The sequence below is a fragment of the Azotobacter armeniacus genome (assembly GCF_054779355.1).
Genome location: NZ_BAAGYK010000007.1, coordinates 1 through 57,671, shown reverse-complemented (window position 1 = coordinate 57,671; position 57,671 = coordinate 1). Strand labels below are relative to the sequence as shown.

Annotated in this window: 48 protein-coding genes, 2 tRNA genes and 1 pseudogene (1 of these 51 running past the window's edge); 33 read left to right on the top strand and 18 right to left on the bottom strand. The window is 63.9% G+C overall.

The features are described from left to right. From dnaK to greA, 6 genes are all read left to right on the top strand, one after another. Nucleotides 1–947, top strand: partial view of an Hsp70 family protein gene (dnaK, locus tag ACYVD0_RS02210; RefSeq protein WP_460425272.1) — the end only. 976 nt of this gene lie to the left of the window's left edge; the window shows 947 of its 1,923 coding nt (coding positions 977–1,923); its start codon lies off the left edge, out of view; the stop codon is at nt 945–947. 116 nt (nt 948–1,063) lie between these two features. Beyond that, nucleotides 1,064–2,191: a molecular chaperone DnaJ gene (gene dnaJ, locus ACYVD0_RS02205; protein ID WP_460425271.1), complete on the top strand. Its 1,128-nt coding sequence runs from the start codon at nt 1,064–1,066 to the stop codon at nt 2,189–2,191. An 86-nt stretch (nt 2,192–2,277) separates the two neighbouring features. Continuing rightward, nucleotides 2,278–3,081, top strand: coding sequence for a 4-hydroxy-tetrahydrodipicolinate reductase (gene dapB / locus ACYVD0_RS02200; RefSeq protein ID WP_460425270.1), 804 nt, complete (start codon nt 2,278–2,280; stop codon nt 3,079–3,081). A gap of 183 nt (nt 3,082–3,264) precedes the next feature. After that, nucleotides 3,265–4,401, top strand: a complete 1,137-nt coding sequence (gene carA / locus ACYVD0_RS02195; RefSeq protein ID WP_460425269.1) for a carbamoyl-phosphate synthase small subunit — start codon at nt 3,265–3,267, stop codon at nt 4,399–4,401. Between the two features lie 36 nt (nt 4,402–4,437). Further along, entirely contained in the window at nt 4,438–7,659 is a 3,222-nt protein-coding gene (carB, locus tag ACYVD0_RS02190) for a carbamoyl phosphate synthase large subunit (protein ID WP_460425268.1), read from the top strand. Next, nucleotides 7,656–8,132, top strand: coding sequence for a transcription elongation factor GreA (gene greA / locus ACYVD0_RS02185; RefSeq protein WP_460425267.1), 477 nt, complete (start codon nt 7,656–7,658; stop codon nt 8,130–8,132). Before carB ends, greA begins: the two co-directional genes overlap by 4 nt. 175 nt (nt 8,133–8,307) lie before the next feature. On the opposite strand, the gene yhbY is transcribed toward greA, so the two are convergent. Next, nucleotides 8,308–8,622, bottom strand: coding sequence for a YhbY family RNA-binding protein (gene yhbY / locus ACYVD0_RS02180; RefSeq protein ID WP_460425266.1), 315 nt, complete (start codon nt 8,620–8,622; stop codon nt 8,308–8,310). Between the two features lie 86 nt (nt 8,623–8,708). Here yhbY and rlmE point away from each other — a divergent pair, with 86 nt between their 5' ends. The 15 genes and pseudogenes from rlmE (at nt 8,709) to pnp (ending at nt 23,643) form a co-directional block, all read left to right on the top strand. Beyond that, nucleotides 8,709–9,332, top strand: a complete 624-nt coding sequence (gene rlmE, locus ACYVD0_RS02175) for an RlmE family RNA methyltransferase (protein WP_460425265.1) — start codon at nt 8,709–8,711, stop codon at nt 9,330–9,332. 161 nt (nt 9,333–9,493) lie between these two features. Then, complete coding sequence (ftsH, locus tag ACYVD0_RS02170) at nt 9,494–11,404, top strand: ATP-dependent zinc metalloprotease FtsH (RefSeq protein ID WP_460425299.1); 1,911 nt, start codon at nt 9,494–9,496, stop codon at nt 11,402–11,404. A gap of 9 nt (nt 11,405–11,413) precedes the next feature. Next, complete coding sequence (gene folP, locus ACYVD0_RS02165; RefSeq protein ID WP_460425298.1) at nt 11,414–12,277, top strand: dihydropteroate synthase; 864 nt, start codon at nt 11,414–11,416, stop codon at nt 12,275–12,277. Further along, entirely contained in the window at nt 12,274–13,611 is a 1,338-nt protein-coding gene (gene glmM, locus ACYVD0_RS02160) for a phosphoglucosamine mutase (RefSeq protein WP_460425264.1), read from the top strand. Before folP ends, glmM begins: the two co-directional genes overlap by 4 nt. A 100-nt stretch (nt 13,612–13,711) precedes the next feature. Further along, nucleotides 13,712–14,288 (top strand): annotated as a pseudogene (locus tag ACYVD0_RS02155) (triose-phosphate isomerase). A 2-nt stretch (nt 14,289–14,290) separates the two neighbouring features. Next, the gene (gene secG, locus ACYVD0_RS02150; RefSeq protein ID WP_460425263.1) at nt 14,291–14,680 is read left to right on the top strand and encodes a preprotein translocase subunit SecG; all 390 of its coding nucleotides are present in this window, start codon (nt 14,291–14,293) and stop codon (nt 14,678–14,680) included. A gap of 8 nt (nt 14,681–14,688) precedes the next feature. After that, a tRNA-Leu gene (locus ACYVD0_RS02145) sits at nt 14,689–14,774 on the top strand. A gap of 98 nt (nt 14,775–14,872) precedes the next feature. Beyond that, nucleotides 14,873–14,949 (top strand) — tRNA-Met (locus ACYVD0_RS02140). A gap of 139 nt (nt 14,950–15,088) precedes the next feature. Continuing rightward, on the top strand, nt 15,089–15,547 hold the full coding sequence (gene rimP, locus ACYVD0_RS02135; RefSeq protein ID WP_460425297.1) for a ribosome maturation factor RimP: 459 nt from the start codon (nt 15,089–15,091) through the stop codon (nt 15,545–15,547). Between the two features lie 47 nt (nt 15,548–15,594). Continuing rightward, nucleotides 15,595–17,076: a transcription termination/antitermination protein NusA gene (nusA, locus tag ACYVD0_RS02130; protein WP_460425262.1), complete on the top strand. Its 1,482-nt coding sequence runs from the start codon at nt 15,595–15,597 to the stop codon at nt 17,074–17,076. A gap of 27 nt (nt 17,077–17,103) precedes the next feature. Continuing rightward, nucleotides 17,104–19,614 carry a translation initiation factor IF-2 gene (gene infB, locus ACYVD0_RS02125; RefSeq protein WP_460425261.1) on the top strand — a complete coding sequence of 837 codons (2,511 nt, stop codon included), beginning with the start codon at nt 17,104–17,106 and terminating at the stop codon, nt 19,612–19,614. A 94-nt stretch (nt 19,615–19,708) separates the two neighbouring features. Next, nucleotides 19,709–20,098 carry a ribosome-binding factor A gene (gene rbfA, locus ACYVD0_RS02120; protein WP_460425260.1) on the top strand — a complete coding sequence of 130 codons (390 nt, stop codon included), beginning with the start codon at nt 19,709–19,711 and terminating at the stop codon, nt 20,096–20,098. A 3-nt stretch (nt 20,099–20,101) separates the two neighbouring features. Beyond that, on the top strand, nt 20,102–21,019 hold the full coding sequence (gene truB, locus ACYVD0_RS02115; RefSeq protein ID WP_460425259.1) for a tRNA pseudouridine synthase B: 918 nt from the start codon (nt 20,102–20,104) through the stop codon (nt 21,017–21,019). A 90-nt stretch (nt 21,020–21,109) separates the two neighbouring features. After that, a complete protein-coding gene (gene rpsO / locus ACYVD0_RS02110) occupies nt 21,110–21,379 on the top strand; it encodes a 30S ribosomal protein S15 (RefSeq protein WP_460425258.1) in 270 nt (89 codons plus the stop codon). Nucleotides 21,380–21,534: 155 nt separating this feature from the next. Then, entirely contained in the window at nt 21,535–23,643 is a 2,109-nt protein-coding gene (gene pnp, locus ACYVD0_RS02105) for a polyribonucleotide nucleotidyltransferase (protein ID WP_460425257.1), read from the top strand. A gap of 76 nt (nt 23,644–23,719) precedes the next feature. On the opposite strand, the gene ACYVD0_RS02100 is transcribed toward pnp, so the two are convergent. The 14 genes from ACYVD0_RS02100 to dksA form a co-directional block, all read right to left on the bottom strand. After that, nucleotides 23,720–24,022 carry a DUF2845 domain-containing protein gene (locus ACYVD0_RS02100; RefSeq protein WP_460425256.1) on the bottom strand — a complete coding sequence of 101 codons (303 nt, stop codon included), beginning with the start codon at nt 24,020–24,022 and terminating at the stop codon, nt 23,720–23,722. A gap of 8 nt (nt 24,023–24,030) precedes the next feature. Beyond that, nucleotides 24,031–26,961 carry a DUF748 domain-containing protein gene (locus tag ACYVD0_RS02095; RefSeq protein ID WP_460425255.1) on the bottom strand — a complete coding sequence of 977 codons (2,931 nt, stop codon included), beginning with the start codon at nt 26,959–26,961 and terminating at the stop codon, nt 24,031–24,033. 158 nt (nt 26,962–27,119) lie between these two features. Then, nucleotides 27,120–29,057: an acetate--CoA ligase gene (gene acs, locus ACYVD0_RS02090; RefSeq protein ID WP_460425254.1), complete on the bottom strand. Its 1,938-nt coding sequence runs from the start codon at nt 29,055–29,057 to the stop codon at nt 27,120–27,122. Nucleotides 29,058–29,189: 132 nt separating this feature from the next. Continuing rightward, the gene (gene pgi, locus ACYVD0_RS02085; RefSeq protein ID WP_460425253.1) at nt 29,190–30,854 is read right to left on the bottom strand and encodes a glucose-6-phosphate isomerase; all 1,665 of its coding nucleotides are present in this window, start codon (nt 30,852–30,854) and stop codon (nt 29,190–29,192) included. Nucleotides 30,855–30,979: 125 nt separating this feature from the next. Beyond that, nucleotides 30,980–31,360, bottom strand: a complete 381-nt coding sequence (gene panD, locus ACYVD0_RS02080) for an aspartate 1-decarboxylase (RefSeq protein ID WP_460425252.1) — start codon at nt 31,358–31,360, stop codon at nt 30,980–30,982. Between the two features lie 91 nt (nt 31,361–31,451). Continuing rightward, nucleotides 31,452–32,309 (bottom strand): 4-phosphopantoate--beta-alanine ligase, encoded by an 858-nt coding sequence (gene panC, locus ACYVD0_RS02075; RefSeq protein WP_460425251.1) that lies wholly within the window; start codon nt 32,307–32,309, stop codon nt 31,452–31,454. After that, on the bottom strand, nt 32,306–33,106 hold the full coding sequence (panB, locus tag ACYVD0_RS02070; RefSeq protein WP_460425250.1) for a 3-methyl-2-oxobutanoate hydroxymethyltransferase: 801 nt from the start codon (nt 33,104–33,106) through the stop codon (nt 32,306–32,308). Before panB ends, panC begins: the two co-directional genes overlap by 4 nt. Before the next feature lie 81 nt (nt 33,107–33,187). Next, nucleotides 33,188–33,700 carry a 2-amino-4-hydroxy-6-hydroxymethyldihydropteridine diphosphokinase gene (gene folK, locus ACYVD0_RS02065; protein ID WP_460425249.1) on the bottom strand — a complete coding sequence of 171 codons (513 nt, stop codon included), beginning with the start codon at nt 33,698–33,700 and terminating at the stop codon, nt 33,188–33,190. Nucleotides 33,701–33,702: 2 nt separating this feature from the next. Next, a complete protein-coding gene (locus ACYVD0_RS02060) occupies nt 33,703–35,103 on the bottom strand; it encodes a polynucleotide adenylyltransferase PcnB (RefSeq protein WP_460425248.1) in 1,401 nt (466 codons plus the stop codon). A 666-nt stretch (nt 35,104–35,769) separates the two neighbouring features. Further along, nucleotides 35,770–37,176: a sigma-54-dependent transcriptional regulator gene (locus tag ACYVD0_RS02055; RefSeq protein WP_460425247.1), complete on the bottom strand. Its 1,407-nt coding sequence runs from the start codon at nt 37,174–37,176 to the stop codon at nt 35,770–35,772. 22 nt (nt 37,177–37,198) lie between these two features. Beyond that, nucleotides 37,199–40,144, bottom strand: coding sequence for an ATP-binding protein (locus tag ACYVD0_RS02050; RefSeq protein ID WP_460425246.1), 2,946 nt, complete (start codon nt 40,142–40,144; stop codon nt 37,199–37,201). Next, complete coding sequence (locus ACYVD0_RS02045) at nt 40,134–40,310, bottom strand: hypothetical protein (protein WP_012702757.1); 177 nt, start codon at nt 40,308–40,310, stop codon at nt 40,134–40,136. Before ACYVD0_RS02045 ends, ACYVD0_RS02050 begins: the two co-directional genes overlap by 11 nt. Nucleotides 40,311–40,413: 103 nt before the next feature. Continuing rightward, a complete protein-coding gene (gene gluQRS / locus ACYVD0_RS02040; protein ID WP_460425245.1) occupies nt 40,414–41,310 on the bottom strand; it encodes a glutamyl-Q tRNA(Asp) synthetase in 897 nt (298 codons plus the stop codon). A 71-nt stretch (nt 41,311–41,381) separates the two neighbouring features. Then, nucleotides 41,382–41,822, bottom strand: a complete 441-nt coding sequence (gene dksA, locus ACYVD0_RS02035) for a TraR/DksA C4-type zinc finger protein (protein ID WP_460425244.1) — start codon at nt 41,820–41,822, stop codon at nt 41,382–41,384. A 201-nt stretch (nt 41,823–42,023) separates the two neighbouring features. Here dksA and ACYVD0_RS02030 point away from each other — a divergent pair, with 201 nt between their 5' ends. Together ACYVD0_RS02030 and sfsA are read left to right on the top strand one after the other, a co-directional pair. Next, nucleotides 42,024–43,205, top strand: a complete 1,182-nt coding sequence (locus tag ACYVD0_RS02030; protein ID WP_460425243.1) for a pyridoxal phosphate-dependent aminotransferase — start codon at nt 42,024–42,026, stop codon at nt 43,203–43,205. Further along, entirely contained in the window at nt 43,195–43,902 is a 708-nt protein-coding gene (sfsA, locus tag ACYVD0_RS02025) for a DNA/RNA nuclease SfsA (RefSeq protein ID WP_460425242.1), read from the top strand. The genes ACYVD0_RS02030 and sfsA overlap by 11 nt, the downstream gene beginning before the upstream one ends. A gap of 25 nt (nt 43,903–43,927) precedes the next feature. On the opposite strand, the gene ACYVD0_RS02020 is transcribed toward sfsA, so the two are convergent. Beyond that, complete coding sequence (locus tag ACYVD0_RS02020; RefSeq protein ID WP_460425241.1) at nt 43,928–44,245, bottom strand: Rieske (2Fe-2S) protein; 318 nt, start codon at nt 44,243–44,245, stop codon at nt 43,928–43,930. A gap of 118 nt (nt 44,246–44,363) precedes the next feature. Between ACYVD0_RS02020 and ACYVD0_RS02015 the strand changes: the two genes are divergently transcribed. Genes ACYVD0_RS02015 through ACYVD0_RS02005 form a run of 3 tightly spaced genes read left to right on the top strand, consistent with a single transcriptional unit; the run spans nt 44,364 to nt 47,101 of the window. Then, complete coding sequence (locus ACYVD0_RS02015) at nt 44,364–45,407, top strand: FecCD family ABC transporter permease (protein ID WP_460425240.1); 1,044 nt, start codon at nt 44,364–44,366, stop codon at nt 45,405–45,407. Beyond that, on the top strand, nt 45,407–46,174 hold the full coding sequence (locus ACYVD0_RS02010) for a heme ABC transporter ATP-binding protein (RefSeq protein WP_460425239.1): 768 nt from the start codon (nt 45,407–45,409) through the stop codon (nt 46,172–46,174). The genes ACYVD0_RS02015 and ACYVD0_RS02010 overlap by 1 nt, the downstream gene beginning before the upstream one ends. A 9-nt stretch (nt 46,175–46,183) precedes the next feature. Further along, the gene (locus tag ACYVD0_RS02005; protein WP_460425238.1) at nt 46,184–47,101 is read left to right on the top strand and encodes a ChaN family lipoprotein; all 918 of its coding nucleotides are present in this window, start codon (nt 46,184–46,186) and stop codon (nt 47,099–47,101) included. Between the two features lie 187 nt (nt 47,102–47,288). Here the strand turns inward: ACYVD0_RS02005 and ACYVD0_RS02000 are convergent, their stop codons facing one another. Beyond that, nucleotides 47,289–48,851, bottom strand: coding sequence for a bifunctional aminoglycoside phosphotransferase/ATP-binding protein (locus ACYVD0_RS02000; protein WP_460425237.1), 1,563 nt, complete (start codon nt 48,849–48,851; stop codon nt 47,289–47,291). A gap of 117 nt (nt 48,852–48,968) precedes the next feature. Between ACYVD0_RS02000 and mrcB the strand changes: the two genes are divergently transcribed. The 3 genes from mrcB to ACYVD0_RS01985 are packed head-to-tail and all read left to right on the top strand — an operon-like array spanning nt 48,969 to nt 52,397. Continuing rightward, nucleotides 48,969–51,311, top strand: coding sequence for a penicillin-binding protein 1B (gene mrcB, locus ACYVD0_RS01995; protein WP_460425236.1), 2,343 nt, complete (start codon nt 48,969–48,971; stop codon nt 51,309–51,311). Nucleotides 51,312–51,327: 16 nt separating this feature from the next. Then, nucleotides 51,328–52,068 carry a tetratricopeptide repeat protein gene (locus ACYVD0_RS01990; protein ID WP_460425235.1) on the top strand — a complete coding sequence of 247 codons (741 nt, stop codon included), beginning with the start codon at nt 51,328–51,330 and terminating at the stop codon, nt 52,066–52,068. Further along, nucleotides 52,068–52,397: a YqcC family protein gene (locus ACYVD0_RS01985; protein ID WP_460425234.1), complete on the top strand. Its 330-nt coding sequence runs from the start codon at nt 52,068–52,070 to the stop codon at nt 52,395–52,397. Before ACYVD0_RS01990 ends, ACYVD0_RS01985 begins: the two co-directional genes overlap by 1 nt. A gap of 14 nt (nt 52,398–52,411) precedes the next feature. On the opposite strand, the gene ACYVD0_RS01980 is transcribed toward ACYVD0_RS01985, so the two are convergent. Beyond that, nucleotides 52,412–52,840, bottom strand: a complete 429-nt coding sequence (locus ACYVD0_RS01980; RefSeq protein WP_460425233.1) for a DUF4124 domain-containing protein — start codon at nt 52,838–52,840, stop codon at nt 52,412–52,414. A gap of 397 nt (nt 52,841–53,237) precedes the next feature. On the opposite strand from ACYVD0_RS01980, the gene ACYVD0_RS01975 reads away from it, so the two are divergent. From ACYVD0_RS01975 to pssA, 4 genes are all read left to right on the top strand, one after another. Then, nucleotides 53,238–54,962 (top strand): acetolactate synthase 3 large subunit, encoded by a 1,725-nt coding sequence (locus ACYVD0_RS01975; RefSeq protein ID WP_460425232.1) that lies wholly within the window; start codon nt 53,238–53,240, stop codon nt 54,960–54,962. 2 nt (nt 54,963–54,964) lie between these two features. Continuing rightward, nucleotides 54,965–55,456, top strand: a complete 492-nt coding sequence (gene ilvN / locus ACYVD0_RS01970) for an acetolactate synthase small subunit (protein WP_460425231.1) — start codon at nt 54,965–54,967, stop codon at nt 55,454–55,456. Between the two features lie 38 nt (nt 55,457–55,494). Next, on the top strand, nt 55,495–56,511 hold the full coding sequence (gene ilvC / locus ACYVD0_RS01965; RefSeq protein ID WP_460425230.1) for an NADP-dependent ketol-acid reductoisomerase: 1,017 nt from the start codon (nt 55,495–55,497) through the stop codon (nt 56,509–56,511). A gap of 151 nt (nt 56,512–56,662) precedes the next feature. Next, a complete protein-coding gene (gene pssA, locus ACYVD0_RS01960) occupies nt 56,663–57,478 on the top strand; it encodes a CDP-alcohol phosphatidyltransferase family protein (protein ID WP_460425229.1) in 816 nt (271 codons plus the stop codon). Nucleotides 57,479–57,671: the final 193 nt, after the last annotated feature.

The following is a 57,671-nucleotide window of genomic DNA, read 5'->3' as shown; positions in this document are numbered from 1 at the left end:
ATGCCGGCATCGACGTGGGCAAGATCGACGAGGTGATTCTGGTTGGCGGTCAGACCCGTATGCCGCTGGTGCAGCAGAAGGTCGCCGAGTTCTTCGGCAAGGAAGCGCGCAAGGATGTCAACCCGGACGAGGCCGTGGCCATGGGTGCTGCCATCCAGGGGGCCGTGTTGGCCGGCGACGTCAAGGACGTGCTGCTGCTCGACGTTTCCCCGCTGACCTTGGGCATCGAGACCCTGGGTGGTGTGATGACCGCACTGATCGAGAAGAACACCACCATTCCGACCAAGAAGTCGCAGGTGTTCTCCACCGCCGACGACAACCAGGGCGCGGTGACCATCCACGTGCTGCAGGGCGAGCGCAAGCAGGCCGCGCAGAACAAGTCGCTGGGCCGCTTCGACTTGGCTGACATCCCGCCGGCGCCGCGTGGTGTGCCGCAGATTGAGGTTACTTTCGACATCGACGCCAATGGCATCCTGCACGTGTCCGCCAAGGACAAGGCCACCGGCAAGCACCAGTCCATAGTAATCAAGGCCAACTCGGGCCTGTCCGAGGAAGAGATCCAGCAGATGGTGCGCGATGCCGAGGCCAACGCCGAGGAAGACCGCAAGTTCGAGGAGCTGGTCTCCGTGCGCAACCAGGGCGACCAGCTGGTGCACGCTACCCGCAAGATGATCTCCGAGGCTGGTGACAAGGTCAGCGCGGACGAGAAGGTCGCCATCGAGAAGGCAGTCACCGACCTGGAGGCCGCGCTCAAGAGCGACGACAAGACCCTCATCGAGTCCCAGGTGAATGCCCTGTCCCAGGCCACCGCGCCGCTGGCGCAGAAGATGTATGCCGAGCAGGCGGAGTCCGGCGACGCTGCCCAGGGTGGCGAGAAGGCCAAGGCCGCGGACGACGTGGTGGACGCGGAGTTCGAAGAGGTCAAGGACAGCAAGAACAACAAGTAAGCATCACGCTTGCTTCCGTCCCGGCCCATCGCCTGCGAAGGGCCTGAACCGCCGCGCGGGAGCTTGCTCCCGCGTCGGCGTGTCTGGGGCAGACGAATCTGGAGTTCATGAGGTTTATGGCAAAGCGTGACTATTACGAGGTGCTGGGGGTCGAGCGGGGAGCCGACGAGGCGGAGCTGAAGAAGGCCTACCGCCGTCTGGCCATGAAGTACCACCCCGATCGCAATCCCGAGGACAAGTCGGCCGAGGAGAGGTTCAAGGAGGCCAACGAGGCCTACGAGGTGCTCTCCGATGCCGGCAAGCGGACGGCCTACGACCAGTACGGCCATGCGGGAGTCGATCAGAGCATGGGTGGCGGCGCCGGTTTCGGTGCCGGTGGGGCCAACTTCTCTGACATCTTCGGCGATGTGTTCAGCGATTTCTTCGGTAGCGGACGCGGTGGTCCCCGTGGCGGGCCACAGCGCGGCAGCGATCTGCGCTATACCCTGGAGCTCAATCTGGAGGAGGCTGTTCGCGGCACGACGGTGACCATTCGTGTGCCGACCCTAGTGCATTGCAAGACCTGCGATGGCAGCGGCGCGAAGAGGGGCACCACGCCAGTCACCTGCACGACCTGTGGTGGCATCGGTCAGGTGCGCATGCAACAGGGTTTTTTCTCGGTGCAGCAGACCTGTCCGCGCTGCCACGGCAGCGGCAAGATGATTGCCGACCCCTGCCCTGACTGTCATGGCCAGGGGCGGGTCGAGGAGCACAAGACCCTGTCGGTGAAAGTGCCGGCTGGGGTCGATAGCGGCGATCGCATCCGTCTGGCCGGCGAGGGCGAGGCGGGTACCTTGGGCGGGCCGCCTGGCGACTTGTATGTGGTGGTCAGTGTCCGCGAGCACCCGATCTTCCAGCGTGACGGCAAACATCTGTACTGCGAGGTACCAATCAGCTTCGCCGACGCGGCGCTCGGCGGCGAGCTGGAGGTGCCTACCTTGGATGGCCGGGTCAAGTTGAAGATCCCGGAGGGCACCCAGACTGGCAAACTGTTCCGGTTGCGTGGCAAGGGCGTGGCGCCGGTGCGTGGCGGTGCGGCTGGTGACCTGATGTGCCGGGTGGTAGTGGAAACTCCGGTCAATCTGAGCAAGCGCCAGCGCGAGCTGCTCGAGGAGTTTCGCGGTAGCCTGCAGGGCAACAGCAGCCATTCGCCCAAGGCCAGTGGCTGGTTCGAGGGCATGAAGCGCTTTTTCGATGATTTGTAACCTATGGCTGCAGGCTGTGAGCGGCAGGCTCTTCAAGTAGCCGCTTCCTGCTTGCAGCCTTAGGTTTGTAGCTTGAGGTTGATGTTATGCGACGTATTGCTGTGATGGGCGCCGCCGGGCGCATGGGCAAGGCCCTGATCGAGGCGACGCAGCAGGCGTCGGGAGCTCGCCTGGCCGCGGCCGTCGGTCGGCCGGACAGTACCTTGGTGGGGGCTGATGCCGGTGAGCTGGCCGGTCTGGGACGGATCGGCGTGGCCTTGTCGGGTGATCTGGGAACGGTGGTGGACGAATTCGATGTGCTGATCGATTTCACCCATCCGACCGTGACCCTGAAGAATCTGGAAATCTGCCGCCAGGCCGGCAAGGCCATGGTGATCGGCACCACCGGCTTTTCGGTCGACGAGCGGCAACTGCTGAGCGAGGCGGCCCGGGAGATTCCGGTCGTTTTCGCCGCCAACTTCAGCGTCGGCGTCAACCTGTGCCTGAAGCTGCTGGATACCGCGGCGCGGGTGCTGGGCGATGAGGTCGACATCGAGATCATCGAGGCGCACCACCGGCACAAGGTCGACGCGCCGTCTGGAACGGCCTTGCGCATGGGGGAGGTGGTAGCAGGCGCCCTGGGGCGCGACTTGCGGAAAGTGGCGGTGTACGGCCGCGAAGGCCAGACCGGGGCTCGGGCCCGGGAGACCATCGGTTTCGCTACGGTGCGCGCCGGCGACGTGGTCGGCGATCACACCGTGCTGTTCGCCGCTGAAGGCGAGCGGGTCGAGATCACCCACAAAGCCTCCAGTCGCATGACCTTCGCCAAGGGGGCGGTGCGTGCCGCACTCTGGCTGGAGGAGCGCACTCCGGCGCTGTACGACATGCAGGATGTGCTCGCGCTGCGTTGAAAAGACTGAGTGGAATAGTGGGTTGCTGGACCGGAAAGGCCTTTTCCTGTAACCTAGGATTCCAATGTGTCTACTAAAAGCACGCAGACAATCTGAAAAAGAGCGGGATGATGTGTTTACACGTCATTCCGCTTTTTTACAATCTGCGTATGCCCTTTCAGGCTTGATTTACGGGAGGTCTTCTTGACTAAGCCAGCCATTCTCGCCCTTGCTGATGGCAGCATCTTTCGTGGCGAATCCATCGGCGCCGATGGACAGACCATCGGCGAGGTGGTGTTCAACACTGCCATGACCGGCTATCAGGAAATCCTTACCGATCCTTCATATGCCCAACAGATCGTCACCCTGACCTACCCACACATCGGCAACACCGGCACCACTCCGGAGGATGCCGAGTCCAGTCGCGTGTGGGCGGCCGGCCTGATCATCCGCGACCTGCCGCTGTTGGCCAGCAACTGGCGCAACAAGCAGTCATTGTCGGACTATCTCAAAGAAAACGGCTGCGTGGCCATCGCCGATATCGATACCCGCCGTCTGACGCGCCTCTTGCGCGAGAGGGGCTCACAGAACGGCTGCATCCTGGTGGGTGACGACGCCTCCGAGGAGAGGGCTCTGGACTTGGCACGAAGCTTCCCGGGCCTCAAGGGCATGGACCTGGCCAAGGTGGTCAGCTGCACCGAGCGCTACGAGTGGCGTTCCAGCATCTGGGAGCTGGCGACCGACAGCCATCCTGAAATCCCGGCCAGCAGGCTGCCCTATCACGTGGTAGCCTACGACTTCGGCGTCAAGCTGAACATCCTGCGCATGCTGGTGGCACGTGGTTGCCGTCTGACCGTGGTGCCGGCACAGACTCGGGCCAGCGAGGTGCTGGCGCTGAATCCCGATGGCGTGTTCCTCTCCAACGGTCCCGGCGATCCCGAGCCGTGCGACTATGCGATCCAGGCGATCAAGGACATCCTCGAGACCGAAATTCCGGTGTTCGGTATCTGCCTCGGCCACCAATTGCTGGCGCTGGCCTCCGGCGCCAGGACGGTGAAGATGGGCCATGGCCATCACGGTGCCAACCACCCGGTGCAGGACCTCGATACCGGCGCGGTGATGATCACCAGCCAGAACCACGGTTTCGCGGCGGACGAATCGAGCCTGCCGGCTAACCTGCGCGCCACCCACAAATCGCTGTTCGACGGCACGCTGCAAGGCATCGAGCGCACCGACAAGGTCGCCTTCAGCTTCCAGGGCCACCCGGAAGCCAGCCCTGGCCCGCACGACGTGGCCCCGCTGTTCGATCGCTTCATCGCCGAAATGGCCAAGCGTCGCTGAGCCCGCCGACAGATCAACGGATTCGTGTGAGAGACCATGCCAAAACGTACAGACATTAAAAGCATCCTGATCCTCGGCGCCGGCCCCATCGTCATCGGCCAGGCGTGCGAGTTCGACTACTCCGGCGCCCAGGCGTGCAAGGCGCTGAAGGAGGAAGGCTTCCGCGTCATCCTGGTGAACTCCAACCCGGCCACCATCATGACCGACCCGGCCATGGCCGATGCCACCTACATCGAGCCGATCAAGTGGCAGACCGTGGCCAAGATCATCGAGAAGGAGCGCCCCGACGCCCTGCTGCCGACCATGGGCGGCCAGACCGCGCTGAACTGCGCCTTGGATCTGGAAAAGCACGGCGTGCTGGAGAAGTTCGGCGTCGAGATGATCGGTGCCAACGCCGATACCATCGACAAGGCCGAAGACCGCTCGCGCTTCGACAAGGCCATGCGCGACATCGGCTTGGCCTGCCCGCGCTCCGGCATCGCCCACAACATGGACGAAGCCTACGGCGTGCTGGACAAGGTCGGCTTTCCCTGCATCATCCGCCCCAGTTTCACCATGGGCGGCACCGGTGGCGGCATTGCCTACAACCGTGAAGAGTTCGAGGAAATCTGCACCCGCGGTCTGGACCTGTCGCCGACCAGCGAACTCCTGATCGACGAATCGCTGATCGGTTGGAAGGAATACGAGATGGAGGTGGTCCGTGACAAGAAGGACAACTGCATCATCGTCTGCGCCATCGAGAACTTCGACCCGATGGGCGTGCACACCGGCGACTCGATCACTGTGGCGCCGGCACAGACCCTGACCGACAAGGAATACCAGATCATGCGCAACGCATCGCTTGCGGTGCTGCGCGAGATTGGCGTGGAAACTGGCGGCTCCAACGTCCAGTTCGGCATCAACCCGGTCGACGGCCGCATGGTGGTGATCGAGATGAACCCGCGCGTGTCGCGCTCCTCGGCACTGGCTTCCAAGGCCACCGGCTTCCCGATCGCCAAGATCGCCGCCAAGCTGGCGGTGGGCTACACCCTCGACGAACTGTCCAACGACATCACCGGCGGCCGCACCCCGGCTTCCTTCGAGCCGGCCATCGACTACGTGGTCACCAAGGTGCCGCGCTTCGCCTTCGAGAAGTTTCCCAAGGCCGATGCCCGCCTGACCACACAGATGAAATCCGTGGGCGAAGTGATGGCTATCGGTCGCACCTTCCAGGAGTCGGTGCAGAAGGCCCTGCGTGGTCTGGAGGTGGGAGTTAGCGGTTTCGATCCCAAGCTGGATTTGGGCAATCCGGAAGCCGAGAGCATCCTCAAGCGCGAGTTGACCGTGCCGGGCGCCGAGCGCATCTGGTACGTGGCCGACGCCTTTCGTGCCGGCAAGAGTGTCGAGGGTGTGTTCGCTCTGACCAAGATCGACCCTTGGTTCCTGGTGCAGATTGAGGATCTGATCAAGGAAGAGGAGCGAGTCAAGACTCGCGGCCTGTCCAGCATCGACCGCGACCTGATGTGGAAACTCAAGCGCAAGGGCTTCTCCGACGCACGCCTGGCCAAGCTGCTCGGCGTTACCGAGAAGAACCTGCGCAGCCATCGGCAGAAGCTGAAGGTGCAGCCGGTATACAAGCGTGTCGATACCTGCGCCGCCGAGTTCGCCACTGATACCGCCTACATGTACTCGACCTACGAGGAAGAATGCGAGGCCAACCCGTCATCTCGCGACAAGATCATGGTCATCGGCGGCGGCCCCAACCGCATCGGCCAAGGCATCGAGTTCGACTACTGCTGTGTGCATGCCGCACTGGCCATGCGCGAAGATGGCTATGAGACCATCATGGTCAACTGCAATCCGGAAACCGTCTCCACTGACTACGACACCTCCGATCGCCTGTATTTCGAGCCGGTGACCCTGGAGGACGTACTGGAAATCGTCCGCGTCGAGCAGCCCAAGGGCGTGATCGTCCAGTATGGCGGCCAGACGCCGCTGAAGATCTGCCGCGCCTTGGAAGAGGCTGGCGTACCGATCATCGGCACCAGCCCGGATGCCATCGACCGTGCCGAAGACCGCGAGCGCTTCCAGCACATGGTCGAGCGGCTGAACCTGCGCCAGCCGCCGAACGCCACGGCGCGCAGCGAGGAGGAGGCCATCGCCGCCTCCAAGCGGATTGGCTATCCGCTGGTGGTGCGTCCGTCCTACGTGCTTGGCGGTCGGGCGATGGAGATTGTCTACGAGGAAGACGAGCTCAAGCGCTACATGCGCGAAGCGGTACAGGTGTCCAACGACAGCCCGGTACTGCTGGATCACTTCCTCAACTGCGCCATCGAGGTTGACGTGGATGCTGTGTGCGATGGCCAGGATGTGGTGATCGGCGCGATCATGCAGCATATCGAGCAGGCCGGCGTGCACTCCGGCGACTCGGCCTGTTCGCTGCCCCCCTACTCGTTGTCCAGGCACATCCAGGACGAAATTCGCGTCCAGGTCGGGAAAATGGCCTTGGAGCTCGGTGTGGTCGGTCTGATGAACGTGCAGATGGCCGTGCAGGGCGAGGACATCTACGTGCTGGAGGTGAACCCGCGTGCTTCGCGCACCGTGCCGTTCGTCTCCAAGTGCATCGGCCAGTCCCTGGCCAAGGTTGCGGCGCGCCTGATGGCCGGCAAGACCCTCGCGGAAGTCGGCTTCACCCAGGAAATCATTCCTCCGTACTTCAGCGTGAAGGAGGCGGTGTTTCCGTTCGCCAAGTTCCCCGGCGTCGACCCGATACTCGGCCCGGAAATGAAGTCCACCGGTGAGGTAATGGGCGTCGGCGACAGCTTCGCCGAGGCCTTCGCCAAGGCCCAGTTGGGGGCCAGCGAGACGCTACCGACCGGCGGCTGCGCCTTCATCAGTGTGCGTGAGGATGACAAACCGTTTGTTACCGACGTAGCGCGCAATCTGGTCGCTCTCGGCTTTGAAGTGGTGGCCACTGCCGGTACCGCCCGAATGATCGAGGCAGCAGGCCTGCCGGTTCGCCGGGTGAACAAGGTGACCGAGGGGCGTCCTCATGTGGTCGACATGATCAAGAACGACGAGGTCACCCTGATCATCAATACCACCGAGGGGCGTCAGTCGATCGCCGACTCCTTCTCGATCCGTCGCAACGCCCTGCAGCACAAGATCTGCATTACCACCACCATCGCCGGTGGTCAGGCGATCTGTGAGGCTCTCAAGTTCGGTCCCGAGAAGACCGTGCGCCGTCTGCAGGATCTCCATGCAGGAATCAACGCATGACCAAATTTCCGATGACTGTCCAGGGCGCGCGTGCTCTGGAGGAAGAGCTCAAGCAACTGAAGACCGAACTGCGTCCGCAGATCACCCAGGCGATCGCCGAGGCGCGCGAGTTAGGCGATCTTAAGGAGAACGCCGAATACCATGCCGCTCGCGAGCAGCAGGGTATGGTCGAGGCGCGGATTCGCGATATCGAGGGCCGTCTGCAGAACGCGCAGATCATCGACGTGACGGCCATTCCCCACACCGGGAAGGTGATCTTCGGCGTCACTGTGGAAATCGCCAACGTCGAGACCGATGAAACCGTGGTCTACCAGATCGTCGGCGACGACGAGGCCGACATCAAGCAGGGCAAGCTGTCGGTCAGCTCGCCCATCGCCCGTGCCCTGGTGGGCAAGGAGGAGGGGGATGTGGTGGTGGTGAAGACCCCGAGCGGTATCGTCGAGTACGAGATCATCGAAGTTCGCCATATCTAAGTGGCCGCCGAAAGCAATGGGTTGGCCCGGCCTTTCGAGTGGCTCTCCTTGTTGGCGCTGCCCCGTGCGGTGTTGGAGCCGGGTGGTCCGCCCCTCGTCTGCGGCGTGAGGCCAGCGTGACGGGCGGGGCGGGGGGGCAGCTTCTGGCAGGCCTGCAGCGGCTTGCCAGTTACAATCAAGCCTGCAGGAAGCGGCTGATGTTCGAGAGGTTCTTGTTCGGCTTGGGGTTCTTGCGGTAGAGCAGGGCGACCTTGCCGATCACCTGCGCCAGTTCGCTTCCGGATGCCTCGCAGAGTTCGGTGATCACCGCTTGGCGATCGTCCCGCTCGGCGAGGTTGATCTTTATCTTGATCAGTTCATGGTCGTTCAGGGCCCGTCCCAGTTCGGCCAGGACGCCTTCGGTCACGCCATTCTCGGCCACGATCAATACAGGCTTCAGGTGATGGCCGATGGATTTGAAATGTTTCTTCTGCTCCTGAGTGAGCGCCATAATCTGACCCCTGCGTCCGATCTTGTTGAAAAGCGGCCTAGTCTACCCGAGCGACTCGGGGCCGCCCAGCCAAACGCGAGGTATCTGTGGCCCGATCCAAGACTAGTCATCGTTGGTTGAAAGAGCATTTCGATGACCCCTACGTGAAGATGGCGCAAAAGGACGGTTACCGCTCACGCGCCAGCTACAAATTGCTGGAGATTCAAGAGAAAGATCGCATCCTGCGGCCGGGCATGACCGTAGTCGACCTGGGCGCTGCTCCGGGCGGCTGGTCGCAGGTGACCAGTCGGCTGATTGGTGATCGCGGCTGCCTAATCGCCTCGGATATCCTGCCAATGGACGGCATTCCGGACGTAACCTTCGTTCAGGGGGATTTCACCGACGATGCGGTGTTCGCCCAGATCCTCGAGGCGATCGGCGAGCAGTCGGTCGACCTTGTGATTTCCGACATGGCACCCAATATGAGTGGAGTCAAGGCGTCCGACCAGCCGCGGGCCATGTATCTTTGCGAGCTGGCGCTGGATCTGGCCGGGCGGGTTCTGCGGCCGGGAGGCGATTTCCTGATCAAGATCTTCCAGGGCGAAGGTTTCGACCAGTATCTCCGGCAAGTGCGCGATGGTTTCGACAAGGTGCAGATGCGCAAGCCTCTCTCTTCTCGCGACCGTTCCCGCGAGCAATATCTGCTCGCGCGCGGCTTCCGTGGAGCCTAGACTGCTGGTGGGCTACAAGCGTGCTCGAAGGGCTGCACACAAAGGGTTACAGAAGAGAGGCCTGCCGGGGGGCGGGGGTTGTGTATATAAGTTAGGCGGGTAGCTGTACCGGCCGTCATGCAGGGACTGGCTCCGTCCCAGAGGGTAGTTAATTGAACGATATGGCAAAGAACCTGATTCTGTGGTTGATCATCGCGGCCGTTCTGGTGACCGTGATGAACAACTTTACCAATCCGAGCGAGCCGCAGACGCTGAATTATTCGGACTTCATCCAGCAGGTCAAGGACGGCAGGGTCGAGCGGGTCACCGTGGATGGCTATATCATCACCGGCCAGCGGATAGACGGCGACAGCTTCAAGACGGTCCGTCCGGCGATCCAGGATGGCGGTCTGATCGGCGATCTGATCGACAACAATGTCCAGATCGAGGGCAAGCAGCCCGAGCAGCAGAGCATCTGGTCGCAGTTGCTGGTGGCTAGCTTCCCGATCCTGGTGATCATCGCCGTATTCATGTTCTTCATGCGCCAGATGCAGGGCGGTGCCGGTGGCAAGGGCGGGCCGATGAGCTTCGGCAAGAGCAAGGCGCGCCTGCTCTCGGAGGATCAGGTCAAGACCACCTTTGCCGATGTCGCCGGCTGTGACGAGGCCAAGGATGAGGTCAGCGAACTGGTCGAGTTCCTTCGTGATCCGGGCAAATTTCAGCGCCTTGGCGGGCGCATTCCCCGCGGCGTGCTGATGGTCGGCCCGCCCGGCACCGGCAAGACGCTGCTGGCCAAGGCGATCGCCGGCGAGGCAAAGGTTCCGTTCTTTACCATCTCCGGTTCCGATTTCGTTGAAATGTTTGTCGGTGTCGGTGCCTCGCGTGTTCGGGACATGTTCGATCAGGCCAAGAAGCACGCGCCCTGCATCATCTTCATCGACGAGATCGATGCCGTTGGTCGTCATCGTGGTGCCGGACTCGGTGGTGGTCATGACGAGCGGGAGCAGACTCTCAATCAGTTGCTGGTGGAGATGGACGGCTTCGAGATGAACGACGGCATCATCGTCATCGCCGCAACCAACCGTCCCGATGTGCTTGATCCTGCGCTGCTGCGTCCGGGTCGCTTCGACCGCCAGGTGGTGGTCGGTCTGCCAGATATCCGCGGCCGCGAGCAGATCCTGAAGGTGCACATGCGCAAGGTTCCAATGAGCGAGGATGTCAATCCGGCGGTCATCGCCCGTGGTACTCCCGGCTTTTCCGGTGCCGACCTGGCCAACCTGGTGAACGAGGCCTCGCTGTTCGCTGCGCGCGCCAACAAGCGTACCGTCGAGATGCGCGAATTCGAGCTGGCCAAGGACAAGATCATGATGGGCGCCGAGCGCAAGACCATGGTCATGTCCGAGAAAGAAAAGCTCAACACGGCATACCATGAGGCCGGACACGCAATCGTCGGCCGGCTGGTGCCCGAGCATGATCCGGTCTACAAGGTATCGATCATTCCACGTGGACGCGCCTTGGGCGTGACCATGTTCCTGCCGGAGGAGGACCGCTACAGCTTGTCCAAGCGGGCACTGGTCAGTCAGATCTGCTCGCTGTTCGGCGGGCGCATCGCCGAGGAAATGACCTTGGGTTTCGAGGGGGTTACCACAGGCGCGTCCAATGACATCATGCGTACCACTCAGATAGCACGGAACATGGTGACCAAGTGGGGGCTTTCGGAAAAGCTGGGTCCGTTGATGTATGCGGAAGAGGAGGGAGAAGTGTTTCTCGGTCGTACTGCTGCGGCCCAGCACTCTAACGTTTCAGCCGAAACTGCCAGGCTGATCGATCAGGAAGTACGCAATATCATCGACCAGTGTTATGGCACAGCCACGCAGTTACTGAGAGATAACCGCGACAAGCTGGATAAGATGGCGGAGGCATTGATGAAGTACGAAACCATCGATGCCGATCAGATTGAAGACATTATGGCGGGGCGCACCGTTCGCGAGCCGAAGGACTGGCAGGGTGGTTCCGGTTCATCTGGAACATCGGCATCCCAGGGGGCTGATCGACCCGGAACCCCGATCGGGGGGCCTGCTGGGGAACATTAAGGCTTGAAAATGACCTTGCCGCCTTCGCCCCGGTTGCCTTGCGGCAACCGGATTCTTGATTTATCGCGTTCCCATGTAATGGGCATTCTCAATGTAACGCCGGACTCGTTTTCCGACGGGGGGCGCTTCAATGGGCTCGAAGCTGCACTGAACCATGCGCGAAGCATGGTTGCTGCCGGAGCCACGCTGATCGATATCGGGGGCGAATCGACCCGTCCCGGTGCTCGCATGGTGGCGGCGGACGAGGAGCTGGAGCGTGTCGCGCCCGTCGTCGAAGCCATTGCGGCCGAGCTGGACGTAGTCATTTCAGTGGACACCTCGACTCCGGCGGTGATGCGCGAGACGGCCCGGCTGGGAGCCGGCCTGATCAATGACGTCCGCTCGCTGCAGCGGGAGGGCGCTCTGGAGGCGGCGGCGGAGAGTCGGCTGCCTGTCTGTCTGATGCATATGCTGGGAGAGCCGGGCACCATGCAGCAGAATCCCCGCTATGGAGATCTGCTGGGCGAGGTGCGCGGCTTTCTGCTTGGGCGCATGCAGGCGTGCGCTGCGGTAGGGATTCCGGCCGAGCGTCTGCTTCTGGATCCAGGCTTTGGTTTTGCCAAAACGCTGCAGCACAATCTGCTGTTGTTCAGGCACATGGAAATGCTGCACGAGCTTGGTCGTCCGCTGCTGGTCGGCGCCTCCCGAAAGAGCATGATCGGTCAGGTATTGGGGTGCGAGGTCGGCCAGCGCCTGAATGGCAGTCTGGCCCTGGCGGCATTGGCCGTGGCCAAAGGCGCGCATATCGTGCGTGTGCACGACGTGGCGGAAACGGTCGAGGTGGTACGAATGATCGATGCCGTGGAGACGGCGGAATGGGGGAGGGGAAGTTGAGTAAAAAATATTTCGGCACCGACGGCATTCGTGGGCGGGTAGGTGAGTACCCCATCACGCCGGACTTCATGCTCAAGCTGGGCTGGGCCGCTGGCAAGGCTTTTCGTCGCCAGGGTGTATGTCGCGTGCTGATTGGCAAGGATACCCGCATATCTGGCTACATGTTCGAGTCGGTACTGGAGGCGGGGCTCTCCGCCGCCGGTGCCGATGTGTTGCTGCTCGGGCCGATGCCAACGCCGGCCATCGCCTATCTGACGCGTACCTTCCATGCCGAGGCTGGCATCGTCATCAGTGCCTCGCACAACCCGCATTATGACAATGGCATCAAGTTTTTTTCCGGGCAGGGAACCAAGCTGCCGGACGAGCTTGAGCTGAATATCGAGGAATTGATCGATACGCAGATGACGGTGGTCGATTCGGCCCAGTTGGGCAAGGTCTCACGCATCAACGATGCGGCCGGGCGCTATATCGAGTTCTGCAAGAGCAGTGTGCCAACCGGCACCAGTTTTGCCGGCCTCAAGCTGGTCGTGGACTGCGCCCATGGCGCGACCTACAAGGTTGCGCCCAGCGTGTTCCGCGAGTTGGGCGCTGAGGTGGCGATTCTGGCGGCACAGCCCAACGGGTTGAACATTAACGACCGCTGTGGTTCGACGGATATCGTCGCGTTGCAGGCCGAAGTGCTCATACAGCGGGCCGATCTTGGTATCGCCTTCGATGGCGATGGTGACCGCGTGCTGATGGTCGATCACACTGGATCCGTGGTCGACGGCGATGAGCTGCTCTTTCTCATCGCGCGCGATATGCAGGAGCATGGCAGGCTGCAGGGGGGCGTCGTCGGCACCTTGATGAGCAACCTTGGGCTGGAGTTGGCCCTGCAGGACATAGGGATCCCGTTCGAGCGGGCGAAGGTCGGTGACCGCTATGTCATGGCCGAGCTGTTGGCCCGCAATTGGCAGCTGGGCGGTGAGAGCTCCGGGCATATTGTCTGCTGCCATCATGCGACAACTGGAGACGGCATCATCGCGGCGCTGCAGGTACTGATGGCCTTGAAGCATCGCGGACAGAGGCTCGCAGAGGCGCGCCAAGGGATGCGCAAGTTTCCGCAAGTGCTGGTCAATGTGCGCTACGCGGGCGACAAGGATCCTGTGAGGCATCCGGCGGTGCAGGAGGCCTGCGAGCGCGTGACCGAGCTGATGGCGGGGCGCGGTCGAGTGCTGTTGCGCAAATCGGGCACCGAACCCTTGGTGCGGGTGATGGTCGAAGGCGACGATGAAAGCCAGGTGCGAGTCCATGCGGATCACTTGGCAAAGATTGTTGCGGATGTATGTGCTTGATTCACTTGCTAGTTCATTCTGGTTTGTATAGTATCTGCGCCCACTTTGATTGATGAGGTGATGCATGCATGTGTCACCCTTGGTTGCCGGTAACTGAAAAATACACGGTACCCGCGCCGGCGTTGCAGAGTTGACCGAAGGTTTGTGTCAACAGGCTCTCCGAGTGATGTTGAGGTATTGGTTTTTCCTGTCTGTCTGCATGTCGAGCAGGTCGTGGGCGCTGGTTGGGCGCTCCGAGTGGCGCCAGTTTCTGGGTGAAAGCGATGGGGTGGTCTGTCGCAAGTTCGCAGCTGCTCAGGCCTGTGGTTTGACTCCGGTTCTCTATGTTGGCGAGACACTGGATTAGCGCGTGGCGGGGGAGGCTCTTGCTGTTGTGGCTTGGGGGTTGGGGTTGGCGCATTCGCGAGCGGTTGTTGCCTATGAGCCCGTGTGGGTGTTGGTGCCGGCCTGACGGTTTCGTCTGGGCGGGCTCAGGAGGCTCGTGCTGCGTTCGTTCGCAGATCGCGGCGGCTAATGCGAGGGTCGGGCAGGGTTTGCGAATTCTGTATGGTGACAGCGTCAAGTCGGCAAATGCGGCTGTGTTGTTTGGTATGCCGGATATCGATGGGGGGCTAGTTGGTGGGGCCTCCCTCAATGCGGATGAATTCGGCGCGATCTGTCGTGCTACAGGTAACTGAAAATGCTGGAAACAGAAACGATCGTTATCGTCTTTCACCTGTTGGCGGCGCTGAGCGTGGTTGTGCTGGTTCTGGTTCAGCGGGGCAGGGGGGCAGAGGCAGGCGCTTCTTTTGGTTCTGGTGCGTCGGCTACTGTTTTCGGTAGCCAAGGTTCCTCTACCTTTTTGAGTCGCGTTACTGCTATACTCGCCACCGCTTTTTTCCTGACTAGCCTTGGGCTGGGCTTTCTGGCCAAGGAAAAGGCTGGCTCATTGAGTCAAGCTGGCCTGCCGGATCCGGCAGTGCTGGAGGTTCAGCAGAAGAGGCCGGCAGCTGAGGATGTGCCAGTGCTTGAGGAGCAAAAGCCTGCCGATGATGCTGTCGATGTGCCGCGAGCTCCCGAGCAGAAGTAAAGGTTTTTGCCGAGGTGGTGGAATTGGTAGACACGCTACCTTGAGGTGGTAGTGGCCATAGGCTGTAGGGGTTCGAGTCCCCTCCTCGGTACCAAATCAAGAAGCCCGCTCTGATCAGCGGGCTTTCTTGTCGGCGGAAGTCAGGTTGACCGGAACTTAGGTTCAGACGTATACTTTCGCTCCAGGTTTTGACGCGGGGTGGAGCAGTCTGGTAGCTCGTCGGGCTCATAACCCGAAGGTCGTTGGTTCAAATCCAGCCCCCGCAACCAGTTGTCGCAGAAGCCCCTTCTCAAGGGGCTTTTTGCTAGGTAGAGGCAAGTGCCGGTAAGCGGCGCACATGGCGAAGATGATGAAGGGAATGGGCGTTTCGCCCATTTTTTATTTGCACAGCATGCGCGAGGGGTTCAAGTGTCGAGCAAGCTAGAACAGTTGCAGGCCTTGTTGGCCCCGGTGGTCGAGGCGCTCGGCTATGAATGTTGGGGCATCGAGTTCCTGTCACAGGGGCGCCACTCGCTGCTGCGGGTCTATATCGATCATGCCAACGGCATCCTCATCGACGATTGCGAAAAGGTGAGTCGCCAGATCAGCGGTGTACTCGATGTGGAGGATCCGATCAGCAATGAGTACACCCTCGAGGTTTCTTCTCCTGGGATGGATCGGCCGCTGTTTACCCTTGACCAGTTCGCCCGCAATGCCGGCGAGCAGGTGAGGATCAGGCTGCGCTCCCCCTTTGAGGGGCGGCGCAACTTCCAGGGGCTCCTGCGTGGCGTCGAGGATCAGGATGTAGTGGTGTTGGTGGACGACCACGAGTTCCTTTTGCCGATCGATCTGGTCGATAAAGCCAATATCATTCCCCGTTTTGACTAAGACGCGGATCCCGCGGGTCCCAATGGATTGCGAAAGGCGAGCGTACGATGAGCAAAGAAGTACTGCTGGTAGTTGAGTCGGTGTCCAACGAAAAGGGCGTTCCGGCTGGTGTGATTTTCGAAGCCCTGGAGCTGGCGCTGGCCACTGCCACTAAGAAGCGCTACGAGGGCGAAGTCGATCTGCGCGTGCAGATCAATCGCCAGAGCGGTGCGTACGACACCTTCCGCCGCTGGACCGTCGTTGAGGATGATCTGCTGGAAAACCCGGCCGCCGAGCTGACGCTCGAGGAGGCTCAGGAGCGCAAGCTCGATGCCGCGCTGGGTGATGTGCTTGAAGAAAAGATCGAATCCATCGAGTTCGGCCGTATCGCTGCGCAGATCGCCAAGCAGGTGATTGTGCAGAAGGTGCGGGAGGCCGAGCGCGCCCAAGTGGTGGATGCCTATCGCGAACATGTGGGCGAGATCATTTCTGGTAGCGTGAAGAAGGTGACCCGTGACAATGTCATCGTCGATCTCGGCAACAACGCCGAAGCGCTGCTAGCGAGAGAAGATATCATTCCGCGCGAGACCTTTCGTGTCGGTGCGCGGGTGCGCGCCCTGCTGAAGGAGATTCGCCCGGAGAACCGCGGCCCGCAGCTGATCTTGTCGCGCACCGCGCCGGGCATGCTGATCGAGCTGTTCCGCATCGAAGTTCCGGAAATCGCCGAGGGGCTGATCGAGGTGAGGGCTGCCTCCCGCGATCCGGGGTCGCGCGCCAAGATCGCCGTGCGCTCCAAGGACAAGCGCATCGACCCCCAGGGGGCCTGCATCGGCATGCGCGGTTCGCGTGTGCAGGCCGTTTCCGGCGAGCTGGGTGGCGAGCGTGTCGACATCGTGCTGTGGGACGACAACCCAGCCCAGTTCGTAATTAATGCCATGGCTCCGGCTGAAGTGGCGGCGATCATCGTCGATGAAGATGCCCATGCGATGGATGTCGCCGTGGCCGACGACAACTTGGCCCAGGCCATTGGTCGCGGCGGGCAGAACGTACGATTGGCCAGCCAGATGACCGGCTGGACCCTGAACGTGATGACCGAGGCCGACATCCAGGCCAAGCAACAGGCCGAGACCGGCGACATTCTGCGCTCCTTCGTCAAGGAGCTAGAGGTCGACGAAGAGCTGGCCCAGGTACTGGTGGAGGAAGGTTTCACCGGCCTAGAAGAGATTGCCTATTTACCCATGGAGGAGATGCTCGCCATTGATGGCTTCGATGAGGAAATCGTCAACGAATTGCGCGCACGCGCCAAGGACCGCTTGCTGACCAAGGCCATTGCGACTGAAGAAAAGCTGGCGGAAGCCCATCCGGCCGAAGACCTGCTCTCGCTCGAGGGCATGGAAAAGGAGCTGGCGGTTGAGCTGGCGATGCGCGGGGTGATTACTCGCGAAGACCTGGCCGAGCAGTCGATCGACGACCTGCTCGACATCGACGGCATGGATGAAGAGCGTGCCGGCAAGTTGATCATGGCCGCCCGAGCCCACTGGTTCGAGTAAGCATTAGCGGCCTGAGGAGAGAGATGCATGACGCAAGTCACGGTGAAAGAACTGGCCTTGGTGGTCGATACACCGGTCGAGCGCCTGCTGCAGCAGATGCGTGAGGCAGGCCTGTCGCATACCAGCGCCGAGCAGGTAGTGACCGATAATGAAAAGCAGGCCCTGTTGGCTCACCTCAAGAGCAGCCACGGAGTGAAGCTGGAGGAGCCGCGAAAGATCACCTTGCAACGCAAGACCACGACCACCTTGAGGGTCGCCGGCAGCAAGACCATCAGCGTCGAGGTGCGTAAGAAGAAGACGTATGTCAAGCGCAGCCCGGACGAGCTCGAGGCCGAGAAGCAGCGCGAACTGGAAGAGCAGCGGGTCGCCGAGGAAGCCGCCGCGCGCCAGAGGGCAGAGGAGGAGGCCAAGCGCCGCGCCGCCGAGCAGGAGGCGCAGCGCCAAGCCGAGCAGGCAGCTGCCGCGGCTGTGCTGGAGCGGGAGCCTGCACGGAGCGGAGCGGCCGAGCCCGTACCCGCGCCTGCGCCGGCTGCTGCCGAAGAGCGCAAGCGGGAAGAGCCGCGCCGTGTTGAGAAGGAGAAGGTGCGTAACGTCGACGATGAGCGTCGTGAGCGTAAGAATGCCCAGCATCGCCCCTCGATCAAGGACAAGGCGCCAGTTGCCCGTGCTGCGGTGCGCAATGTTGATGAAGAGGGCGACGGTTTCGGTCGCCGTGGTGGCCGTGGTGGCAAGTCCAAGCTGAAAAAGCGCAACCAGCATGGCTTCCAGAGCCCGACCGGTCCTGTCGTTCGCGAGGTGACCATCAGTGAAACCATCACGGTCGCCGAACTGGCCCAGCAGATGTCGGTTAAGGCGGCCGAGGTCATCAAGTTCATGTTCAAAATGGGCACTCCGGTGACCATCAACCAGGTGCTCGACCAGGGAACCGCGCAGCTGGTGGCTGAGGAGTTGGGCCACAAGGTCAAGCTCGTCAGCGAGAATGCCTTGGAAGAACAGTTGGCCGAATCCCTCAAATTCGAGGGCAAAGCCGAGTCGCGCGCGCCAGTGGTCACAGTCATGGGGCATGTCGACCACGGGAAGACCTCGTTGCTCGACTACATCCGCCGCACCAAGGTGGCGACCGGCGAGGCAGGTGGCATCACCCAGCATATCGGTGCCTATCACGTGGAGACCGATCGCGGCATGGTCACCTTCCTCGACACTCCCGGCCACGCCGCGTTTACCGCGATGCGTGCCCGTGGTGCCAAGGCCACCGACATTGTCATTTTGGTGGTGGCAGCCGATGACGGCGTGATGCCGCAGACCGAGGAGGCCATCCAGCACGCCAAGGCGGCCGGCGTGCCGATTGTTGTGGCGGTGAACAAGATCGACAAGCCGGAGGCCGATCTGGACCGGATCAAGAACGATCTGGCTGCGCGCCATGTGATTCCAGAAGAGTGGGGTGGCGATACCCAGTTCGTCCCCGTCTCGGCCAAGGTCGGTACCGGTATCGATGCTCTACTGGAAGCCGTGTTGCTGCAGGCCGAAGTGCTCGAACTGAAAGCCACGCCGTCGGCCCCAGGCCGTGGCGTGGTGGTCGAGTCGCGCCTGGACAAGGGGCGCGGTCCGGTGGCGACAGTGTTGGTGCAGGACGGTACCCTGCATCAGGGCGACATGGTGCTGGTCGGCGTCAACTATGGCCGAGTACGAGCCATGCTCGACGAGAATGGTCTACCGATCAAGGAGGCTGGCCCCTCGATTCCGGTCGAGATCCTCGGCCTGGACGGTACGCCGGATGCCGGCGATGAGCTGACCGTGATCGGCGACGAGAAGAAGGCGCGCGAAGTGGCCCTATTCCGGCAGGGCAAGTTCCGCGAGGTCAAGCTGGCCCGCGCGCATGCCGGCAAGCTGGAAAACATCTTCGAAACCATGGGCCAGGACGAGAAGAAGACTCTGAACCTCGTCCTCAAGACCGATGTGCGCGGCTCGTTGGAAGCCCTGCAGGGTGCTCTGGGCGATCTGGGCAACGAGGAAGTGCAGGTGCGCGTGGTCGGCGGTGGCGTCGGTGGCATCACCGAGAGCGATGCCAACCTGGCTCTGGCTTCCAATGCCGTGCTGTTCGGCTTCAACGTGCGTGCCGACGCCGGCGCGCGCAAGATTGTCGAGCAGGAAGGCCTGGACCTGCGCTACTACAACGTCATCTACGACATCATCGAGGATGTCAAGAAGGCGCTGTCGGGCATGCTGGGCAGCGAAGTGCGGGAGAACATTCTGGGCATCGCCGAGGTGCGTGACGTGTTCCGCTCGCCGAAGTTTGGCGCCATCGCCGGCTGCATGGTGGTCGAGGGTAACGTCCATCGCAACCGTCCGATCCGCGTGCTACGCGACGATGTAGTGATCTTCGAAGGCGAACTGGAGTCCCTGCGCCGCTTTAAGGACGACGTGTCCGAAGTGCGGGCCGGCATGGAGTGTGGTATCGGCGTGAAGAGCTACAACGACGTCAAGGTCGGCGACAAGATCGAAGTGTACGAGAAGGTCCAGGTGGCGCGCTCGCTCTGATGCGCGCGCAAGCACGAAGCTGGAAGCGCGAAGCTGGAGGCTGGAAGGCTTTCGGTCTTCGGCTTCCAGTTTTTTGGCTTATGAGAGGCGAGATATGGCCAAAGACTACAGTCGCACCCAGCGCATTGGCGATCAGATGCAGCGTGAACTGTCTCTGCTGATCCAGCGTGAAATCAAGGACCCGCGCCTCGGCATGGTCACCATTACCGCTGTCGAGGTCGCTCGCGATCTGTCCCATGCCAAGGTGTTCATCACCGTCATGGGCAAGGAAGACAGCGGCGAGGAGGTCAACCGGAACCTGGAGATTCTCAACGAGGCGGCCGGCTTCCTGCGCATGCAGCTGGGCAAGGCGATGAAGCTGCGCAGCGTCCCGCAGCTGCACTTCAACTACGACGCGAGCATTCGCCGGGGTGTCGAACTGTCCGCGCTGATCGAGCGCGCCGTGGCCGAAGACCGGCTGCATGCCGGCAAGGGCGAGGAGTAAGGCGTGGCCCAGGTCAAACGTATCCGCCGCAAGGTCGACGGCATTCTGATTCTCGACAAGCCGCACGGACTGACCTCCAATGCCGCGCTGCAGAAGGTCCGCTGGCTGCTGAACGCGGAGAAGGCCGGGCATACTGGCAGTCTCGATCCGCTGGCCACCGGCGTGCTGCCGTTGTGCTTCGGCGAGGCGACCAAGTTCTCCCAGTACCTGCTGGATGCCGACAAGGGCTACGAGACTCTGATGCATCTCGGGGTGAGCACCACCACCGGGGATGCCGAGGGCCAAGTGCTCGAGCGGCACGATGTGCAGCTCGAGCGCGATGCGTTGGAGGCGCTGCTGGCGAATTTCCGAGGCGAGATCAGCCAGATTCCCCCCATGTACTCGGCACTCAAGCGCGGCGGGCAGCCGCTCTACAAGCTGGCCAGGGCCGGCGAGGTGGTGGAGCGCGAGGCACGTTCTGTTAATATTACATGTTTGGATTTGCTGGCCTTCGAGCCGCCGTTCGCGCGTTTGGCGGTAGCCTGCAGCAAGGGTACCTATGTCCGCTCCCTGGTCGAGGACATTGGCCAGGCGCTCGATCTCGGGGCACATGTCGCGGAGTTGCGTCGTACCCAGGCCGGACCCTTCGGGCTGGCCCAGGCGGTTAGCCTGGAGACCCTGGAGCAGGCCCACGCAGAGGGCGGCAACGAGGCTCTGGACCGCTTCCTGCTGCCATCGGACAGCGGTCTGGAGCACTGGCCTGCGCTGCAGCTCTCCGAGCACAGCAGTTACTACTGGTTGCACGGGCAGCCGGTACGCGCACCCGAGGCGCCGAAATTCGGCATGGTTCGGGTACAGGATCATACGGGCCGCTTCATCGGTATCGGTGAAGTGAGCGATGACGGGCGCATTGCGCCACGTCGACTGATTCGGTCGGAATGATCGATGCGAGGGTGGCTGTCAGCAGGCATGGTCATTCCTCTTCTACCCAACACGGGATATGTCCCGGCCTGTTCACTCTAGGAGCCCATCATGGCACTGAGCGTCGAAGAAAAAGCCCAGATCGTCAACGAGTACAAGCAAGCTGAAGGCGATACCGGTTCCCCGGAAGTGCAGGTTGCCCTGCTGACCTTCAACATCAACAAGCTGCAGGAACACTTCAAGGCCAACGGCAAGGACCACCATTCCCGTCGTGGCCTGATCCGCATGGTCAACCAGCGCCGCAAGCTGCTGGACTACCTGAAGGGTAAGGACACCACTCGTTACAGCGCCCTGATCGGTCGCCTGGGTCTGCGTCGCTAAGGCGCGCGCCAAGCTGGAAGCGGGAGGCTGGAAGTGAGACATCGGGCTTGCTTCCAGCCTTTTGCTTTCGGCTTCCCCCTCTTCAGGAGGCTCGCCGGGTCCGATTCCCGCCTTTCTGACGATTTCCCCCGAGCAACAAAGAGAAGGAAAATACCGTGAATCCGGTTATGAAGACATTCCAGTTCGGCCAGTCGACCGTCACCCTGGAAACCGGCCGCATCGCCCGCCAGGCCTCCGGCGCCGTGCTGGTCACCGTCGACGAGGACGTGACCGTACTGGTCACCGTGGTTGGCGCCAAGCAGGCCGATCCGGGCAAGGGCTTCTTCCCGCTGTCCGTGCATTATCAGGAAAAAACCTATGCAGCCGGCCGCATCCCTGGCGGTTTCTTCAAGCGCGAAGGCCGTCCGAGCGAGAAGGAAACCCTGACCTCGCGGTTGATCGACCGGCCGATCCGTCCGCTGTTCCCGGAAGGCTTCATGAACGAGGTGCAGGTGATCTGCACCGTGCTTTCGACCAGCAAGAAGACCGATCCGGACATCGCCGCGATGATCGGCACTTCCGCCGCCCTGGCGGTTTCCGGGATTCCCTTCAGCGGACCGATCGGCGCCACCCGTGTGGGTTACCACGAGGAAACCGGCTATCTGCTGAACCCGAACTATGAACAGCTCAAGGCTTCCCGCCTGGACATGGTGGTGGCCGGTACCGAATCCGCCGTGCTGATGGTCGAGTCCGAGGCTGAAGAGCTGACCGAGGACCAGATGCTGGGTGCCGTGCTGTATGCCCACGAGGAGTTCCAGGCGGTGATCCGCGCTATCAAGGCGTTCGCTGCCGAGGCTATCCGTCCGGCCTGGAACTGGGAGCCGCCGACCGAGCCGACCGCGCTGCTCGAGGCCATTCGCGCTGGGTTCGGCGAGGCGATCTCGCAGGCCTATACCATCACCCTCAAGCAGGCGCGCTACGGCCGTCTGGACGAGCTGCGCGAGCAGGCCGTGGCCAAGCTGTCCGGCGATGCCGAGGGCCAGCCGTCCGCTGGCGAGGTGAGGGACGCCTTCGGTGAGATCGAATACCGCACCGTGCGCGAGAACATCGTCGACGGCAAGCCGCGCATTGACGGTCGTGACAACCGCACAGTGCGTCCGCTGAAGATCGAGGTCGGCGTGCTGCCGAAGACCCACGGTTCGGCCCTGTTCACCCGCGGCGAGACCCAGGCGCTGGTGGTGGCCACCCTGGGTACCGCGCGCGATGCCCAGGTGCTCGACACCCTGGAAGGCGAGCGCAAGGACAGCTTCATGCTGCACTATAACTTCCCGCCATTCTCGGTGGGTGAGTGCGGCCGCATGGGCAGTGCCGGCCGTCGTGAGATCGGCCATGGCCGTTTGGCCCGCCGCGGTGTGCAAGCCATGCTGCCGAAGGGCGATGAGTTCCCCTACACCGTGCGCGTGGTGTCGGAAATCACCGAGTCCAACGGCTCCAGCTCCATGGCTTCGGTCTGCGGTGCCTCTCTGGCGCTGATGGATGCCGGCGTGCCGATGAAGGCGCCGGTGGCCGGTATCGCCATGGGCTTGGTCAAGGAAGGCGAGCGGTTCGCCGTGCTGACCGACATCCTCGGCGACGAGGACCACCTGGGCGACATGGACTTCAAGGTGGCCGGTACCGCCAAGGGCGTCACCGCGCTGCAGATGGACATCAAGATCCAGGGCATCACCGAGGAGATCATGGAGATCGCGCTGAACCAGGCACTCGAAGCCCGCCTGAACATCCTCGGCCAGATGAGCCAGGTGATCGCCCAGTCGCGCAGCGAACTATCGGTCAACGCCCCGACCATGCTGGCGATGAAAATCGATCAGGACAAGATCCGCGATGTGATCGGCAAGGGTGGTGCCACCATCCGTGCAATCTGCGAGGAAACCAAGGCCTCCATCGACATCGAGGACGACGGCTCGATCAAGATCTTCGGCGAAACCCGGGAAGCGGCAGAGGCGGCCAAGCAGCGCGTGCTGTCCATTACCGCAGAGGCCGAGATTGGCAAGATTTACGTCGGCCGGGTGGAGCGCATCGTCGACTTCGGTGCCTTCGTCAACATTCTGCCGGGCAAGGATGGCCTGGTGCACATCTCGCAGATCAGCGACCAGCGCATCGAGAAGGTTACTGATGTGCTCAAGGAAGGTCAGGAAGTGAGGGTGCTGGTGCTCGACGTGGACAACCGCGGCCGCATCAAGCTGTCGATCAAGGACGTCGCCGCTGCCGAAGCCTCCGGCATCTGATGTCGTAACTTCCAGTTGGAAAGGAAGAGGGCCCTGCGGGGCCCTCATTCGTTTGGGAGCAGAAGCGCCGGCCGGCTCACTGGCTGCGGCGGCTGTCGATATCGACCAGGCGGTTGCCTTCGAAGCGCAGAAAGTAGTGCATGCCGTTGCGTGGGCCGTAGACCCATTCTTCCACCACCAGCTCATGGTGAAAGCCCCAGCCGTCGCGCCGTTCGCGATAGCCGAGTAGATCGCGGCTGACCGGCTCGCCGCATTTGGCCAAGACTTCGTGAGTGGAGTCACCGGTGCTGATCAGGCGGCTCTCGCAGCGCAGGCTGGCGGCGAGGAGCAGTGCCGGAGCCAGGCCGAGCAGCGCGGCGAGCAGGCGCAGGAGATTCATTCGCGCACCTATTCGCTGGCCAGCTGTAGAGGGACGCTGACGCGCTCGCCGGCGGGCGCCTTGCTGACGCCGACATCCAGCTGGTAGATGCGCTGGTCGTCCAGGCCGACCTGTTCGACCAGGTAGGCCTTGATGCTGGTGGCGCGCGCCTGGGCCAGTTGGCGAAGCAGCAGCGTGCTGTCAGCCCAGTCGGTCAGCACGGCTTCGCGCAGCCGGGCGGCGCGCCGCTTCTTGTCCAGCCCGCTCCATTCCGCCGGCGGCTGTCGTTTCAGGCGGCTGCGGTAGATGCCCTCCAGCAGTGGCCCTTTCTTTCCCTCGGGTACCTTCAGCCCATCGGCGCTGGCCGGCACGCGCTCGCCCCGCCGCTGCAGAATGCTGTAGTAGAGCTTCCGGTATTCGCGCTCCAGGCGCTGTTCCGCCAGCAGGGGGCCGTCGCTGGCCTGAGCGCTCATGCCTTCGACCTCCAGGCGCAGCTGCGGACGCTCCTTCAGGGCCTTGCCGAGGGCATCCAGGTTGCGCTGCGCGGTAGCATCCAGTTCGCTACTGCCTGGCCTGAACTCGACCTGACTGAGATCGGCTTCGCCGTCGACGAGCCCGGCAATGAACTTGAACGGCGCTTGCGCCGTGCGCAGTACCAGATTGCGCAGGGTTTGCCAGACGATGGGCATGACTCTGAATTCGGGGTTGTTCAGATCGCCCTTGACCGGCAGGTCGATGGCGATCCGTCCCCGGCTGTCCTTCAGCAGGGCCACCGCCAGGCGGATTGGCAAGTCCACCGCGTCCGGACTGTCGACCTGCTCGCCCAGTTGCAGCTGCTCCAGGACCAGGCTGTTCTCGGCGTTCAGCTGGCCCTTGTCGATGCGGTAGTGCAGGTCCAGGTTGAGCCGGCCCTTGCGGATGCGATAGCCGGCGAACTTGCCGGAGTAGGGGGTCAGGGTGGTCAGCTCGACGCGCTGGAAGCGGGTCGTGATGTCCAGGCTTTCGAGCGGATCGAAGGGGGTCAGGCTGCCTTTGATGCTGACCAGAGCGTAGCGGTCCACCTTGCCCTTGACGTCCACCGTGGCCGGCTTCTGCCGGCGGTTGTCCAGGCTGCCGATGCGCCCGTTGAGCTGCTGGATGGCGGTGGCGAAGTTGGGTTTCAGGCTGAAGTCGGCGAAGTTGGCCGAGCCGTCCTTGATCTCCACCGCACCAATGTGGATGCCCAGCGGCTGAGCGGCCGTTTTCTCCGTGGGGTGCTCCGTGCCTTTTTGTGTCACCTGGGCTGGCTGCTTTTTCCCTTGGGGAATAAGCAGTTCGCTGACGTTGGTGCTCAGGTCCTCGTTGACGATGAAGCGGGCATAGGGCTGCTCGAGCACGATCCGCTCGATACCCAGCTGCTCGCCATGACGGTAGCTGAGGTTCTCGAGGGTCAGCTGTTGCCACTTGACGAAGTCGCGGTTCTTCAGGGTATCGAGGGTATGCAATTGTTTGACGGTGGCACGGCCGTCGACCTGCAGGGCCAGCTTTTCGCCGCCTTTCAGGTCGATTTTCAGGGCGCTGTCGAGTTGCCCGCTGCGCAGTTCCAGGCGAATAAACGGGGCGAGATAGGCTTGCGCCGGGCGTAGGTCCAGATCGCGGCTGTCGACCTGCAGTTGCGCGGCGAGAGGGCTCAGCCGTACTTGGCCGGCGGCCTTGAGCTGGCCCTCTCGGTCGATACCGCTATCCAGTTCGAGATGGAAGGGGGTCTGGCCAAGGCTGTCAAAGTCGCGCAGGGCGAGATCCAGCGGGCCGACCTGGAGCTCCACGCCCTGCTCCGGCACCCGGTCGGCCAGATGCAGGCGACTGCCGCGCAGGCGGACATCCGCCAGCAGGATCTGCCAAGGCTTGCCGGGTTCTTTGTCGGGTTTGTCGGGCTGTTTATCCTTGTTTTTGACGTCGCTCTGCTGTCCGGACGTGCTGGGGGCGAACAGTTTCTGCCAGTCCAGCTCGCCATCGGCCTCGCGGGCCGCCCAGGTTTCCAGTCCCTGGCCCTGCAGTTGGCCGATCGATACCTGGCGCCTAGTCAGATCGAGCGAGGTCTTGCCGATCTTCAGGCTCTGCAGGCGTGCCAGGGGACGGCCATCCGGCGCCTCGAGGGCAAACGGGGCGAGCTTGAAGACTGCATTCTGCAGTTGCAGCTGGACGCCTTCCGCCAGGTCCAGCCGGTAGTCGCTGCTCAGGCTGAACATGCCCTTCTCCAGCACCAGGGGCGCGGCATCCCGCACATAGGGCCACCAGGGACGCAGGCTGGCCTGATCGATGCCCAGTTTGCCGCTGGAGCGCAGCGGAACCAAGGTGAGCTGCCCGCGCCAGTCGATCCGCCCGGCATTCGGGTCGCTGGCCTGCAGATTCAGCTCGGCTGTGTCGTTCGGCAGGGTGCCGAGATGGCGCAGCTCGAGGGCGAGGTCGTTATAGCGGGCCTCGACCGGCTCGCTCGGCCGTCGGTCCTGAAAGTGCAGCTGGCCGCCCGTCAGCAGGAAGTGGTCGAGGCGTACTGGAAAGAGGGCTCCAGCGGACTCTTCCGCCTTCTCCGGAGAGGGCGCCGGAAGCTTGAACAGGCGGGCCAGATTGAGCGCGCCCTGCTTGTCGAACAGCACTTCCACCTGCGGGCGTTCCAGTTGTATCTCGGCCAGATGCAAGTGGCCGCGCCACAGGCTGTCCCACTTCAGCTTGCCGTACAGGCGTTCGAAGGCCAGCTGTTCGCGGCCTGTTTCGCCGAGGCGCAGTCGGTGCAGGGTCAGCTCCAGGGTGAAAGGGTTGAATTCCAGGCGCTCGAGGCTGGCGGGCTGGGTGACGAAGCGGGGCAGTTGCCGGTTGATCGCCTGCTGGGCAACGCCAGGGAGAACGAGGAAGCCGAGCAGGCTGTAGAGGGCGGGCGCGATTGCCAAGGTGGCGAGGGTGGGCTTCAGTCCTTTGGGCATGGAGATGCATCTTTTCCGGCAATACATGGCTGGGAGTATGGCATGGGGTCCCTGTTCCCCGAAGCCAACCCGGCCGCGCTTTGTTCCATCGGGAGGGACTGGGAAGGAAGCGGGGCAGGTGTCCCTCCCCCCGCTTCCTGCCTCCCCTTGCGCCGGCCTCAGCGGTTCAGGCGACTGTCGATCAGCTCCTGGAGCACCGAGGGATCGGATAGTGTCGAGGTATCGCCCATGTTGTCCAGTTCGTTGCAGGCGATCTTGCGCAGGATGCGCCGCATGATCTTGCCCGAGCGGGTCTTCGGTAGGCGCGGTGCCCATTGCAGGAACTCCGGCTTGGCGAAGCCGCCGATCTCCCGGCTGACCAGGGCGATCAGTTCCTGCTTGAGCGCATCGTCGGGCTGGCTGCCGGTCACCAGGGTGACGAAGGCATAGATGCACTGACCCTTGACGTCGTGCGGGCAGCCGACCACGGCGGCTTCGGCGACGCCGTCGTGGAGCACCAGGGCGCTTTCCACTTCGGCAGTGCCGATACGGTGGCCCGACACATTGATCACGTCGTCGACCCGGCCGGTGATCCAGTAGTAGCCGTCCTCGTCCCGGCGCGCGCCGTCGCCGGTGAAGTAGTAGCCGGGGTAGGGCTTGAAGTAGGTGTCGATAAGCCGCTGGTGATCGCCGTAGATGCTGCGGATCTGGCTCGGCCAGCTGGCCTTGATCGCCAGCACGCCGGCGCCGGGGCCGTCGATCTCATGGCCCTTGTCGTCGAGCAGCACCGGCTGCACGCCGAAGAACGGACGGGTCGCCGAGCCGGGCTTGAGCAGGGTGGCGCCGGGCAGCGGGGTGATCATGATGGCGCCGGTCTCGGTCTGCCACCAGGTGTCGACGATCGGGCAGCGGCTCTCGCCGACCACGTGATAGTACCACTCCCAGGCTTCCGGGTTGATCGGCTCGCCTACCGAGCCGAGCAGGCGCAGGCTGGCGCGCGAGGTTTTCCTGACCGGACCTTCGCCGTCGCGCATCAGCGAGCGCAGTGCGGTGGGAGCGGTATAGAAGATGTTTACCCGATGCTTGTCGACCACCTGCCAGAAGCGTGAGGCGTCCGGATAGTTCGGTACACCCTCGAAGATCAGGGTAGTGGCGCCGTTAGCCAGCGGACCGTAGACGATGTAGCTGTGCCCGGTGATCCAGCCGATGTCGGCGCTGCACCAGTAGATGTCGCCGTCGTGGTAGTCGAACACGTACCTGTGGGTCATCGCCGCCTGCAGCAGGTAACCGCCGGTGCTGTGCAGCACGCCCTTCGGCTTGCCGGTGCTGCCCGAGGTGTAGAGGATGAACAGCGGGGCTTCGGCATCCATCGGCTCGGCCGGACAGTCGGCGCTGCAGCCCGGCACGGCCTCGTGGTACCAGAGGTCGCGTTCTTCGCTCCAATCAATGTTGCCCCCGGTGCGCCGCACCACCACGACGCTGGAGACATTCGGGCAGCTCTGCAGGGCCTTGTCGGCATTGCGCTTGAGCGGGACTGTCTTGCCGCCGCGCACGCTTTCGTCGGCGGTGATCAGGAGGCGGCAGTCGGCATCGAGGATGCGGTCGCGCAGCGCCTCGGGGGAGAAGCCGCCGAACACCACCGAGTGGATGGCACCGATGCGGGCACAGGCGAGCATGGCGTAGGCGGCCTCGGGAATCATCGGCAGGTAGATGCAGACGCGGTCGCCCTTGCCGACACCGCGGCTTTTGAGCAGGTTGGCCAGGCGGCAGACCTGTTCGTGCAGCTGGCGGTAGGTGATCTGCGCGGAGTCGGCAGGATTGTCGCCCTCCCAGATGAGCGCCACTTGATCGCCGCGCCGTTCCAGATGCCGGTCGATGCAGTTGTGGGCGACGTTCAGCTGGCCACCTTCGAACCAGTTGGTCTGGCCCTTGCTCATGTCCCCGCGATGGACGTTCTGCCAGGGTTTGAACCAGTCGAGGAAGGCTTCGGCCTGTTCGGCCCAGAAGCTGTCCGGCTGCTCGACCGATTGCCGGTACAGACGCAGGTAGTCGTCATTGTCCAGCCAGCTGTGCTGGCGCGACGCTTCGCTGACGGGATGGTTGGCGATTTTGAACATGGTGGTTCCTTGTTGTTGTGTGTCTGCGAGTGACCGTAAGCGTGGACCTGCAGGTTCCCGGGTTCAAGTCTCCGAAGGGGGGCGGGAGAGGGGGCGGCGCAGGCCGGGCGGAGCCTGCGCCTCGGGCCTGAGTCAGCCGCGGTGACGGCCACGGAAGTAGTCGATCAGGCCTTGGGTCGAGGCATCCTCGTCCGGCGCCTCGTCGTGGCCGGTCAGACGCTGGTAGACAGTCTTGCCGAGCTCCTTGCCGAGCTCGACGCCCCACTGGTCAAAGGCATTGATGCCCCAGATGACGCTCTGCACGAATACCTTGTGTTCGTAGAGTGCGACCAGCGCGCCGAGGCGCCGCGGGCTGACGCGCTCCATCACCAGGGTGTTGCTCGGCCGGTTGCCGGGGATCACCTTGTGTGGCGCCAGGCGCTTCACTTCCGCTTCCGCAAGGCCCTTGCCGCGCAGTTCGGCCTCGGCCTCCTCGCGGCTCTTGCCGAGCATCAGCGCCTGGCTCTGCGACAGGCAGTTGGCATACAGCCACTGATGGTGGTCGGCGACCGGGTTATGGCTGACCACCGGCACGATGAAGTCCGCCGGGATCAGCAGGGTGCCCTGGTGCAGCAGCTGGTGGTAGGCGTGCTGGCCGTTGCAGCCGACGCCGCCCCAGATTACCGGGCCGGTGTCGCAGGATACCGGGCTGCCGTCCTGGCGCACGCTCTTGCCGTTGGACTCCATGTCCAACTGCTGCAGATGCTGGGTGATGTTCCGCAGGTAGTGGTCGTAAGGCAGGATGGCGTGGCTCTGCGCGCCCCAGAAGTTGCCGTACCAGACGCCGAGCAGGGCGAGCAGCACCGGCATGTTGCTTTCGAAGGGGGCGCTCAGGAAGTGCTGGTCCATGCTGTAGGCGCCGGAGAGCAGATCCTTGAAGTTGGCCATGCCGATGGCCAGGGCGATCGGCAGGCCGATCGCCGACCAGAGCGAATAGCGGCCGCCGACCCAGTCCCACATCGGGAAGATGTTCTCATCGCGGATGCCGAAGGCTACCGCCGCCTCGACATTGCTGGAGACGGCGATGAAGTGACGGTGCAGCTCGCTTTCCGTGCCGCCCTGGGCCAGGTACCAGGTGCGCGCGGCCTGGGCGTTCTTCAGGGTTTCCAGGGTGCCGAAGGATTTCGAGGAGACGATGAACAGGGTGGTTTCAGCGCGCAGGCGGCTGGACAGTTCGTGGAATTCGCTGCCGTCGATGTTCGCCAGGTAGTGGCAGCGCACGCCGCGCTGGGCGAACGGCAGCAGGGCCTCGGAGACCAGCTGAGGCCCCAGGAAGGAGCCGCCGATGCCGATGTTCACCACGTCGGTGATGGGCTTTTCCGAGTAGCCGCGCCACAGGCCGTCATGGATGCGCCCGACCAGCTCGGTCATCTGGTTGAGTACCCGGTGTACCTGGGGCATCAGGTTCACGCCGTCGACCACCAGGCGGTCGCCGACCGGGCGGCGCAGCGCGGTGTGCAGCGCCGGGCGGCCCTCCGAAGCGTTCAGCGCCTCGCCCTCGAACAGTGCATGGATGGCCCTTTCCAGCCCGGCCTCCCGCGCCAGGCGCACCAGCAGGCCGCGAGTCTCCTGGGTCAGCAGGTTCTTCGAGTAGTCGAGAAACAGTCCGCTGCTGCTCAAGGAAAACTCTGTGAAGCGCTGCGGATCGCTCTGGAAGGACTCGCGCATGTTGAAAGACTGCATGGCTTCGCGATGCTGGCGGAGCGCCTCCCAAGAGGTCAGGGTCGTCACATCGAGAGGGTGCTGGTGGTGCGACATGGGATTCTGCTTCCTTTGGGTCGGTTCGGATAGCAAAAAGCCCGGAGTATTCCGGGCTTTTCGGGGAGATGCTTGCAGCAGAAGTTGCCCAGCAAAAGGAAGGGCCGGAGGCCTGCGCGGGCGACTCAGGCGACCTGGACCGGGATCGCATTGCTGGTATGGCTGAGCACGTTGCCGGGAGCCATGTAAAGCATGCGCGGCTTGTGGCTGGCCAGCTCCGCCTCGCTGTAGTGGGCATAGGCACAGATGATCACGCGGTCACCCTTCTGCGCCTTGTGCGCGGCGGCGCCGTTCACCGAGATCATCTTCGAGCCGTCTTCGGCGCGGATCGCGTAGGTGGTGAGGCGCTCGCCGTTGTCGACGTTGTAGATCTGGATCTGTTCGTACTCGCGGATGCCCGCCAGATCCAGCCATTCCCCATCGATGGCACAGGAGCCTTCGTAATCGAGCACTGAGTGAGTCACCTCGGCACGGTGCAGTTTGGCCTTGAGCATGATGGCATGCATGGCTATTCCTCTTCATGTTCCACAAGCAGCGGATGAGTCTGCCTCAACCGCATAGGGTGATCAAGAAAGCGGTCCGTCAGACCTTAGTCGTTCAGTCGCTGGCGAGATCGACGGACAGGTTGTCGATCAGGCGGGTATTGCCCAGATAGGCCGCGCCGAGCACCACCAGTCGGTGGTCCCCTGCGCTCGCTGGACGCAGGCCGGCGGCTTCGCGGATCTCCAGGTAGTCCGGGCGGAAGCCGGCCTGCTGCAGCGCCTCCAGTCCTCGGGCGCAGAGCCTGGCGAAATCCCGCTCGCCGGCCTGGATGGCGGTGCTGGTGTCGCACAGGATGCGGTACAGCGCCGGCGCCACGCTCCGCTGTTCGTCGTCCAGGTAGCCGTTGCGCGAGGACAGCGCCAGGCCGTCGGCGGCGCGCACGGTGGGTTCGCCGAAGATCTGGATCGGCATGTTGAGATCGCGCACCAGGGCGCGGATCACCGCCAGCTGCTGGAAGTCCTTCTCGCCGAACAGGGCGATGTCCGGCTGGGCGATGTTGAACAGCTTGGTCACCACGGTGGCGACGCCCTCGAAGTGGCCAGGGCGTATCGCACCGCAGAGTCCCTCGGAGACGCCGGGAACGGAAATGCGCGTCTGCTTCTGCATGCCGTCCGGATACATTTCCTCGGCAGTGGGGGCGAACAGCAGGTTGCAGCCGCCTTCGAGCAGCTTTTCCTGGTCGGCGGCGAGGGTGCGCGGATACTTGTCCAGGTCCTCGGCCGGGCCGAACTGCAGGGGGTTGACGAAGATGCTGGCGACCACGAAGTCGGCACGCTGACGGGCCTTGTCCACCAGGGCGACGTGGCCGGCGTGCAGGTTACCCATGGTCGGTACCAGGGCGATGCGCTTGCCTTCGCCGCGGGCCCGGGCGATGGCGGCGCGCAGTTCGCGGACGGTCTTGAGGGTGATCATGCGGAAAATCCGTGTTCGGCTGCGGGGAATTCGCTTTGCTTGACTGCGCTGACGTAGGCGGCGAATGCCGCCTGGATGCTGTCCTGGCCGGCCATGAAGTTTTTCACGAACTTTGGCGTGCGTCCGCTCAGGGACAGGCCGAGCATGTCGTGCATGACCAGCACCTGGCCGTCGGTGGCGGCGCCAGCGCCGATGCCGATGACCGGGACGCCCGCAGCCTGGGTGATCTGCTCCGCCAGCGGGCTGGGCACGCACTCCAGCAGTAGCATGGCGGCGCCAGCCCGCTCCAGGGCTTGGGCGTCGGTGCACAGCTGGTGTGCCCGGCCCTCGTCCCGACCCTGTACCTTGTAGCCACCGAACAGGTTCACCGACTGCGGGGTCAGGCCCAGATGCACGCATGCCGGGATGCCGTTCTCGGCCAGGCGCGTCACGGTTTCGCACAGCCAGGCGCCGCCTTCCAGCTTGACCATGTGGGCGCCGGCGCGCATCAGCGTGGCACTGCTTTCCAGCGCCTGTTCCAGGGTCGCGCAGGCCATGAACGGTAGGTCGGTGACCACCAGAGCGCCGCGGTTGCCGCGCTTGACACAGGCGGTGTGGTAGGCCATGTCGGTCACGCTCGTCGGCAGGGTGCTGTCGTGACCCTGCAGGACCATGCCGAGGGAGTCGCCGACCAGCAGCACCTCGACGCCCGCCTGGCACGCGGTTTGGGCGAAGGTGGCGTCATAGCAGGTCAGCATGGCGATCTTTTCGCCGCGCTGCTTGAGGCCTTGCAGGGTGGTCAGGGTTACATCGGGCATGTCGGTTTCGTCCTCATCGGCATCGGTCGGCACCAGTGCGGAGCAATGGGAGGCCTATAGTCCAGATGGGGGGGCTTCAAGTCAATTGGAGCTTTGGCGGCCCGGCTCATGGTCAGCGCGACGGCGCAGCCCCTGCAGCGGGCAGGCGGCGAGCAGTTCGTCGAGCGGACGGCCGTCCGGCAGGCGCAGTCCAGGGGCGATCTCGGCCAGTGGATAGAGCACGAAGGGCCGCGCCTGCAGGTGGTAATGCGGTACGGTCAGGCGCTCCCCGTGCAGCTGGCGGTTGCCGAACAGCAGGATGTCCAGATCCAGGGTGCGCGCTCCCCAGCGCTCCGCCTTGCGCACCCGGCCCTGCTCCCTCTCGATCGCCTGCAGGGCGTCGAGCAGTTCGAGGGGCTCCAGCGTGCTGTCCAGTGCGGCGACGGCATTCACGTAGCACGGCTGGTCGGCCGGCCCCAGCGGCTCGCTGTCATAGAGGGAGGAGACCGCCACCAGGCGCGTGCGCGGCAGTGCCTGCAGGGCGGCGAGGGCCGCGCGCAGCTGCTCGGTAGGGCCGGCCAGATTGCTGCCCAGGCCGATATAGACGCGCTCCATGTTCAGTCTTCACCCGGCGCGCTGCCCGCGCTCGAGCCGCGGCGACGTCGGCCGCCACTGCGGCGGCGTTTGCGCGGTGTGGCGCCGGCTTCGTCCTTGCTGCCGATGGCGCGGATCATGCCGCGCCTTTCGCTGTCGCTGGCTTCCTGGTAGTCGGTCCACCAGTCGCCCAACCCGCCGGTCTGCTCGCCGGCCTCCTCGCGCAGCAGGAGGAAGTCGTAGCCGGCGCGGAAGCGCGGGTGCTCGAGCAGCAGGTCGGCGCGCTTGCCCTGGCGGCGCGGCAGGCGTTCCTGCATGTCCCAGATTTCCCGGGCGGGCATGGTGAAGCGCTTGGGAATCGCGGTGCGCCGGCATTGCTCGGTAATCACCAGGTGGGCCGCTTCCTGCAACGCAGGGATCGGCGGCATACCGCGCTCCTGCAGCTCCAGGGCTCGCGGCGGCAGGGCCGGCCAGAGCAGGGCGGCAAACAGGAAGGCGGGCGTCACCGTCTTGCCCTGCGCGATGCGCTCGTCGGTGTTGGCCAGCGCCTGGCGGATCAGCCGGCCGGCGTAGCCCGGGTTGCGCTCCAGGGCCACCGCGCTGGCGGGGAACAGCGGGGCGAACAGGTCGTGTTCGAGCAGCAGCTCGAAGGTGTCCTCGGCGTAGCCGGACAGGAACAGCTTGAGCACCTCGTCGAACAGACGGGGCGCGGGGATGTCACGCAGCCGCGGGGCCAGCCGGCGGATCGGCGCGGCGCTGTGCTGCTCGATGTCGAAGTCGAGCTTGGCGGCAAAGCGCACGGCGCGCAGCATGCGCACCGGGTCCTCCAGGTAGCGCTGCTCGGGATCGCCGATCAGGCGGATCAGATGATTACGGATATCGTGCACGCCGTGGGCGTAATCGAGGATGCGCTCGTGGGTGACGTCGAAATACAAGGCGTTGATGGTGAAGTCGCGGCGCTGGGCATCCTCTTCCAGGGTGCCGTAGACGTTGTCGCGAAGGATCCGGCCGCTTTCATGGCGCGCCGCCAGATGGCTGTCTTCGTCGTCCTCGTCGTCTTCCGGGTGGTGGGCGCGAAAGGTGGCGACTTCGATGATTTCCCGGCCGAAATGCACATGGGCCAGCTTGAAGCGGCGGCCGATCACCCGCGCATTACGGAACTCGGCGCGGACCTGTTCGGGGGTGGCGCTGGTGGCGACGTCGAAGTCCTTGGGCTCGATGTCGAGCAGTAGGTCCCGCACGCAGCCGCCGACGACATAGGCCTGGTAGCCAGCGTTCTGCAAGCGCTCCACCACGCTGACGGCATGGCGGCTGATGTCGGTGCGGCGCAGCGGATGTTGCTGGCTGCCGAGGATTTCCGGCGTGCTGCGCGGATGGGTGCGGTTCAGGGATAGGCGAAAGGACTTGAACAGCTTCTTCAGCATCGGGGTGCACTGCTTGACGGAGTGATCGGCCAGAATGAGCTTGACCGCGGAATGGCTGCGGATTCTAGCATCGGTGCAGGAGGATGTACGAAACCGGAGTGGCCGTCGAACGCAGAAAGGGAGCCGAAGCTCCCTTTCAAATCGAAGTGCGTTCTTTGTTCTTGTTCTGTTTCGGGCGTGTTGTTCTTGTTGTATGCCCGTCCCGGTTGGCTCGTGGGCTCCGGGATGGCCCCCAACAGGGGAGCCAATAGCAAACGGATTTCTTTGGTCGCTGATGTTGCCTGGGTCATGCCGACCCACCAGTTCGGGTGCTGCCTCGGGGCAGTTTTGTTGTTCTCGGCCTGGCTGCGGGCTTCGCCCGACAGGCATGTGTCTACTCCAAAAAAATCGGTTGGCCCCGTCTCTGCGTCGTTGTTCTTGTTAGGCTGGAGTCGTGTCAGTCGTTTTCATTATGAGTGGTACGTCTTGTTATTGTTGTTGTGTGGATTAATAAAGCAGGTGTCGTGCCATGATTGAAAAATTCCTTATTAAACAGTACTTTGAATATATGTTGCCGAAAGGCGGGAAGCAGGCAGTCGAGGTTTGGTTACCTGTCGCCCCGGTTTCTGTTACCACTTTTGTCGTGGGTAACAGCCTGCTCCCGGCCAGCTGTTACCCGGGCGGCGTTCAGGGGCTGCTGGGAGCGCCCGACTTGCGGCGCGGGATGCCGAGGCGCTGACGACGTTCCCACAGGCACTTGCGGCTGATGCCGAGCTTGCGGGCCAGCTCGGTTTCGGTCATGTGGTCCTGGTGCTCTAGGACGAAGTGCTGGAAGTAGTCCTCCAGCGAGAGGTCCTCGGTGGGCTCGTGGCTGGTGCCGACATTCGAGCCGGGGAGTTCGGCGAAGTCTTCGTCCTCCAAGTCTTCCAGTTCGATGTCGATGCCCAGCAGGTCGGCAGGTATCGACAGGCCCTCGCAAAGGATCACTGCGCGCTCGATGGCGTTCTCCAGTTCGCGTACGTTGCCCGGCCAGGCGTACTGGCAGATGGCTCGCTCGGCTTCAGGGGAGAAGTGCATCTCGCCGCGTTCCATGCGCTGGCTCTGGCGCTTCAGGAAGGCCCGGGCGATTTCCAGGACGTCGCCTTCGCGTTCGCGCAGGGCAGGTAGCTTGAGCGAGATGACGTTGAGCCGGTAGAACAGGTCCTCGCGGAACTGGCCGGTCTTGGACAGCCCCTTGAGGTCGCGGTGGGTGGCGGCGATCAGGCGGACATCGACCTTCTGCGCCTGCACCGAGCCGACCCGGCGGATCTCGCCTTCCTGCAGCACGCGCAGAAGGCGCGCCTGTGCCTCCAGGGGCAGCTCTCCGATCTCGTCGAGGAACAGGGTGCCGCCGTCGGCGGCCTCGACCAGACCGGTGCGTCCGGCAATGGCGCCGGTGAAGGCACCCTTCTCATGGCCGAAAAGTTCGGATTCGATCAAGGTTTCCGGAATGGCCGCGCAGTTCACCGAGATCAACGGCGCCTTGGCGCGCTTCGACAAGTTATGCAGGGCGCGCGCGACCAACTCCTTGCCGGTGCCGGATTCGCCTTGGATCAGCACTGTGGAGTCGGTCGGGGCGACCTTGCGGATCTTGCCGAACAGGTCGCACATGGCCGGGCTGGAGCCGATGATGCCGATCTCCTCCCCGGCCGGGGCGGGGGGCTGCGCTGCCGGCTCGTGGGCGGCGGCCGTCGGTAGCGCGTGGCGGCGCTCGCTGAGGATGCGCGCCACGGCCTGGAGCATTTCGTCGTGGTCGAAGGGCTTGGCGATGTAGTCCATCGCGCCCATCTTCATCGAGTCCACCGCCGAGCGCAGGCTAGCGTAGCTGGTCATGATCAGTACCGGCGTGCCCTCGGCCAGCCGGATCAGCTCGGTGCCGGGAGCGCCGGGCAGGCGCAGGTCGCTGATGATCAGGTCGAAGCCGGGAATGCTGTAGCTGTCCTGGGCTTCCTGCACCGAGCCGGCCTCGCTGACTTGGTACTGGTTGCGCTCCAGCAGGCGGCGCAGGGCGGAGCGGATGATGGTTTCGTCTTCGACGATCAGAATGTGTGGCATCGGACGGGTTCTCTCGATGGTCTCACGGCGCCGACGGCGTATCGACATGCCGTGGCAGGGTAACCCGGACACGGGTCCCACATTGCCGCTCGGAGTCGGCCGGGCTGTCGATGGTGATTCGGCCATAATGCTCTTCCACGATCGAATAGACCAGTGCGAGGCCGAGGCCGGTCCCCTTGCCGGGGTCCTTGGTGGTGAAGAAAGGTTCGAACAGGCGGCCGGCGATGGCCTTGGGGATGCCGCCGCCTTCGTCCTCGACGATCAGGTCGACGCTGTGTTCCGTGGCTTCGCTGCACACGCGGATGGCGCCGCCGGGCGGGGAGGCGTCGCGGGCATTGGAGAGCAGGTTGACCAGCACCTGGACCAGCCGCTGGGGGTCTCCGACGACGCAATGGGCGGGATCGCACAGGTTGAGGAACTGTACCTCGACGCCTTCGCGGTTGAGCGACAGCAGGCCAATGGCCTCGCGGGCGATGTCGGCCAGGCACACCGCTTCGCTGGCCTGCTTGTGGCTGCCGGCATGGGCGAAGCTCATCAGCGAGCGGACAATGCGCGTCACCCGCTTGGTCTGGTCGATGATCTGACTGCTGATTTCGCCCAGTTCGGCGTCGCCCTCGCGCTCCTCGCGCAGGTTCTGCGCCAGACAGGCGATGCCGGTGATCGGATTGCCGATCTCGTGGGCTACGCCAGCGGCCAGGCGGCCGATGCTGGCCAGGCGCTCGGAGTGCACCAGCTTGTTTTCCAGGAGCTGGTTCTCGGTGAGGTCCTCGACTAGCAGGACCAGGCCGCTGCTGCCCGGTGCCAGGGGTTCGTCGATCGCCGCTTTGTGCAGGTTGAGCCAGCGCACCTGGCCGTCCAGCGACAGCCGTTGCTTGTGCAAGTGTTCGTCGGAGCGCTGGATGAAGTCTTCCAGCAGGCCTTTCCAAGGGGCATCGAGGGTCGCCAGGCAGGAGCCGACCACGCGCTCGGCGGAAATCCCGGTGAGCTCCTCCATGGCCCGGTTCCACATGAGGATTTCCTGGTCCTTGGACAGCGAGCAGACGCCCATCGGCAGTTCCTGCAGGGTCTGCCGATGGTAGCGGCGCAACGTATCAAGCTCGGCGGCCAGGCCAGTCAGACGCGAGCGGTAGTCCTCCAGGCGGCTTTCGATGAAGTGGATGTCCTCGGTGACGTAGTCTTCGCTGGCAGTCTTGTAGGGCAGGAAGGTCTCGACAATGTCCTGTGCCACGCTCGGCCCCATCAGGCCGGACAGGTTGGCCTCGATGCGGTCACGCAGGCGGCGCAGGGCAAAGGGGCGGCTCTCGTCGAACGGCAGGTGCAGGTCGCGCAGGGCCTGTTTCACCTCGCGCTGAGCGATCTTCGCGCCGAGCGGGCGGGCCAACTGGCTGGCGAATTCCTGGGCGGAGGTGGCCAGCAGCTCGCGGCGCTGCGGCCGGCGCACGTTGTCCACGGCGCAGGCTTCGCCGGCGCTGCGCTCCTCGACGCTCGGCTCGGTGAACAGCGAGACCAGGGAGAACACCAGCACGTTGGCGGCCAGCGAGGTGATCGCCACCAGGTGCCAGCTGGTGTCGTCCAGCACATAGACGAAATCCAGCAGCGGCAGGTGCACGCCCTGCAGGTTGCCCAGAATGGGCAACATCATGCCGACCAGCCACACCGTCATGCCAACCAGCAGTCCGGCAATGAAGCCGCGGCGGTTGGCGGTCTGCCAGTAGAGGACCGAGAGCACGCCGGGGAGGAACTGCAGGGTGGCGACGAAGGCAGTGATGCCAAGATTGGACAGGTTCTGGCGGGCATCCAGCAGCCGGTAGAAGGCGTAGCCGGCAGCGATGATGGCGAAGATAAGCGTGCGCCGCGTCCACTTCAGCCAGCGGTAGATGTTGCCCTCGGCCGGCGGCTGGTACAGCGGCAGCACCAGGTGGTTGAGGGTCATCCCCGACAGGGCGAGGGTGAGGACGATGATCAGCCCGCTGGAGGCGGACAGGCCACCGACATAGGCCAGCAGGGTGAGGAGCTCGTTTTCCAGCGCCAGGCCCACGCCCAGAGTGTAGTATTCCGGGCCGACGGCGACTTCCAGGCGCATGCCGGCCCAGAGGATCAGCGGGACGGCCAGGCTCATCAGCAGGAGGAACAGCGGCAGGCCCCAGCTGGCGCTGACCAGGCCGCGGGGGTTGAGGTTCTCGGTGAAGGTCATGTGATACATGTGCGGCATGACGATGGCCGAGGCGAAGAACAGTAGCAGCAGGGTGCGCCAGGGGCCTTCCTGCAGCGGGGTGTGCAACGTGCCCAGTACTTCCCGCTGCTGCAGTAGCCACTGCTCCAGCCCCTGGGGGCCGTCGAAGACGCGATACAGGGTATAGATCCCGATGCTACCGAGGGTCGTCAGCTTGACCAGCGACTCGAAGGCGATGGCGCAGACCAGGCCCTGGTGCTTCTCGCGGGTGGCGATGTGCCGCGAGCCGAAGAGGATGGTGAAGAGGAGGATCAAGGCGCAGAAGCCCAGTGCCACGCGCTCCTTCACCGGCTCCTGGGTGAGGATGCCCACCGAGTCGGTGACTGCCTGGATCTGCAGGGCCAGCAGCGGCAGCACCGCGACCAGCATGAACAGGGTAGTCAACGCGCCGGCCCAGGTGCTGCGAAAGCGGAAGGCGAACAGGTCGGCCAGGGACGACAACTGATAGGTGCGGGTCAGGCGCAGGATCGGATAGAGCAGTACCGGCGCCAGCATGAAGGCACCGGAAACTCCCAGGTAGCAGGCGAGAAAGCCATAGCCGTACTGGTAGGCCATGCCGACTGCACCGTAGAAGGCCCAGGCGCTGGCGTACACGCCGAGCGACAGAGTGTAGACCAGCGGGTGGCGGACGATCCGCTGTGGGATCAGACCCTGCTCGCTGAGCCAGGCGACGCCGAACAGGGTCAGCAGATAGGCGGCGCTGATCAGCAGCAGTTGACTCAGACTAAAGCTCATCGGCGTCGGGCTGGCTCTGTAGAATGAAGGTCACCACGATGAGAATCAGCCACAGCAGGTACGGGCGGTACCAGGCGCCGTTGGGATCGATCCACCAATCCATGATGGCGGGGGAAAACAGATAGATTCCTACCACCAGCAGCAGGACCAGCCGATAGATGTACATGGCATCTCTCTTTTTGGGACGTGAGTGTCGGCGATGGTAATGGAAGCGCGCTCCGGCGCAAACGTGGCGGCGCTTCTGCCAGTCGGGCGAGAACGCCGACCGGTCAGCCCAGCGCTGCCTCGGCCAGGGTCCGGCAGCGCGGGATGCGCCCGGTATCCCAGTGGGCGATGCCCCAGTCGAGCAGCTCCCGCGGGCGGGCGTTCTCCAGCTCGGCAGGTGGGCGCTGGCCAAGGGCGTGCAGGGCGCGCAGCAGCAGCGGACCGGCCAGTTCGGCAGGGAGCGGGGGCGAGCGGTAGGACTTGCCCAGCTTGTGGCCGTCCGGCTGGACGATCAGCGGTACGTGCAGGTAGCGTGGGTGGGGCAGGCCGAGCAGCTCCTGCAGGTAGAGCTGGCGGGGTGTCGAGTCGAGCAGGTCGGCGCCGCGCACCACGTCGGTCACCCCCTGCCAGGCGTCGTCGAGGACCACCGCTAGCTGGTAGGCATAGAGGCCGTCGCGGCGGCGGATCACGAAGTCGCCGACCTCGCAGCCGAGGTGCTGGGCGAGGGCGCCCTGTACCCGGTCGACGAAGGCGTATTCGCGGTCCGGCACACGCAGGCGGATGACTGCGTCACGGGGCTCTCGCCCGGCGTCCCGGCAGAAGCCCGGGTAGATCCCGGAAAATCCCTCCAGCTGCTTGCGCGAACAGGTGCAGGCGTAGCCCAGGTCCCGTTCGAGTAGGTGCGTGACCACCTCGCCGTACAGCGTCAGGCGTTCGCTCTGCCGCACGACCGCACCGTCCCATTCGAAGCCGTAGTCTTCCAGGGTCTTGAGGATGGTGGTCTGGGCGCCCGGCATCTCGCGGGGTGGATCGAGGTCTTCCATGCGCAGCAGCCAGCGGCCGCCGACGCTACGCGCATCCAGATAAGACGCCAGGGCGGCGATCAGCGAACCGAAATGCAGGTAGCCGCTGGGAGTGGGAGCGAAGCGGCCGACGTAGGGGAAGGGCGGGGAGGCTGTCATGCGGCGCTCTGAGGAGCTGGCGATCGGGCGGCAGATGCGAAGCGGAGCGCTATGGCGCCCCGCTTGCAGGATCAGGAACCGATTTGCTTTTCCTTGATTTCCGCCAAGGTTTTGCAGTCGATGCACAGGGTGGCGGTGGGGCGTGCCTCGAGGCGGCGGATGCCGATCTCCACACCGCAGGAGTCGCACCAGCCGTATTCGTTGTCCTCGATCAGTTGCAGGGTCTCGTCGATCTTCTTGATCAGCTTGCGCTCGCGATCGCGGGCGCGTAGTTCCAGACTGAACTCCTCTTCCTGGCTGGCCCGATCGGCGGGGTCGGGGAAGTTGGCGGCCTCGTCCTGCATGTGATGCACGGTACGGTCGACCTCCTCCATCAACTCCTGCTTCCATTTATTGAGGATGTTGGTGAAATGAGCGCGCATGTTGTCGCTCATGTACTCCTCGCCCGGGGTTTCCGGGTAGGGTTCAAAACCGCGAGCCAGTTGGCTGTTCTGTTTTGCTTTGGTAGGCATGGATGACCGCCTCGCTCTCTCTAATCCATACACGCAGGCACATAAATGCCCTGCCGACGCCGTCGGCCCTGCGACCGCAAGCGATCGAACTTACCAGAAGCCATCGGGCCGCGCTACTCCCACCAGCTTGCCGCAATAGCTGCCAGAGCGGTCCCGTGTGGGTAGAATCCGTCCTCCGCCCCCTGTCTTGAAGGAAGGCCAGTGGCCATATCCTACAGTGCGCGCAGTCGCGCCATCGAACCTTTTCATGTCATGGCCCTGCTGGCCCGTGCCAACCAGCTCCAGGCGCAAGGCCACGACGTGATCCACCTGGAGATCGGCGAGCCGGACTTCACCACGGCAGCGCCCATCGTCGCCGCGGGACAGGCAGCGCTGGCGGCCGGGCATACCCGCTACACTGCCGCGCGCGGCCTGTCGCAGCTGCGCGAGGCCATCGCCAGGTTCTACGAACGGCGTTACCGCTTGAATATAGACCCCGAGCGCATCCTGATCACCCCCGGCGGCTCGGGCGCCCTGCTGCTGGCCACGAGTCTGCTGGTCGATCCAGGCCGGCACTGGCTGCTGGCCGATCCCGGCTATCCTTGCAACCGCCACTTCCTGCGTCTGATCGAGGGCGGCGCACAGCTGGTCCCGGTCGGGCCGGAGCAGCGTTACCAGTTGACTCCGGAGCTGGTCGCGCAGCACTGGAACGCGGAGAGCGTCGGCGCCCTGGTCGCCTCGCCGGCCAACCCCACCGGGACGCTGTTGCGGCGCGACGAGCTGGCGGCATTGGCCGCCGCCCTGCGCGCGCGCGGCGGCCATCTGCTGGTGGACGAGATCTACCACGGCCTGACCTACGGCGTGGACGCGCACAGCGTGCTGGAGGTGGACGACGACGCCTTCGTGCTCAACAGCTTTTCCAAGTATTTCGGCATGACCGGCTGGCGGCTTGGCTGGCTGGTGGCGCCCGAGGCGGCGGTGCCCGAGCTGGAGAAGCTGGCACAGAACCTCTACATCAGTGCCTCGACCGTGGCCCAGCATGCTGCGCTGGCCTGCTTCGAGGACGAGACCCTGGCGATTCTCGAGGAGCGCCGCGGCGAATTTGCCCGGCGCCGCGACTATCTGCTGCCGGCCCTGCGCGAGCTGGGCTTCGGCATCGCCGTGGAGCCCGAAGGCGCTTTCTATCTGTATGCCGACATCGGTGCCTTCGGCGGGGATTCCTTCGCCTTCTGCCGGCACTTCCTGGAGCGCGAATTCGTCGCCATCACCCCGGGGGTCGATTTCGGCCGCCATCGGGCCGGCCGTCATGTACGCTTTGCCTATACCCAGAGCCTGCCGCTCCTAGAGCAGGCAGTCGAGCGCATCGCCCTCGGTCTGAAGAGCTGGCAGCCTGATGCGGTTTGACCCGCCGCTGGAGGAGGGGCGTCTGCTGCGCCGCTACAAGCGCTTTCTCGCTGACATCGAGACGCCGGCCGGCGAGGCGCTGTGCATTCACTGCCCGAACACCGGCTCCATGCTCAACTGCATGGCGGAGGGCGGGCGCATCTGGTTCAGTCGCTCGAACGACCCCCGGCGCAAGCTGCCGGGTACCTGGGAGCTGAGCGAGACACCGCAGGGGCGGCTGGCCTGCGTGAATACCGTGCGGGCCAACGCGCTGGTGGAGGAGGCACTGCGCGCCGGGCTGATCGCCGAGCTGGCGGGTTTCACCGGGCTGCGGCGGGAGGTGCGCTACGGGCTGGAGAATAGCCGGGTGGATTTCTGCCTGGACTATCCAGGCGGGATGGCCTTCGTCGAGGTGAAGAGCGTCACCCTGGGCTTCGCCGGCAACCCGGTTGCCGCCTTCCCCGATGCGCGGACTGGGCGCGGTGCCAAACATCTGCGCGAGCTGGCGGCCCTGGCGCGGCAGGGCGTGCGCGCGGTGCAGCTGTACTGCGTGAACCTGTCCGGCATCGAGGCGGTGCGCCCGGCGGTGGAAGTCGATCCGGACTATGCGCGGGCGCTGTGCGAGGCCGTGGTGGCGGGCGTCGAGGTGCTCGCCTATGGCGCCGAGCTGTCGCCCGCGGCGATATGCCTGACGCGCCGGCTGGAGGTGTGGCCCTAGGCCCGGCAGGGTGAGAGGGAGCGGGTTACAGCTGCACCCAGATGCCGGCGGTGTCCTCGCGGCAGTCGATGCGCAGCAGGTGCTCTCCGGCGCAGGGGCCGGCCACGCATTCGCCGTTGTCGATCAGAAATAGCGCGCCATGGGTGGCGCACTGGATCAGGCTGCCGCTGGGGTCGAGAAAGCGGTCGGCCTGCCATTCCAACGGAATGCCCAGATGCGGGCAGCGATTGACGTAGATGAAGACCCGGCCATCCTTGCGTATCGCGAAGAGTTTCTGGTCTTCCAGCAGGAAGCCGCGGCTTTGTCCTTCGCCGAGGGCATTCCCGGCACAGATAAACTTCATGGCGCCTCCCGAAAAGCCGGGGATTATCCACTTCGGCAGGTGGCGGAGGAAGCCATGCGCTGGCGATTGGTCGGGCCGCCTCTTATGCTTGCTGCCACCTGTGCTGCCAGATTCCTTCATGATTGCCTTCATCCGCCGCCCCCGAGTCCTTCTGATTGCCTTGGGCCTGCTACTGTCGCTCGCCTTCTGTCTGTCGCTGACGCTGGGGCCGCTGCGCCTGTCCCTGGCGGACTCTCTGCAGGCCCTGCTGCGCCTGGCCGGTGTGCCGCTGGACGGGGCGGGGCTCGGGCAGGCCGAGCTGATCATCGGGCAGATCCGTCTGCCGCGGGCCCTGCTCGGCTTGGCGGTGGGCAGCGTGCTGGCGCTGAGCGGGGTGGCGATGCAGGCCTTGTTCCGCAATCCACTGGCCGATCCCGGGTTGATCGGGGTGTCCAGCGGTGCGGCGCTGGGCGCGGCGCTGGCAATCGTCGGTGGTTCGCTGTTCGGTGCTGGAGTGCCACCCGAGGAGTCGCCCTATTTGTTGTCGGCGAGCGCCTTCGCCGGCGGTCTGGCGGTGACCGCGCTGGTCTACCGGCTGGGGCGGCGCGACGGCCAGACCCGGGTGGCCACCATGCTGCTCGCCGGGCTTGCCCTAAGCGCTCTGGCCGGCGCGGTGATCGGTCTGTTCGGCTATCTGGCCGACGATGCCGCGCTGCGCCGGCTGACCTTCTGGAACCTGGGCAGCCTGAGCGGCGCCAGCTATGCCCGGCTCTGGCCGCTGCTGCTGGCGACCCTGGGCATGGTGCTCTGGCTGCCGCACCGTGCCGGGGCGCTGAATGCCCTGCTGCTGGGCGAGTCGGAGGCGCGTCATCTGGGCTTCGAGGTGGAGCGGCTGAAGCGCGAGTTGGTGTTCTGCACGGCTCTGGGCGTGGGCGCGGCGGTGGCGGCGGCGGGGATGGTCGGTTTCGTCGGTCTGCTGGTGCCGCACCTGCTGCGCCTGCTCTGCGGGCCGGATCATCGCCTGCTGCTGCCGGCGGCCATGCTCGCCGGCGCCAGCCTGCTACTGTTCGCCGACCTGCTGGCGCGCCTGCTGCTGGCCCCGGCCGAGCTGCCGCTCGGCATCGTCACGGCGCTGCTCGGCGCGCCTTTCTTCCTCTATCTGCTGCGGCAGGCACCGCTCTGATGCTGCAGGCCGAGCAGTTGGCCGTGCAGCGCGACGGCAGACGGGTATTGAGTAATATCGATCTGGATCTGCTGCCCGGCGAGCTGCTCGGCGTGCTGGGACCGAACGGTGCGGGCAAGTCCTCGCTGCTGGCGGCGCTCGGCGGCGAGTTGCACCCGGCGGTAGGGCAGGTCCGCCTGGATGGCCAGTCGCTGACCAGCTGGCGTGGTCCCGAGCGGGCGCGCCGGCTGGCGGTGTTGCCGCAGAGTCCGGCGCTGGAGTTCGCCTTCCGCGTCGAGGAGGTGGTCGGCTTCGGCCGTCTGCCCCATGCCAGCGGCCGGCTGCGCGATGCCGTGATCGTCGCTCGGGCACTGGCGGCGGCGGGCGCCACGCACTTGACGGGGCGCAGCTACCTGACCCTGTCCGGCGGCGAGCGCCAGCGGGTCCATCTGGCGCGGGTACTGGCGCAGCTCTGGCCAGGCGGGGCGCAGCAGGTGTTGCTGCTCGACGAGCCGACCTCGATGCTCGATCCCCTGCACCAGCACAGCATCCTGCAGGCGGTGCGGGAATTCGCCGGGCGCGGCACGGCTGTGCTGGTGATACTCCACGACCTGAACCTGGCGGCGCGCTACTGCGACCGCCTGCTGCTGCTGGCCGGTGGTCGCATGCAGGCGCTCGGCGGTCCCGAGGAGGTCCTGCGTGCCGGGCCGCTGAAGGCGGTCTTCGGCCTCGATGTACTGGTGCAGCGCCATCCGGAGCGGGGCCATCCGCTGATCGTGGCGCGTTGAGGAGGATTCATGCGCTCATTTTTGTTCATCGGCTTGGCTTTACTGGCGGCCTGCCAGACGCTGCCGCCGTTGCCCGCCTGGCAGGCGGGCGGTACCGAACCCGGCACCATCCGCGACCTGCGCAGCGGCGTCAGCCTGACTCCGGCGCAGCTGGTCGAGCGGCTGGCCGCGGCGCCGCGGCTGCTGGTCGGCGAGAAGCATGATAATCCCGACCATCATGCCCTGCAGCTGTGGCTGCTCGAGGCCTTGGCCGGACGACGGGCACAGGGCAGTCTGCTGCTGGAGATGCTCGAGCCCGATCAGCAGGCGCGGGTGGTGGCGACCCAGGCCGCGTTCGCCGAGGGCCGCGCGCCGGCGGATCTGCCGGCGGCACTGGCCTGGCGCCAGGGCTGGGACTGGGCGCTGTACGGTCCGCTGTTGCACCATGCGCTGGCGCAGCCCTATCCGCTGCTGGCGGCGAATCTGGATACGCAGGAAATTCGCCGCGTCTACGCCGAGCGGCCGGTGCTGTCCGGCACCGCTTCGACCGACGCGCGGGTGCGCGAGGCCTTGCTTGAGCAGATTGGCACCTCCCACTGCGGCCAGCTGCCGGAATCCCAGTGGCCGGCGATGCTCGCCGTCCAGCAGCGGCGGGACCGGCGCATGGCCGAGCGCCTGCTGGCCGCGCCGCAGCCGGCCCTGCTGCTGGCCGGCGCCTACCATGTGCGACGCGATCTGGGGGTACCCCTGCACTTGGCCGATCTCGGTGGGGCGGTCGGCAATATCGTGCTGCTGCTGGCCGAGGGCGGGGAGACGGTGGAGTCGGAAGCCGCCGACTATGTCTGGTACACCCCGGCGACGCCAGCCCGCGACTACTGCGCCGAGATGCGGGCTGCCGACGAGCACAAAAAAAAGACCCGGCAGAGCCGGGTCGAAAACCGTAATTAGCCTGATGAGGAGATAACCTGAAGAGTAGCCGCTCTGTCAGTTTACCGCTGATCTCGCGATCAGTTTTCAAATAATAACGCTTCTCATTTGTTGGTCAAGTGCTGTCTGTGGTTTTTTTCGTCGGAGTTTTTGAATGCCAAGATGCCGAAGACGCCCATCGGGCGCTTTCGGCAGGAAGGGGGAGGGTTTACAGGTCGGGGAGGCGCTTGCGCATACGCGCCACCAAGTCGTCAAGGCTGGCGGCGAGGTGGGTGTCGACCCGCCGGCTGAGCTGCTGTTCGGCTTCGGTCAAGGCCTCGCGGCTGGCCTGCTGCGCCCTGACCACCTCTAGCGTGGCGTCGGACGGGTCCTTGCCTTCGGTCCGGCGTTCTGCGAGCCATTCGGCGATCAGCGCTTCGGGTGCCTGGCAGTCGAGGATCAGGAAGGGGACACCGTTGTCCTCGGCGACCTGCCAGGCGGCCGTGCGCTGTGCCTGCTTCAGGTAGGTCGCGTCGATCACCACCGGAAAGCCGGCCTGCAGGGCGCCGGCGGCCAGGCGGTGCAGATGTTCGTAGGTCGCCGTGCTGGCCTGCGCGTTGTAGATGCCGCTCGCCACCTGGCCTTGGTCGGCCGCCTGCTGCTCGCCGAACAGACGCTTGCGTTCGACGTCCGAACGCAAGCGGATAGCGCCGAACTCTTCCGTCAGGCGCCGGGCAACGTAGCTCTTGCCGACTGCGGAAACTCCGTGGGTGATGGCCAGAAAGCACGAGGGAATGGCGCTGTAACGTTCCGCCAGGCTGGCGTAGTTGCGGTACTGCTGGAGAATGGCGGCGCGCCGCTCGGCGCTCTCTTCCTGCGCCAGGCGGAACAGGCTGACCTTGCCGCGCACCATGGCGCGGTAGGCCTTGTAGAAGTTCAGCAGCGGCAGGGCGGCGTAGTCGCCGGTCAGTTCCAGCCAGCTGCTGACGAAGCGCCAAGAAAGGCCCTTGAGGCCGCGGTCCTCCAGGTCCATGGCGAGAAAGGCGGCGTCGCACGCGACATCGATCAGGCGAAACGGCTCGTTGAACTCGATGCAGTCGAACAGCACGACCTGGCCGTCGAGCAGGGTGGCGTTGCCGAGGTGCAGATCGCCGTGGCATTCACGGATGAAGCCGTCCGCCTTGCGCTGTTCGAGCAGCGGCCGCAGGCGTTCGAAGCTGGTCTCCGCCCAAGCCTCAAGGGCGTCGAGCTGCTGCAGGTCGGCCGGTTCGGCGAGCAGTGGACGGATCTGCTCGAAGTTCTGCCGCACCGGGCTCATCACCGCCTCCGCGCTGCCCAGCGGATGCGCTGCCGGCACCTTCGGCGCGTGCAGGTGGAAGGTGGCGATCCGCTCTGCCAGGGCGTCGATGTGCTCGGGGGCGAGCTCGCCACGGGCCTGCATTTCGCCGAGCAGTTGGCTCTGTGGGAATTGGCGCATCTTCACCACGTATTCGATGACTGGACCTTCGCCGGCCAGCTGCGGGGCGCTCTCGCTGCCGGTGATCGGCAGCACTTCGAGGTAGAGGTCGCGGGTCAGGCGCTGGTTCAGGCGCACCTCCTCCTCGCAGAAGTGCTTGCGTGCCGCCAGCCCGGTGAAGTCGAGGAAGCCGAAGTCGACGGCCTTCTTGAGCTTGTAGGCATGGGGGCCGGTGAGCAGGACCCAGGAGATGTGGGTCTCGATGACCTTGAACTCAGTCACCGCGTGCGGATAAAGCGTGGGGTTCTGCAGGGCGTTGATCAGGGCTTGGCTCACGGTCAGTCCTTGCTGGGGAAGTCTGGGCGAAGGGTCGCATTATGGCCGCTGGGAGCGCCTCTGCAAACCGCCGGTCTGCGCTATCGAGGGTGGGTAAAATGCGTATAATGCGCCGCCATGACACGTACCCGCTCTCCTCAATCGCGCCCCTCCCGCCGCTCCGGCACCCTCCGTTCCTGGTTGGGCTGGACCGCCAAGCTTATTCTGGTCGGTCTGGTGCTGCTGGCTGGTTTTGCCGTCTATCTCGATGCCATGGTGCAGGAGAAATTTTCCGGCAAGCGCTGGACGCTCCCGGCCAAGGTCTATGCCCGGCCGTTGGAGTTGTTCTCCGGTCTCAAGCTGTCGAAGCAGGACTTCCTCACCGAGCTGGATGCCCTCGGCTATCGCCGCGAGGCCATCGCCGGACCGGGCTCGGCTGCCGTGGCCGGCAACACCGTCGATCTGCATACCCGTGGCTTTCGTTTCTATGAGGGCGCGGAGCCGGCCCGGAGGATCCGGGTGCGCTTCTCCGGCGACTATGTTGCCGGACTGAGCGGCGCCAACGGTAGCGACCTGGCCGTCGTGCGGATGGAGCCGCTGCTGATTGGCGGCCTGTACCCGGCGCACAACGAGGACCGCCTCCTGGTCCAGCGCAATGAGCTGCCGCCCTACCTGGTGGAGACCCTGGTGGCGGTGGAGGATCGCGAGTTCTTCAGCCATTTCGGGGTGTCGCCGAAGTCCATTGTCCGCGCCCTGTGGGTCAATGCCGCGGCGGGTGGAGTGGTCCAGGGCGGCAGCACGCTGACCCAGCAGTTGGTAAAGAACTTCTACCTGAGCAATGAGCGCAGCCTGGTACGCAAGGCCACCGAGGCCATGATGGCCGTGCTGCTGGAGCTGCACTACGACAAGGACGAGATTCTCGAGGCCTACCTCAACGAGGTTTTCCTGGGCCAGGACGGCAATCGTGCAGTGCATGGCTTCGGTCTGGCCAGCCAGTACTTCTTCGGTCAGCCACTGGCCGAGCTGCAACTGCATCAGGTGGCCCTGCTGGTGGGCATGGTCAAGGGCCCCACCTATTACAATCCGCGCCGCAACCCCGAGCGGGCCATGGCGCGGCGTAACCTGGTAATCGACCTTATGGTCGAGCAGGGGGTGATCGAGGCCGCGCAGGCCACCGCCGCCAAGCAGAAGCCGCTTGGCGTCACCGCCCGTGGCAGCCTGGCCAACAGCTCCCATCCGGCGTTCCTCGATCTGGTCAAGCGCCAGTTGCGCGAGGATTACCAGGAGGCCGACCTCACCGAGGAGGGGCTTCGCATCTTCACCAGTCTCGACCCGATCCTGCAGAACAAGGCCGAGGCCGCGGTGCGCGATACCTTCAAGCGCATCGGAAAGGGAGGCGATCCGGTCGAGGCGTCGATGGTGGTGAGCAATCCGGAGACCGGTGAGGTGCTGGCCTTGCTCGGCGGCCGCCAGTCGCGCTTCGCCGGCTTCAACCGGGCGCTGGATGCGGTGCGGCCGATCGGTTCGCTGATCAAGCCGGCGATCTATCTCACCGCGCTGGAGCGGCCCAGCCAGTACACCCTGACCAGCTGGCTGGCAGATGTGCCTTTCACGGTGAAAGGCCAGGACGGCCAGCTCTGGCGCCCGCAGAACTACGACCACCAGGCCCATGGCGACATCTATCTCTATCAGGGACTGGCCAATTCCTACAACCTGTCGACCGCCAAGCTCGGTCTCGATCTGGGTGTGCCGAACGTGTTGAAGACGCTGGCGCGTCTGGGCGTCAATCGCGAATGGCCGGCCTACCCGTCGATGCTGCTGGGAGCCGGGGCGTTGACCCCGATGGAAGTGTCCAGCATGTACCTGACCATCGCCAGCGGCGGATTCAACACGCCGTTGCGCGGCATCCGCAGTGTTCTGGCCGCCGACGGCGAGCCGCTCAAGCGCTATCCGTTCCAGATCCAGCAGCGTTTCGAGCCGGGGGCCATCTATCTACTGCAGAACGCTATGCAGCGGGTGATGCGAGAGGGGACGGGGCGCTCGGTCTACAGCCAGTTGCCGCGCTCGCTGAATCTGGCCGGCAAGACCGGCACCACCAATGACTCGCGGGACAGCTGGTTCGCCGGCTTCAGCCAGGATTTGCTGGCGGTGGTCTGGCTGGGCCGCGACGACAACGGCAAGACTCCGCTGACCGGCGCTACTGGTGCCCTGCGGGTCTGGACGGACTTCATGGTCAAGGCTGATCCACTGCCGCTGGACATGCCGGTGCCGGACAATGTCACCCAGGCCTGGGTGGACGCGCGCAGTGGGCTGGGTTCTGAACAGGGTTGTCCGGATGCGGTGCAGATGCCCTATATTCGGGGTAGTGAGCCGCCACTGGGACCCACTTGTGGCCTGCCGCAGGCCCCTGCCGGGAATGTGCAGGATGTGATCGAGAGTGTTCAGGATGTCATGGATTGGGTGCGCGGCTGGTCGAATTGAGCGAAGAGGGTGCCAGGTGAACAGGTGGTTGATTGGTGCAGTGGCGGCAAGCACGCTGCTGAGTGGCTGTGCGACGGTCGAGCGTGGCTCGATTCCGGTAGTCGAGTCGAGTGGTTCGGTTTACGACCGGCAGGAGGGCCGTAGCGCCGGCACGGCCTCTCGTCCTCCGGTGGCGGCGGCACCCCAGGCACCGGTCCCCGCCCAGCAGGATTCCGGGGTGGTGGTGATGGTGCCCGGCGGGAGCGCCGGCTCGGCGCCGATCCAGACCTACCCGGCGTCGGACGCCTCGGGCAGTGTGACGCCGATCGTTTCGCAACCGATCACCGCCACCACCACACCTGGAAGCAACACCGGCTATTCCATGCCCAGCGAGCCGAACGGCGTTCCGGGTGGCAGCTCTACCTCTTCGGGCAGTCTGGCCGCCGACGAGCAGCTAGATGGTCCGATTCTGGCGCTGCTCACCACCGCGCAGCAGGAGCAGGGCAGCGGTAATCTGGAAAGCGCTGCCTCCAGCCTGGAGCGGGCGCAGCGCATCGCCCCGCGCGAGCCGCAGGTGCTCTACCGGTTGGCTGAGGTGCGCCTGGCTCAGGGCGATGCCGCCCAGGCCGAGCAGCAGGCGCGTCGCGCCCTGACCTACGCCAGCGGTCGCCCGGCCTTGCAGGCCAGTCTGTGGGGCTTGATCGCTCAGGCGCGCGAGCGTCAGGGGGATATGGCCGGCGCAGCCCAAGCCCGTGAACGGGCGCGGGTCAATCTGTGATGGATGTGCGTGTCCCGGTACTGGCCGAGCAGCTCCTGTTGATCGAGCGGGAGCTGCGGGTTCTGGGACTGTGGGCACGGCTGCCGCCGAGCGACGAGGCGTTGTCCAGCGAGCAGCCATTCTGTGTTGACGCCCTGGCCTTCGAAGAGTGGCTGCAGTGGATCTTCCTGCCGCGGATGAGGCTGATCCTCGAGAGCGGTGGTGCTCTTCCCGCCGCTTCGGGGATTCGGCCGATGGCCGAGGTGGCCTATTGCGAGCGGCGTGCCGAGATAGGACGTCTGCTGGCATTGCTTGGCGAAGTCGATCGGCTGATTTCGGGCAGGGGCTGAGCGCATCCGACTGGTCAGCGGCAGCTGTGCTCTATGGCTTTTTTCGCCTCGGCAATGCGGGCTTGCCGTTCTTCCTCGGTCAGTCTACGCATTTCTCCATTGATCTGGGCCCGTAGTCTGGGGTTGTTCTCCAGTTGGGTCAGGTTGGCGCGCACGGTTTCGCAATATTCCCTGCGCTTGGTTTCCTGGATGGCGACGTCACGCTTCACCCGGCGCTCGACGGCCTCCTGTTCGGGATCGCTTGACTGTACAGGCGGCAGCCTTTCCAGTGCGGGCAGTCGGGGGGCGAGGGGAGCGGTGCTGAGCGTAGTGCTTGCCTGGTCGTTTGGAGGTTGTTCGCTGAAGTGGGTCACGCCTTGCTTGTCCACCCACGTGTAGACCTGGCCAGCCATGGCGGTTGTGCCCAAGGTGAGCAGCAGGCTAGTGAGGATCATGTGTCTCATGGGGTTTCCTTAAGTCTCGGTAGAGGCGTGTGGCCACTATACCGGAGCGGTAGTGCCCCTCATGGCATCCCGTCACGGCTGCGGAATGGCTGAAAGCCCGAGGCATCACTTGACTTGACTTGAGTGAATCCGAACAATTCAAGGTTCGCTGCAGTGGGGTTCGCCGCAAGCGGGCTTCAGCTCAGCAGACATGAGGCGTCATCCACGCCGACCTGAGACACCCGCAACGCGTTACCTCGCGCTGGGTGGGAGAATCCTGCAACACACTCCGGGCCTCCCGATACTTGCTCGACAGCGCTGCGTAGGCGGCGACAACCGTCGCTCATGCCTGTTTGGCAGTAACCTATTCAGGCCGCTCGGTCGCGGGCGGCAATCTGGCGTTCTAGAGGTGAACAACGTGGAGCTTTTATCCGGCGCTGAAATGGTCGTCCGCTTCTTGCGCGACGAAGGCGTTAAGTACATCTACGGATATCCGGGCGGTGCCCTTCTGCACATCTACGATGCCCTGTTCAAGGAGAAGGAAGTCACCCATATCCTGGTCCGTCACGAGCAGGCGGCCACCCACATGGCCGATGGCTATGCCCGTGCCACCGGCAAGGCCGGTGTGGTGTTGGTGACCTCGGGGCCCGGTGCGACCAATGCCATCACCGGCATCGCTACCGCCTACATGGACTCCATTCCGATGGTGGTGATCTCCGGACAGGTGCCGAGCAACATGGTCGGCAGCGACGCCTTCCAGGAAACCGACATGATCGGCGTTTCCCGCCCGATCGTGAAGCATAGCTTTATCGTCAAGCATCCCTCGGAAATTCCCGAGGTGCTGAAGAAGGCTTTCTACATCGCCGAGACCGGCCGGCCCGGTCCGGTGGTGGTGGACATTCCGAAGAACATGGGCGATCCGACCCAGAAGTATGAGTATGTCTATCCGAAGAAGGTCAAGCTGCGCTCCTACAGCCCGGCGCTGCGTGGTCACTCCGGGCAGATTCGCAAAGCCGTAGAGGTGCTCCTGGCGGCCAAGCGCCCTGTACTCTACTCTGGTGGCGGCGTGATCATGGGCGGGGCTGCCGCCCAGCTCACCGAGCTGGCGCAGATGCTCAACCTGCCGGTGACCAATACCCTGACGGGCCTGGGTGGGTATCCGGGCAACGACCGGCAATTCCTCGGCATGCTTGGCATGCACGGCAGCTACACCGCCAACCTGGCGATGCACCATTCCGACGTGATCCTCACCGTCGGTGCGCGCTTCGATGACCGGGTGGTCAACGGGGCGGCCAAGTTCTGCCCGAACGCCAAGATTATCCATGTCGACATCGATCCGGCGTCGATTTCCAAGACCATTAAGGCTGATGTTCCGATCGTCGGGCCAGTCGACAGCGTGCTCACCGAGATGATCTCCATCGTCCAGGAAATTGGCGTGATGCCGCAAAAGGATGTCGTGGCCAACTGGTGGAAGCAGATCGACGAGTGGCGCGGTACACGCGGCTTGTTCCCCTACGACAAGGGCGACGGCAGCATCATCAAGCCGCAGACTGTGATTGAGACCTTGTGCGAAGTCACGAGGGGAGATGCCTATATCGCTTCCGACGTAGGTCAGCATCAGATGTTCGCGGCCCAGTACTACAAGTTCGCCAAGCCCAATCGTTGGATCAATTCCGGCGGTCTCGGGACCATGGGCTTCGGTTTCCCGGCCGCGATGGGTGTCAAGCTGAACTTTCCCGAGGCCGATGTGGCCTGCGTGACGGGGGAGGGCAGCATCCAGATGAACATCCAGGAAATGTCGACCTGTCTGCAGTACGACCTGCCGGTGAAGATCGTCAACCTGAATAATGGCGCGCTGGGCATGGTCCGCCAGTGGCAGGACATGCAGTACAACAGCCGCTATTCCCATTCCTATATGGAGTCGCTGCCTGACTTCGTCAAGCTGGCCGAGGCCTATGGCCACGTCGGCATGCGCGTCACCAACCTGAAGGATCTCAAGCCGAAGATGGAAGAGGCCTTCGCCATGAAGGACCGCCTGGTGTTCTTAGACATCGCGGTGGATACCAGCGAGCACGTCTACCCAATGCAGATCAGGGACGGCGCGATGCGTGACATGTGGCTGAGCAAGACGGAGCGGACCTGAGCATGCGACATATCATTTCCCTGCTGCTGGAAAACGAGCCTGGTGCTCTGTCCCGTGTGGTCGGCCTGTTCTCGCAGCGCAACTACAACATCGAGACCCTCACCGTGGCTCCCACCGAGGATCCGACCCTGTCGCGCCTGACGCTGACCACCGCCGGACAAGACGAGGTGATCGAGCAGATCACCAAGAATCTCAACAAGCTAATCGAAGTGGTCAAGTTGGTGGACCTGTCCGAGAGTGCGCACATCGAGCGCGAGCTGCTGCTGGTCAAGGTCAAGGCCACTGGTGCCCAGCGCGCCGAGATCAAGCGCACCACCGACATTTTCCGTGGGCAGATCGTCGATGTCACCAGTAGCGTCTATACCATTCAGCTCGCCGGAACCAGTGACAAGCTGGACAGCTTCCTGCATGCCATCGGCATTTCCTCGGTCCTCGAAACCGTGCGCAGTGGCGTCACTGGTATCGCCCGTGGCGATAAAGTACTCACCATTTAGCAAATGGCCGTACCGGGCCAGATAACAGGGGTAACCTCATGAAAGTGTATTACGACAAAGATTGCGACCTTTCCATTATCCAAAGCAAAAAGGTTGCCATCATCGGTTACGGTTCCCAAGGTCATGCGCACGCCTGCAACCTGAAGGATTCCGGTGTCGATGTCTGCGTCGGTCTGCGTGCCGGTTCCGCTTCGGTAGCCAAGGCCGAAGCCCATGGTCTGACCGTGAAGAGTGTAAAGGACGCCGTCACCGCTGCCGACGTGGTGATGATCCTGACTCCCGACGAGTTCCAGGGCCGTCTGTACAAGGAGGAGATTGAGCCGAATCTGAAGAAGAGTGCAACCCTGGCGTTCGCTCATGGCTTCTCCATCCACTACAACCAAGTGGTGCCGCGTACCGACCTCGACGTGATCATGATCGCGCCGAAGGCTCCGGGTCACACCGTGCGTTCCGAGTTCGTGCGTGGCGGCGGCATCCCGGACCTGATTGCCGTCTACCAGGATGCCTCCGGCAATGCCAAGAATGTAGCCCTGTCTTATGCCTGCGGCGTTGGCGGCGGTCGTACCGGCATCATCGAGACTACCTTCAAGGATGAGACCGAAACCGACCTGTTTGGTGAGCAGGCCGTGCTGTGTGGTGGTTGCGTCGAATTGGTCAAGGCCGGTTTCGAGACTCTAGTGGAGGCTGGCTACGCGCCAGAGATGGCCTACTTCGAGTGCCTGCATGAGCTGAAGCTGATCGTCGACCTGATGTTCGAGGGTGGCATCGCCAACATGAACTACTCAATCTCCAACAACGCTGAGTACGGTGAGTATGTAACCGGTCCGGAAGTGATCAATGAGCAGTCCCGCCAGGCCATGCGCAATGCCCTGAAGCGTATCCAGAATGGCGAATACGCCAAGATGTTTATCACCGAAGGCGCTGCCCACTATCCGTCGATGACTGCCTATCGCCGCAATAATGCCGCGCATGGCATCGAAGTGGTAGGTGAGAAGCTGCGTACCATGATGCCTTGGATCGCGGCCAATAAAATCGTCGACAAGACCAAGAACTAAGGCCGGAAGATGCAATAAAAGGACGCGGCTTCGGCCGCGTTTTTTCGTTGGGATCGGGCTTCTGGTATAAAGTCTGATGGAACGGAGTGCCTGCGGACGTGCATTGCAGGCATCGGCTAGAAACTCTTTCTGAACCTGCAAGGTATTGTTCATGAGCGAACACCCGGAGGAGCCCAATAAGGGACCCGCAGCTGAAAGCCTGTTACCTATCGACGAGCACATCGAAGAAGGGCGGGACGCGGAGGGGCACAAGGTCCGCCATCGCGGTATCTATTTGCTGCCTAATCTGTTCACCACGGCCAATTTGTTTGCTGGCTTCTATTCCATTGTGAATGCAATCAATGGAAATCTGTACGTGGCTGCGGCTGCGGTCTTCGTTGCGATGGTGCTGGATAGCCTGGATGGTCGCGTGGCCCGCCTGACCAATACGCAGAGCGCGTTCGGGGCCGAGTACGACTCGCTTTCCGACATGGTGGCCTTTGGTCTGGCGCCGGCCATTCTTGCCTTCGAGTGGGCGCTGAGCAGCATGGGCAAGGTCGGCTGGATGGTCGCGTTCATCTATGTGGCTGGGGCGGCCTTGCGCCTGGCGCGTTTTAATACCCAGGTCGGCAAGGCCGACAAGCGCTTCTTCATTGGTTTGGCCAGTCCGGCGGCGGCGGGTGTGGTTGCTGGTACTGTCTGGGCCTTCAGTGATTTCGGCATTCAGGGTTCGAACATTGCTTCCTTGGTTGCCCTGCTGGTGGCAGGCACGGGCATGCTGATGGTCAGCAACGTCAAGTATTACAGCTTCAAGGATCTGGACCTCAAGGGGCGGGTGCCTTTTGTCGCCATTCTGGTGGTTGTACTGGTCTTCGCTGTAGTTTTCAGCGATCCACCGCGGATCCTGCTGCTGATTTTCCTTGCATATGCGGCTTCCGGTCCTGTGCAGTATCTACTGCAATGGTGGCGTCGAAAGCGAGTCGGCTGAGGTCGCTCCTTCATATAAAGTGGGGGCTGACTCGCTTGTATCGAGTCGGATGGCCTCAATATGTCCGGCTTTATTCGGGAAGAAGATTTCAATTTTATGTTGACGCCGAAAACTGACGCCCTATAATGCGCCCACTTCCCGAGCAGGGGTCTGCAGAAGTCCTTGAAAATCAAGGGTTTGCCTGCTGGCGCTG

Coding starts and splice junctions, on each gene's coding strand:
- ftsH (WP_460425299.1), top strand. CDS start 9,494: ATGGCAAAGAACCTGATTCTGTGGTTGATCATCGCGGCCGTTCTGGTG.
- rbfA (WP_460425260.1), top strand. CDS start 19,709: ATGGCCAAAGACTACAGTCGCACCCAGCGCATTGGCGATCAGATGCAG.
- panC (WP_460425251.1), bottom strand. CDS start 32,309: ATGATCACCCTCAAGACCGTCCGCGAACTGCGCGCCGCCATCGCCCGG.
- gluQRS (WP_460425245.1), bottom strand. CDS start 41,310: ATGACAGCCTCCCCGCCCTTCCCCTACGTCGGCCGCTTCGCTCCCACT.
- acs (WP_460425254.1), bottom strand. CDS start 29,057: ATGTTCAAAATCGCCAACCATCCCGTCAGCGAAGCGTCGCGCCAGCAC.
- ACYVD0_RS02050 (WP_460425246.1), bottom strand. CDS start 40,144: ATGAGCTTTAGTCTGAGTCAACTGCTGCTGATCAGCGCCGCCTATCTG.
- panD (WP_460425252.1), bottom strand. CDS start 31,360: ATGCATGCCATCATGCTCAAGGCCAAACTGCACCGTGCCGAGGTGACT.
- ilvN (WP_460425231.1), top strand. CDS start 54,965: ATGCGACATATCATTTCCCTGCTGCTGGAAAACGAGCCTGGTGCTCTG.
- greA (WP_460425267.1), top strand. CDS start 7,656: ATGACCAAATTTCCGATGACTGTCCAGGGCGCGCGTGCTCTGGAGGAA.
- dapB (WP_460425270.1), top strand. CDS start 2,278: ATGCGACGTATTGCTGTGATGGGCGCCGCCGGGCGCATGGGCAAGGCC.
- ACYVD0_RS02015 (WP_460425240.1), top strand. CDS start 44,364: ATGATTGCCTTCATCCGCCGCCCCCGAGTCCTTCTGATTGCCTTGGGC.
- ACYVD0_RS02010 (WP_460425239.1), top strand. CDS start 45,407: ATGCTGCAGGCCGAGCAGTTGGCCGTGCAGCGCGACGGCAGACGGGTA.
- infB (WP_460425261.1), top strand. CDS start 17,104: ATGACGCAAGTCACGGTGAAAGAACTGGCCTTGGTGGTCGATACACCG.
- ACYVD0_RS02060 (WP_460425248.1), bottom strand. CDS start 35,103: ATGCTGAAGAAGCTGTTCAAGTCCTTTCGCCTATCCCTGAACCGCACC.
- folP (WP_460425298.1), top strand. CDS start 11,414: ATGACCTTGCCGCCTTCGCCCCGGTTGCCTTGCGGCAACCGGATTCTT.
- dksA (WP_460425244.1), bottom strand. CDS start 41,822: ATGCCTACCAAAGCAAAACAGAACAGCCAACTGGCTCGCGGTTTTGAA.
- ilvC (WP_460425230.1), top strand. CDS start 55,495: ATGAAAGTGTATTACGACAAAGATTGCGACCTTTCCATTATCCAAAGC.
- ACYVD0_RS02055 (WP_460425247.1), bottom strand. CDS start 37,176: ATGCCACACATTCTGATCGTCGAAGACGAAACCATCATCCGCTCCGCC.
- carB (WP_460425268.1), top strand. CDS start 4,438: ATGCCAAAACGTACAGACATTAAAAGCATCCTGATCCTCGGCGCCGGC.
- ACYVD0_RS01985 (WP_460425234.1), top strand. CDS start 52,068: ATGGATGTGCGTGTCCCGGTACTGGCCGAGCAGCTCCTGTTGATCGAG.
- ACYVD0_RS02095 (WP_460425255.1), bottom strand. CDS start 26,961: ATGCCCAAAGGACTGAAGCCCACCCTCGCCACCTTGGCAATCGCGCCC.
- mrcB (WP_460425236.1), top strand. CDS start 48,969: ATGACACGTACCCGCTCTCCTCAATCGCGCCCCTCCCGCCGCTCCGGC.
- folK (WP_460425249.1), bottom strand. CDS start 33,700: ATGGAGCGCGTCTATATCGGCCTGGGCAGCAATCTGGCCGGCCCTACC.
- ACYVD0_RS02100 (WP_460425256.1), bottom strand. CDS start 24,022: ATGAATCTCCTGCGCCTGCTCGCCGCGCTGCTCGGCCTGGCTCCGGCA.
- ACYVD0_RS01980 (WP_460425233.1), bottom strand. CDS start 52,840: ATGAGACACATGATCCTCACTAGCCTGCTGCTCACCTTGGGCACAACC.
- secG (WP_460425263.1), top strand. CDS start 14,291: ATGCTGGAAACAGAAACGATCGTTATCGTCTTTCACCTGTTGGCGGCG.
- pgi (WP_460425253.1), bottom strand. CDS start 30,854: ATGTCGCACCACCAGCACCCTCTCGATGTGACGACCCTGACCTCTTGG.
- ACYVD0_RS02045 (WP_012702757.1), bottom strand. CDS start 40,310: ATGTACATCTATCGGCTGGTCCTGCTGCTGGTGGTAGGAATCTATCTG.
- sfsA (WP_460425242.1), top strand. CDS start 43,195: ATGCGGTTTGACCCGCCGCTGGAGGAGGGGCGTCTGCTGCGCCGCTAC.
- dnaJ (WP_460425271.1), top strand. CDS start 1,064: ATGGCAAAGCGTGACTATTACGAGGTGCTGGGGGTCGAGCGGGGAGCC.
- panB (WP_460425250.1), bottom strand. CDS start 33,106: ATGCCCGATGTAACCCTGACCACCCTGCAAGGCCTCAAGCAGCGCGGC.
- nusA (WP_460425262.1), top strand. CDS start 15,595: ATGAGCAAAGAAGTACTGCTGGTAGTTGAGTCGGTGTCCAACGAAAAG.
- yhbY (WP_460425266.1), bottom strand. CDS start 8,622: ATGGCGCTCACTCAGGAGCAGAAGAAACATTTCAAATCCATCGGCCAT.
- pssA (WP_460425229.1), top strand. CDS start 56,663: ATGAGCGAACACCCGGAGGAGCCCAATAAGGGACCCGCAGCTGAAAGC.
- rpsO (WP_460425258.1), top strand. CDS start 21,110: ATGGCACTGAGCGTCGAAGAAAAAGCCCAGATCGTCAACGAGTACAAG.
- ACYVD0_RS02005 (WP_460425238.1), top strand. CDS start 46,184: ATGCGCTCATTTTTGTTCATCGGCTTGGCTTTACTGGCGGCCTGCCAG.
- ACYVD0_RS02020 (WP_460425241.1), bottom strand. CDS start 44,245: ATGAAGTTTATCTGTGCCGGGAATGCCCTCGGCGAAGGACAAAGCCGC.